A 57,671-nucleotide genomic window follows, 5' to 3' on the forward strand; every position below is an offset into this window, starting at 1 on the left:
GGGCTCGTCATGGCCCCGCCGCTCGGCGCCAACACATCCTCAGATGCCGCGGCCGAGGCGCTCGGCCTGGCACGTCGCGCCGTCGAGCAGGATGCCGAGGACGCCTTCGCTCACGCAGTCTATGGCTTCACGCTGTTTGGGCCGGCCGGCGCCGACGATCAGGGACGTATTCACGCCTCGGAAGCCGCAAGGCTCAATCCCAGTTCGGCCTTCGCATGGGGTGTGCTCGGGATGATTGACACCATGGGAGGCGATTATGCGAACGCCCTCGCATGCCTGCATCGGTCCCTGGCGCTTAGTCCCGACGACAGGATGCTGCATTTGTGGATGACGGGATTGACAGCATCCTATTTCGCCCTCGGACAGCACGAGGAGGGCATCGCCTGGGCACGGAAGTCGGTTCGACACAATCCGAGCAACGGCACCGGCCATCGTATGTTGGCGGCCAACCTGGTCGGTTCCGGCCGCCTGGAAGAAGCTCGCGAGGTCACTCGGATTCGCGATGCGGCGCAAAAAACCACGATCCGCGATCTGCGTGCCATGCGCTTTTTCAAGCAACACGAGGTGCTTGAACGCTATCTTTCGGCCCAGCAGCTAGCCGGGGTGGCCGACTGAGCCTCACGCGCCGAGTGCTGCGAGAAGCGTGCGAACGGTCATGAAGACCAGGATGAGCGAACCAATGGTCCACAGAATTGCGCGAATGTCGTGAATTTGCGCGGTGAAATAGGCCACGAAATGGAGCAGGCGTGAGGCAACGTAGCCGTAGAGCAGCCATTGCGCGAGAAGCAGCGACGGCTGCGTGAGGACGTAGAGAAAGCCCGCGACCAGGAAGTACGGCAGGTTCTCGACATCGTTCATCTGGATCCGGCGGATCCGCTCGACACCTTCGTTGGGAAGAAGCTGCGCTGGATCGGGCGCAGGATTCATTGGTGTCTTCTTGATGTCCTCCGGCGAACGGTAGCCCCCCTGGGCTCTCACCATCCGGAACACGGTCAACCAGGACATCGCAACGGCCTTCAAGATCATCAGGCTGGCAGCAACGACATAGGTGGCGAAAAGGGGATCGTGAAGACTCATTCCGTCCAATTTGGCTCCCCCTCCGGCGCTTCCATACTACATGCCCGACCGCGTCGCGCCAGTGCGTCACGGCCCTCCAAGCAAAAATAACGCTCCTTTGACGCCTGACTGACGCCGGCAACGACGGCGGCGGCTTATTGCACGCGGCGACCGTCAATGAGATTTGGAGAGTTCTGACATGCGATCGCAAGCTTTGCAGACAAATGCGCAAGCCACCGTTCCCGATCGGGCGACGGTCACACCGGCAACGGGGTCGGCGTCAGGCGATAACGGCCTCCGCATCCGCGCGATCCTCAGCCTGCCCGCCACATGGTGGCAGCGCTCTCGCTTCAGGACAGAGCTGCGCGCGGACCTCAGGGACAAGCCCGAGCTTCTCCACGACATCGGCATCGGCGTGCACGAAGCGCACGCCGAAGCATCGCGGTTTTTCTGGGAAGCCGTGCTGCTCCAGCGCCGATAGAACAGGATCGGCGATCATTGGGTTGCGGTGATATCGCGGACTGCCTCGCGCTTCCTCATACTTCGTCATTGCGAGCGCAGCGAAGCAATCCAGAGTCCTTCCCCGGGAAGATTCTGGATTGCTTCGTCGCAAGGGCTCCTCGCAATGACGGTGGAGAGAGCATCTCGGCACGGAATGTCCACTCCGCGTCAGCCTCGCACCAGCTTCGCACCAGAAACTGCTGCAACGGGACTCTCCGATCGCGCTCGGCAGACCCGCAAGCACAGCTTTTCTGGTCACCTCATGAACCGCCAAGAACGCCGGGCCGCGGCCAAGCAATCCGAGAGGATCACGCCGCAGAATCTGGCGATCGCCAGGAGCCTCGAGGCCGCGAAACAGGGCCACGCGCTGTTCAATCTCGGCCGGTATGCCGAAGCCCTGGACTATTTCAACGCATTCGCGAGGCTCAATCCTGACGTCGCACCGCTGTATCAGACGCGCGGGCTTTGCCTGCAGCGGCTGGGCCGGTTCGAGGAGGCGCAGGCCGACTTCGAGCGGTCGATTGCGCTCAACCCCAGCGAGGCCGAGACGCACAAGAACCTCGGCTCGCTTCATGCGCGATTTGGCCGGATGGAGCAGGCCTTTGCCAGCTTCGATCGCGCGCTGGCGCTTCGTCCGAATTTTCCCGCAGCGCTCAACGAAAAGGCGCGGGCGCTGTGGAGCCTGCAATTGCTGGACGAGGCTTTCGCGGCCTTTCACCAATCGCTGGCCCTCGAGCCCGGCAACGCGGACACGATCTGGAATCTCGCGCTGCTGCAGATGCTGACTGGAGATTTCGCGCGGGGCCTGGCGGGACGCGAGGCGCGCTGGAAGGCGTCGTCGCTCGGCCTCGCCGATTGCGGATTCTCGCAAGCCCTTTGGCTGCGTGACCAGCCGCTCGAAGGCAAGACCATCTTGCTTCACGCCGACGAGGCCCTGGGCGACTCGATTCAGTTTGCGCGCTATGTGCCCTTCGTGGCCGCGCTCGGCGCTAAGGTCATCCTGGAGGTGAAGCCTGCGGTGCAGCGGTTACTGGCCGCCCTGCCCGGCGTTGCACATTGTGTCGATCGATCGTCTGTGACGTCGATGGCGTTCGACCTGCACTGCCCGCTTGGAAGCCTGCCGCTGGCGTTCGGGACGCGGCTCGGCACGATCCCGTTCGCGCAAGGCTTCCTGCCTGCGCCGGCGGCGGCGCGCGTGACGACGTGGGAGGATCGGCTTGAAGACCGGCTTGGTCCGCGCACGCGCTTCCGCGTCGGTCTGGTCTGGTCGGGAGATCCAGGTCACAAGAACGATCACAACCGGTCGATCGCCCTGCGCACGCTTGCGCCTCTGCTGGATTGCGATGTCCAGTTCGTCTCCTTGCAAAAGGGTGTGCGGGACCAGGATCGCGCGTTCCTCGACGAGCGCAAGGACATCATCGACCTGACGGACCATCTGACGGATTTCAGCGAGACGGCGGCGCTGGTGTCTTGTCTCGATCTGGTGATCTCGGTCGACACCAGCGTGGTTCACCTCACCGGCGCGCTCGGCGCGCCGGTCTGGACCATGTTGCCCTTCAACCCGGATTGGCGCTGGCTGCTCAACCGAGACAACAGCCCATGGTATCAGTCGATGCGACTGTTCAGGCAGCCGAAGCGAGGCGACTGGGCCAGTGTCGTGGAAGGCGTTCGCGGCGAGCTGGAGGCTCTGGTGTCCGCGCGGCGCAGCCACGACAAAACGAATGACGCGCCGGCACCTCCCCTCGCGCCTGCCTAACCTTCAACCCGATACAGCCGCCACCGCGCCGGCACGCCCTTGAGCTGGTGGCTGCCGTGATCCCTGAGGCGGATCTGGGATTGTGCCGCGAGCAGATCCTTCACCGCACGTGAGACCAGGACTTCGCCGGCGCGCGCCTTGGCGGCGACGCGGGTGCAGATGTGGAAGGCGAGGCCGACCATCTCGCCGCCGCTGATCGTGTATTCGCCTGCGTGCAAGCCCACCCTGATATCAAGCCCGAGCGTGCGCACGGCCTCCCGAATCGCGGTTGCGCAATTGATGCCGGCGGCCGGTGCCTTGAAGGTCGCGAGCACGCCGTCGCCGGTCGTCACGACTTCCTTGCCGCGCGAAGATTTCAGCTCTTTGCGGACCGCCGCGTAATAGAGGCCGATCACCTTGGTCCAGCGCGCATCGCCGAGCTTGGCGGCTTTTGCGGTGGAGCCGACGATGTCGACGATCAGGATCGTGGCGAGCGCCTGCTTGAGATCGGCACTCCCGTTGGCGGATTTGCGCCGGGCCGAGATAGCGCCCGTCAGCGGCTCATAGTCGTGGCTGCGCCGTCGCGCGATCGCGGATTTGGTATAGTCCTGGGCGCGCTCGACCGTGCCGCAGCGGATCGTTTTCTCCTGCGGCAGACGCGTCCAGTAAACCTTGCGTCCCTTGCCGGCGCCCTGCACCTCCACGGCACCCCATTTCAGGAACACTGCCGAGCCGACCCGCCGCACACACCAAGCTTTTGAGGTGTATCCTGACACGTTCGACTGATGCAGGCCGATGCGAAGGAATTTGGGCATGAACGTGCGGCCGATGCAAAGACCGTTTGGGCGGACTGGGTGTCAAACGTAGTCGGACGTTCCTGCGTTGGCAACAGGACTCCCAATCGAAGGTTTTTCTATCTCAAGCGGAACGCCCGCGATCCAGATCTGCCCGGATCGCAAGACGCCCAAGCTCTTCGGTGAACCGCCCGATATCATCGTCCGACGAGTAGATGTGAGGCGCCACGCGTACGATCCTCTCGAGGCCACGCGCCTCGAGCTCCCATCTGGCATGATCGAGACCCACAGACGCGACCGCGATGCCGCGCATGGCCAATTCCTCCACAATCCTGTTAGCGGGCAGAGACGCATGTTGGAACGTCAGGAATGCCGCGCCGGCATCTTCGTCCTCGAACACCGTGAGTCCGGGGATGTCACGCAGGTTCGCGCCCAACCGGCGCAGCTTCTCGTCGTTGCCCGCACGAACGTTCGCAATGCCGATACGATCGAGCTCCTGGAAAGATGCCCGCAAGCCGAGACGGCCGGCAGCGCAGAACTCCCATGCCTCGAAGCGCCGCGCATCCTCCAGCGGCAGGAAGCGGTCATCCGGGCACCAGGTGCCGGCGCTCTGGTCGACGATGATCGGCTCGACCAGACGGCGCAGCGCCCGATCCGACAGCGCCATCATGGCCTGCCCGCGACCACCTCGGAGCCACTTCCGTCCCGGCGCGACCATGACGTCGGAAGATGCCCCAGGCAGCGTCAACTCGAACTGACCGACGGCTTGCGCGCCGTCGATGAAATAAAGGCAGGCGTCCGGCCGCGCAATCGAGCCAAGCGCTTCGACCGGCTGGCGCAATCCAAAACTGCTGGCAACCGCCGATGCGCAGATCGCGACCGTACGCTCATCGACCAGCGCAGCGGCCTGCTCGATGTCGATCCGCCCCTGTCCGGTCATGGGCAGCCTGACCACCTCCGCTCCGGCCGCAGCCGCGCGCCGCACGGCATTCACGATATTGCCGCCCCAATCGTTCCGCGCGATCAGGATGCGATCTCCACGCTTGAGCGGCATCGATGCAAAGGCAAGTGCCCAGAGTCGGCTCGCCTGCTCGCCGAAGGCAAGATGCGTCGGGGCGACGCCCGTCAGACGGCCTGCCAGGATACGCGTCTCTTCAATGGCGTGTCTCGCATCGGCCGCCGCCCAGTGCACGCCGCGCCGGGCCTCGAGATCGAGGTGGGACTTGATCGCCGCAACCACGCTCTCGGGCATCAGACCGGCACCCGCGGCATTCAGATGGGCGCTCGTCATGCGGTGACCATCCGGTGCTGAAGCCGCTTCACCGCGCGAGATGCCGAGAAGCAGATCGCGAAGTAGACCAGGGCCGCGAACAGATAGAATTCGATCAAGCGCGCCTCCCGGTTGGCCACGATGCCGATCGACGTCATGAAATCATGGAGACCGATGACGTAGACCAGCGAGCTGTCCTGAAACAGGGCAATGCTCTGCGTGAGCAGGATGGGCGCCATGCGGCGCAAGGCTTGCGGCAGGACCACGTAGCGATAGGCCTGCATCCCGGTCATGCCGATCGCCAGCGCCGCGGCCATCTGTCCCCGGGAGATGCCGTTGATGCCGGCGCGCATGATCTCGGAATAATAGGCGGCCTCGAACAGGGTGAATGCGATGAGTGCGGACGTGAACGCTCCGACCGGCCGCCCGATGAACAGCGGCACCAGCAGATAGAACCAGAAGATCACCATGATCAGCGGAATCGAGCGCAACCCGTTGACATAGCCGGCAGCGAGCGCGGCAACGGGCCGTGGTGCCGACAGGCGCACAACCGCGATCATGGTCCCGAGCAAGATGCCGCCCGCCATCGCGAGCGCCACCAGGACAAAGCTCGTCTGCAGTCCCTGCCAAAGGAATGGCAAGGCGTGAACCAAGGCGCTCCAGTCGAGGTTTCGCACGGTCAGCCTCGCCCCAGAGTGCCGGGGATAGAGACCCGCCTTTCGACGGCGCGCATCGCGACGATGACGCAGAGCGTCAGCATGACATAGATGACGGTCGCGGCCGTCAGAGCCTCGATCCCCTGGAACGTGCTCGCCTCGATCTGGCGGCTCTGGCCCGTCAGCTCCAGCACCCCGATAGTCAAGGCGAGCGACGAATTCTTGATGATGTTGAGCGCTTCCGACGTCAATGGCGGCAGCACGTTGCGCGCCGCGAGGGGCAGAAGAATGTAGCGATAGGCCTGCGCGACGGTGAAGCCCATCGCAGCGGCTGCCATGCGCTGCCCAGCGCCGATCGATTCGATGCCGGCGCGGACCTGCTCGGCGACGCGCGCAGCCGTGAAGCAGCCGAGCCCAGCCACGGAGAACCAGTATTCGGGCATCGGCAGGTCGCGCTTGATCCAAAGTCCGAACGATCCCGGCAACAGCTCCGGCAGCACGAAGTACCAGAGGAACAGCTGGAGCAGCAGGGGGATGTTGCGGAACAAATCCACATAGGCCGTCGCGATGAGGCGCGCGGTCCGGCTCGGTAGCGTGCTCAGCACGCCGACGGTGCAGCCAATTGCGAGCGCGATGATCCATGCCGCGCCCGCAACGAGAAGCGTCCATGTCACGCCGGCGAGGAGCCATCCGAAATACGGCTCAACGAACAGAATGCTCCAGTTCCAGCGATATTGCATCGCGTGCCTGCCCGGACTATTCAGCGCGGCAGGGCCTGAACCCGGAAGGCGGCGAGCAGCTCGCCCTCGATTTTCAGGCCCAGTGGGTCGAACCATCTGGCATAGGTCTTCTCGGCTTCTCCCGACCGGAACGCATCGGCGAAGGCGCCCCGCACCAGCAAGGCGAAATCCTGATCGCCACGCTGCATCATCGCGCTATAGGGGTCGTAGGTGAGCAGGCGACCAACGACAGCGAGCGAGCCCGCCGGCTTCGCCTTGGTGGCGGCATAGACCTTGATCTGTACACCGTCAGCGACGAACGCGTCGACACGGTCGTTCTCGACCAGGAGCGCACCCTCGAGAAGATCCTTCACATAGACCAGCTGGACGCCGAGCGCCTTCTCGTCATTGAGCTTGCGGACCGCGGCCTCGTTCGACGAACCCTGCAGCGCGGCAACGCGCCTGCCCTTGAGATCTTCGATCTCCCTGGTCGCGGATGCCGCTTTCACGAGCAACTGCGTGCCTGTTACGTAGAAGATCGGCGAGAACTCGACCTGTTCCTGGCGTGTCAGGAAATTCGAGGTGGTGCCGCATTCGAGATCGATCGTTCCGTTGGCCACCAGCGGGATCCGGTTGGTCACGTTGATCGGCGTGAACGTCACCTTGAGATCGGGCTTGTTCAGCCGCTGCCTCACGGCATCGACCACCTTCATGCAGAGATCGATCGAATATCCTTCCACCTTTTGCTCATCGCTGATGTAGGAGAACGGCACTGAGGCCTCGCGATGGCCGATGTTGATCGCACCACGCTCCAGGATGCGCTTGAGAATGACGCTGTTGCCGGGCCCTTGCTGTACGGGGAGCGGCTCCGCCGAAGCCGCCGTGACCAGGCACGCTATCATCGCGATCGATGCCATTGTCGCGATGCCGAATTTGCCCAGTCTCATCGGATGTCCCTTCCAGCCCGTCTGCCCGGCAGGACGCTACTGCGCCGATGCCGGACATTTCCAATGCGAATGCGCGCGGAGTTGATGCGGAATTTGCATCGGCCGAGCGGCGGAAACCGGCTATGGTGCGTGCCACGAGAGATCGCGAGAAGGCACCAATCATGCTCGATGTCCGCTGGCTTGAGGATCTGGCCGCTGTGGCGGAGACCAAGAACCTGACGCGTGCCGCCGAGCTGCGGAATGTCAGTCAGTCCGGACTGAGCCGCCGGCTGCAATCGCTCGAAAACTGGGCAGGCTCAGCCTTGCTCGACCGCCGCAAATCCCCGATCGAGCTGACCGATGCAGGGACACAATTGCTGGCCACGGCGAACGACGTGATCGGGCGGCTCAATGCCACCCGGCGCGCCCTGAGGGAGGACCAGGATCAAGCAACCAGGAGCGTGCGCTTTGCCGCGCCTCACCTGCTATCCGTGACGTTCTTTCCAAAGTGGCTGCCGCAAATCCAGGCAACGATCGGATCGACGCGGCTGACGATCCTGTCCGACAACCTTCCCGGATGCTGTGACGCCTTCGACGACGGCGCTGTCGATTTCGTCGTCTGTTACATGGATCAGGCCAGCGGGCTGAATTCGGCCGGCGGAAAGACGCTGTCGATCTCGCGGTGTCAGTGGCTGACCATTGGCCAAGAGAAGCTCGTGCCGCTGTCAGCCGTCGACGGCGACAAGCAGCCCCTCCATGATCTGGCGCCGGAGCCGCGTCGGTCGGTTTCCTATCTCGGTTATAGCAGCGAGTGCTCGCTCGGCTGGGCCGTCGACCAGAAGCTCGCTGAGGCGACCGACCTGCCCCAGCTCAATCGCATCTATGAGAACTCGCTGGCCGATGGGCTGCGATCGATGGCGTTGTCCGGGCTCGGCGTCGCCTGGCTGCCGCTGACCACGACCCACCAAGACATCCTCCGCGGCCGTCTCGTCCGCACGGGGCTGCCGGACCTGGATGTCGATCTCGACATCCGGATCTATCGGCCGCAGCGACGCCTCAGCCGGCGTGCGGAAGACCTCTGGTCACATCTTGTGGCGGCACGGTCGGTCGTCGGACTCCCGGAGCTTGCTTCGGCCGCACAGAGGGACCGCATCGCGCATCCTCATCCGTGAAACGCGAACAGCTCGATCGGCTCGCTGAAACCGCGCACGGCGTGCTGGCCGACCCGCTCGAGCTCGAACTCCGGCGTCACCAGCTCGGCAAAATCGCGCGACAGCAGCACCGGCTTGCCGATCTGCTTGGTGAGCGCCTCGAGCCGCGAGGCCATGTTGACCGCGGGACCGATCACGGTGAAGTCGAGCCGGCTGGTCGAGCCGATATTGCCGTACATGACGTCGCCGACATGGACGCCGATGCCGTAGTTCAGCGGCGCGCGGCTGGTCGCCTTGTTGCGCTCGTTCAGCGCGACCATGGCCTCGCGCGCCTCGGCCACCGCACGCAGCAGATTGGCGCAGGCGTTGGGCTCATGAAGCGGAAAGATGGCGAGCAGGCCGTCGCCGATGAATTTCAGGATCTCGCCGCCATGGCGCGCGATCGGCTCGGACATCGCGTCGAAATAATCGTTGAGAAGATCGATGACGTCGTCGCGCGGCCAGTTGTCGGAGATCTTCGTGAAATCGCGCAAGTCGCAGATCATGATCGCGGCGCGCACCGTCGTGCCGGTGCCGCGCCGCGTGGCGCCGGCGAGGATCAGCTCACCGGCATGGGCGCCGACATAGGTCTCCAGCAGCGTCCGCGCCAGGCGATTCTTGACGCGGATCTCGCTGACCAGCGCCAGCACTGGCAACACCTTCCTCAGTGCGGCGACATGGGCGTCGTCGAAGCCACCGGGACGGTCGGTCGAGAACGTGACGAGATGCCGCTTGCCGAGCGTATGATAGAGCGGCCAGGCCACATAATCGGTCAGGCCCTTGGCCCGCATCTCGTCATAGAGCGCGTGCTTGCGGCCGAGCGCCGGATCCCGTTCGAGATTCTCGCGCACTTCGGTTGCACCGTCGAACATTTCGTTGGCGGGGCTGCCGATATATTCGGAGCGTCCCCTGACATCGAAATCAACCCGCGTGATCTCGGCCTCGCGCATGCCGTCGGACCACATGATACGGGCCCCCAGCCATTGCGGGTGCTGGATCATGACATGAAGCGTCGACCGCTTGAGCGGAATGCCGGCCTGCTGGAGGCGGATGCACATCTCGGCAAAGATATTGTCGATGAAGCGCTGGTCGCGCGTGCCATTGGTCAGCCAGTCGACGACAGCGTCGCTGCCGGAATGGATTAATTCATCGTTTCGCGGCGCGCTCATTCATCTGCCTCTGGACGGCGGTCTTCGTCCCCGACATATCGTGTTCCGGCGCCGCCGCGTCAACCTAGCCAGTTGCACGGATTGTGCGCATCGCCCTGGTGGGCAGGATCGCCGTTCAGCCGATGATTTCGATCGACCCCAGGACGGCCAGCCCCGAAACCAGCGCGAGCGTCGAGGCTTCGGTCAATTCGACCTTCAACGTGTTTTCGTGCGAAATCGGAAAATCCTGACCGCCGAGACGGATGCTGCAGTCGCCGCGCGCGGCGTAGAGCAAATGCGTCCCCGCGGGCAATGGCCGTTCGCCGGGCGCCCTGAGCGCCCCGAGCTCGATCTCCGCCGCGCCACGCCGCGCCATCAGATTAACGACCTCGACCGGACCGGCCTCGAGCGCGGTGACGATCGCGAGCTCGCCGGTGAAGCGCACGGTCGTGAACGGCTCGCGCTCATCGAACTCCTGCCCCGGCGCTTTCAGCACCAGCCCGCGCCCGCCGACCACCATCTGCAGGCGGTCGATGCCCGCCATGTGGGAGAACGGCCCGGGCGCCACGATCGGCGTGGCGGCAAAGCGCCACAGCAGGCTGTCCCAATCCTTCACCGCCGCGCCCGGCCGATGCGCATCCGCGATATCGGTAAAGATGCCGCCGCCGTTCTTCCAGGGCGAGCGGGTATAGTTTTCGGATTTCAGCAGCGTGGTTTTCATGTTTTTCAGCTCGTCCGAAAAGGGCGAGCAGACCGATATCACGATTGCCGCAGGCCTCAAATCGCGCCGTCGTCCAGGCGAAAGCCAGGACGACGTTGGGGAGATGCCGCGCGCCTCACTCGCTCTTGCCGCCGTTCAGCTTCGGCAATGTCTCGACGATCTTCTGCTTGCCGTCGACGATCTCGGCGAGAAAGCTGGCGCGGTCGATGTCGCCGTTCTGGTCCCAGCTTGCTTCCATCAGCATGCCCGGCGCCTTGTCGGGCGTCAGCGTCAGACCCTTCATCGCCGCGCCAAACGCCTTGCTGTCGAACTTGCCGATTTTCTCGGTGACGTATTTGACGAGATAGACCGCAGTGTAGCCCTTGATGCCGTTGTGATCGGGCAGATATTTGAAGCGTGCGGAAAACTTCTTCGCGAAAGCCTCGATCGCCGGTACCGGCGCGTCCGCACTGAGACCAACATGGCCGCGCACACCGTTGGCGGCGGGGCCGGCGAGCTCGACCACCTTCTGGCTGAGCAGCGTCGTCTCGCCGAACAGAGGCGTCGACAGGCCCTGCCGCTTGGCCTCGATCAGGAAGCGCGCGCTCTCCTCCTCGTTGGTGTAGACGAACACGGCGTCGGCCTTGGCGCTCTTGAGCTTGATGACATCCGAGCCGAAATCGACCTGGCCCTGCTCGGTCGAGATATCGGCCGATACCTCGATATTGTGCGCCTTCATCTCCTTCACGAAATTGTCGTGGCCGCCCTTGCCGAAATCATTGTTGACCCAGACCACCGCGACGCTCTTCACCTTCAGCTTGTCGTGCAGGTAATTGGCGATCTTCGGCATGGAGAATTGCTGGCCGAAGGCGGTGCGGAACACCCAGGGGTTGCCCTGCGTCGTGATGTCGGCGGCCTCGGCGCCGACGATCTGCGGGATCTCGGCCTGTTGCGTCAGTGCCATGTTGACCTTGACCGAGCCGGAATAGATCGGCCCGAGCACGACATAGGGATCCTTGTCCAGCACCTTCTGCACCTGCGCGCGCGAGATGCCGGGGTTGCTCTGGGTATCGAGATGCTCGGTCTGGATCTTGCGGCCCAGAATGCCGCCGGCAGCATTGATCTCGTCGACCGCGAGCGCGACGCCGTCGCGCCAGTTGGTGCCGGAGACGGCGCCGGGGCCGGACAGCTCGATGACATCGGGGATGTAGACCGTGCTCTGCGCGCGGGCCGCTCCCGCCGCGAGCGATGCCGCCAAGGCGATGACGAGCGTTCCTGCAAGATGTCTCATGATGTCCTCCCCGTTTTGCTTTCTTTTCTATGATCCGTCGAAGCCGAGCAGTTTCGCCGGCGTCCGCCACAGCAGGCGATGCCGGTCGCCCGGATCCGGAAACAGCTTTGTCAGCACCGCGAGCAGCGGCCCGTAGTCGAGCCTTTCCGCGGCGCGCAGGAACGGATAGTCGGAGCCCCAAACGCAGCGATCGAGCGTGAAAGCCTCAACCAGCGCGGCGATGAACGGCCAAATGTCCTCATAAGGATGCGGCAGCTCGGAGAACTTGTAATAGCCGGAGAGCTTGATATGCGCGTCGCGCTCGCGGCCGATCGTGAGCAGCGCCTGGAAGGCCTTGCCTTGCAAGCCTTGCGCGACCGACGGTCGGCCGCAATGATCGAACACCAGGCGCACCGGCGATTTGTCGATCAGCGGCAGCAGGTCGAGCAGCTGATCGTTCTCGACCTGGATCTGGAGGAACAGGCCGAGGCTCGTCAGCCTCTCCAGCAGCGGGGCAGTGTTGCGATAATAGTCGGCGCCGTGGAACGGCACGTTGAAGGCGACGCCGATCACGCCGGCCGCCTTCAATCGTTCCAATTCGCGGATATCGACGTCGTTCTCGACCACGGCGACGCCCTTGAGGCGGCCGCCGCCCTGCCTCAAGGTGTCGAGCAGGATGTGGCTGTCGCTGCCATAGCCGGTATTGGTGGCGACGACGAGCGCGTGGCGGACATCAAAGGCATCGAACACGCGGATGAGCTGCGCGGCCGGCGCGATCTCCTGCCCGCTTGGCCGGTACGGCGTATCGGCGCCGTACGGAAAGCGCACGGGATCGAGCGCGTGGATGTGGCAGTCGATCTTGGGGCCCGCCGGCAAGGTCATGGCGCAAAGCTCCCCGCGCGGTTCAGAACGTGGCCTCGATGGCCTTGATCAGCTCGGGCGTCACATCAGGCATGACGCCGAACCAGGCCTTGAAGGCGAGCCGCGCCTGGTTGAGCAGCAGGCCGAGCCCGTTCACCGTGACGCAGCCGCGGGCGCGGGCATTAGCCAGGAACGGCGTCTCGAGCGGCGTGTAGATGAGATCGGCGGCGAGTGTCGTTGACTTCAGCCGCGACAGATCGATCTCGAGCGCGCTTTTGCCGACCATGCCGCGATCGGTGCAGTTGACGAGCAGCGCGACATCACTGAGCGCCGCGGCGCGATCGTCCCACGGAACGGCGCTGACGGCGGAGCCGAATTCGGTCGCGATCGCCTGCGCCTTCTCCGCCGTGCGGTTGGCGATGCGGATCTCGCGCGCGCCGTTCTCCAGCAGCGCTACGACCACCGCGCGCGAGGCGCCGCCCGCGCCCAGCAGCAGGATCGGCCCGGCATCGCCGCGCCAGTCGGCCCTGGCGTCGCGCAGGCTCTGGACAAAACCGTTGCCGTCATTGTTGAAGCCGGACAGCGTGCCGTCGGCTTCGACGACGATGGTGTTGACGGCGCCGATGCGCCTGGCGGTCTCGTTGACGCGGTCGAGCATCGGCATTGCCGTCTGCTTGTGCGGCATGGTGACGTTGCAGCCGCGGAACCCGAGCGCGATCAGCCCGTCCAGCGCATCCTCGAGCCGCTCCGGCTTCACGGCGAGCGGGACGTAGGAGCCGCGGATGCCGTGCGCCTTCAGCCAGTAATTGTGAATGACCGGCGAGCGCGACTGCGCGACCGGCATGCCGATGACCCCCGCCAGCCCAAAACCGTCCTGCGACATGCTGCGCGTCCCGTCCCGACCAGCGCCCTTCGGCGCGCGACCATGTTATTTGGTCATTTGTCCAATTCTATTAAGCGGAATGGCTATCGCGCGCAATCTGAATCTCGGAGCCGGTGAAGGGAGAACGCGAAAGCCGCGCGCATTTCGGACGGTCGCCGGTCCTCGCCTCCCGGCTATTTTGTCGTCAGCGCGGCGACCGGCCGCCACGACGTGTCGGGCGCGACAGTCGCGAACTGCCGGCAACGGTCCCGCATCAATTCTGCCGGGCGATCATGGCCGCGCTCATTCAGCACGGCTTCGAAATCGGCGAGCGCGGCGGCAAACCAGCGCGCGCGATAATTGGCAAGGCCGCGCTCATAGTCCGCAATCCATCCGGTCGTGCCGTCGCCTTCCCCGGCAAGTCCGATCAATTCGTAGACCGAGAAACCCTCCTCCCGCCCGTAAACCGCGACGCTGTCAATTTCCCGCGTGACGATGGCGCCGCGTGCGAGGCGTTCGGTCGCCTCGCCAATCAGGATTTGCGTGCCGTAAGACTTGTTGGCGCCCTCGAGGCGGCTTGCGACATTCACGGCATCGCCGATCACGGTGTAGTTCAGGCGCAGTTCCGAGCCGATGTTGCCGACCAGCATGCGGCCGGAATTGATTCCGATCCGAATCTGGAGCGGCTGGCCGGAATCGTCGGAAAGGCCCGACGCCTCGATCGCCCTGCGGCAGCCGAGCGCGGCGCGACAGCAGCGCAGCGCATGATCGGCCTGCGGCTGCGGCGCGCCCCAGAATGCCATGACGGCGTCGCCGATGAACTTGTCGATGGTGCCGCCATCGGCGACGATGACTTCCGAGGCGGCGTCGAGATAGCCCGACAACAGCGGCACGATGCGATCGCCCATGCGCTCGGATAATCCGGTGAAGCCGGCGATGTCGATGAACATCACGCTGAGCTCCTGAATCGTGCCGCCGGGTTTCGCTTCGACACCCTGTCGTAGCAGCGAGCGAACGAGATCTGCCGGGATGAATTTGCGAAAGGCGGAGAGACCGGCCGCCATCTCGGCGATCGCACCCGACAGGCTCGTGATCTCCTTGAGCCGCGACGGGTGCCGACGAACCTTCTCCAGCGCAAAGGCTTCGACATGACGGAGCTCGCCGACCACGCGCGTCAGCGGCGCGGCAATCACCGAACGTGCCAGCATCGCCGACACCAAGGCCGCAAGCACCGCGCCGACGGCAAGACCGACGATCAGCCGCCGCAGCGTCGTCTCGACAGGTCCGAGAAATTCGGCCTCGGGGATGACGGTTGCAAGCGACCAGCCCGGGAACGGCAACGGCGTCAGCGCGACTTCGTAGGCCGCGCCGTGCGAGGCGAGCCGGCTTCGCCACGCCTCCTTGCGGCCCTGGTCGCCGGCCTGGGCCAGCGCCAGCCGCGCCAATGGCAACAGCTTCTGCTCTTCACGCGCTGAATGCAATTCGTCGGCATCCATGTCCGGCGCGGCCACGAGTTCGCCACTGCCATCGAAGATGAAAGCCGCGCCGGTACGGCCGACCTCGAGCTGGGAGAGGAAACGCGCGATCCTGGTGTATTCGATAATGATCGCAAGCACGCCCTGCCGTTCCTGGTAAACGTCGATCGGACCCGCAAAGGCAATCGACGGCCGCTCGCCGGTCGGATGGTTCGAGACCCTGAACCATTGCGGCTCCTCCGCTGCGAGGCCGGTCTTGAACCAGGCGAGGTCGGCGACGCGAAATTCGGTCGGCTCGAAGCGGCGATTGGCGAATTCGATGTCGCCGGGCACAACGTCATATTCATCGATCCGGCGCTGGCCGGGATGATCGGTCAGCGAGATCTCCATCATCTCCAAACGGCGGTCGCCGAGCTTGTGAGCGGCAAAGAACGAGCCGTCCGGCCAGCCGAAGGCAACCGAGGAGATCGTCGCCTGCGATTGCAGTTGCGACAGGAACACGAACTCGCGCTTGTCGGCCTCGCGGGTGTCGAGCACGTTCTGCAAAAACAGCGTGCGGATGGCGGTATGGGCGGCGCGTGCCTCGTCGACGATGGCCGCGACCTCCTTGCGGACCGCTGCCACGATCTGCTCGTTGATGGTCGCGGCCAGTTGCCGACTGGTTGCTTCCGCCGTCCGCCACCACAGCAGGCTGGACAAGGCGGCGGTCAGCAGGATCGCGGTCAACACCAGCGCCGAGACCGCAAGGCGGATGCTGACCGTCAGCCTGGCGAGCGCGTGAAAGTGCCGTCCGGGATCAACGTTCATCGTGGGTTCCGTTCTCCGGCAGGGCCGCGACCCGGCCATATCTCCTGCTATCGCTCTACGTGGCGCGCCTGCGTTCGTTACCTGTGGCAGGCACCACCCACCGCCTTCCAACCAACCGTCTCGCGGACACGCTCACGGACTCGTGAGCAGCTCTATGCGTAACACGAGCTGCGTACGTGACGAACCCGACAATGCGCTCTTCGCTTGCCAAGCGATGCTATCCCGAAAAGGAGAATACCATGTCTGCCAAACTTGCCGTCACCACGCTCGTTCTCGCCGGCGCCATGTCGACCGCGCTCGCCACTCTCGCCGCCGCCGCTCCGCTGACCAAGGCCGAGGCCGATGCGGCAATCGCCGCCAAGAAGGAAAAGTGCTTCGGCGTTGCGCTGAAGGGCCAGAACGATTGCGCGGCCGGACCGGGCACCACCTGCCAGGGCACCTCGACCACCGATTTCCAGGGCAATGCGTGGAAGTTCGTGCAGGGCGGCACGTGCACCAGCATCGACCTGCCGAACGGCAAGAAGGGCTCGCTCAAGCCGGTCTGACACCAGCACATCGCCAAACAGGGAAAGCGGAGGAGCGACATGACACTAGCGATCGGGCCCGGCCCGTCCACATCCACGCCCCTCCGCTTTCCGTCTCCGATCGGCGGCATCGCCGGCACCAGTTTCAAGCACGAGCATCTCAAGGCGATCCTCGCGGATGGCCCGCAACGCGGCTTCTTCGAAGTTCATGCCGAGAATTACATGGGCGCGGGAGGGCCGCCGCACCGCGCCCTGGACGCAATCCGCCGCGACCATCCGCTGTCGCTGCATGGCGTCTGCATGTCGATCGGCGGGCCGCAGCCGCTCGACAAGGCGCATCTGGCCCGCTTCCGCGGCCTGGTGGCGCGCTACCAGCCGGCGATGGTGTCCGAACATCTGGCCTGGTCGACGCATGAGAGCAGCTTCTTCAACGATCTGCTGCCGCTGCCCTACACCGAGGCGACGCTGCGCCACGTCTGCGCTCACATCGACGAGATGCAGGAGGCGATCCGGCGTCCGATCCTGCTGGAAAACCCGTCGACCTATCTCGCTTTCACGGAAACGACCATGAGCGAGACCGATTTCATCCGCAGCGTTGCGGAGCGCACGGGATGCGGCCTGCTGCTCGATATCAACAACGTCTTCGTGTCCGCGACCAATCACGGCTTTTCGGCGCTCGACTATCTCGCTGATTTTCCGCTGTCGCGCATTGGCGAAATCCACCTTGCCGGGCACGACGAGCAGGCGGACGATGACGGCGAGCCACTCCTGATCGACAGCCATGACGGTCCGGTCGCGGACGCGGTGTGGAAGCTCTACGAGATCGTCATCGAACGCTGCGGCCCGGTGCCGACGCTGATCGAGTGGGACAGTAAGATTCCTGATTGGCCGGTTCTGCAAGCGGAAGCCGCCGCTGCACAGGCGATCCTCGATCGCTGCGGGACCGCCAAGCCCGCGGAGGATCGTCATGCCGCCTGAGCCGATCTCGTTTGCCGCGGCGTTCGCGCCGGCGCTGCTCGATCCGACGCGCGACGCGCCTCGGATCGTAACCGGCCCGAACGGCAAGGCCGCCGGAAAGCGCTACGACGTCTATCGCAACAATGTCACGGTGAGCCTGATCGACGCGCTCGCTGCGATCTATCCGGCGGTGCAACGCATCATCGGCCCTGACTTCTTCCGCGCGATGGCGCGCTCCCATGTTCGCGGCAGCCCGCCGACCTCGCCGTTGCTGTTCGAATATGGCCGCGGCTTTCCGGACTTCATTGCACGATATGAGCACGCGCAAACCGTGCCCTGGCTCGCCGATGTCGCCCGGATCGAACGAGCCTGGCTCGACGCCTATCACGCGCGCGACGCAACGCCGCTGGCGCCGGCGCAACTCGCGGCGGTCGCACCGGATCGACTGGCCGACCTCGTTCTCACACCGCACCCGGCAGCGCGGGTCGTGCGCGCTGAATTTTCCGCCGTGACGATCTTTGCCGCCAACCGCGATAGCGCGCCCGTGAGCCGCATCGACGCCTCAACACCGGAAGACGCGCTGATCACGCGGCCCGGCTTCGATGTCATCGTGCGGCACCTGCCTCCCGGCGGGGCGGTGTTCGCAACCTCCCTGACGGAGGGGCGGCCGTTCGGCGAGGCTGCGGCATCGGCGCTGGACGCCTCGCCCGACTTCGACATCGCCACCAACATCGCAGGTCTGATCGAAGCCGGCGCATTCACGTCAATCGCCTTCGGAGACGCATGATGATCACGGACCAACGCATGTCGGCCGAAGGAAGCCTGCCGCCACTGGGGCGTCTCGTCGACAACGCCAATCGTCTGGTGCAGACGATTGCTGCGCCCTCGCTGGTCCAGCTCGTGCTGCGGCTGGCGCTGGCGGTGCCGTTCTGGCGCTCCGGCATCCTCAAATGGGGCGGCTTCCTCAAGCTGAACGACACCGCGGTGTCGCTGTTCACCGACGAATTCATGCTGCATTTGCCGGGCGGCCCCTATCACTATCCCGCGCCGGCGGTGATGGCCTTCCTGTCGGGGTGCGGCGAGATCACGTTCCCGATCCTGCTGGTCCTCGGCCTCGGCACACGGTTCGCAGCCCTCGGGCTGCTGTTCATGACAGTGATCGTCGAGCTCACCGTGCCCGACGGCTGGCCGGTGCACATCACCTGGGCCGCAATGGCCCTCGGCATCATGGCCTACGGACCCGGACGCGTCTCGCTGGATCATTTGATCGGCCGGGCACTCTCGCCCGGGTGATGGGAGCGGCCAGGGCGGCCAGTCTGTGTTATCCTGGCCGTTATAGCTGAACCTTCAGCGAGGCATCCATGTCCAGCACTGACAAGGTTTTCGCCGGTTCGGTCCCAAAGCTGTACGACGAATATCTGGTGCCGCTGATCTTCTCCTTCTATGCCGACGACCTTGCCCGGCGCATCGCGGCGCTGTTGCCCTCGGACTTGCTCGAGATCGCCGCCGGCACCGGTGCCGTCACGCGGGCCGTGGCGGCGCTGCTGCCTCCCAGTGTCCGCTATGTCGCGACCGACCTCAACGAACCGATGCTCGCGGTCGCGAAGCAGCGTCAGGGCGATGACCCCCGCATGTCCTGGCGACAGGCGGATGCGCTAGCGCTGCCCTTCGACGATGCCGCGTTCGACGTCGTCTGCTGCCAGTTCGGCGCCATGTTCTTTCCGGATCGCAGCAAGGGCTATGCGGAAACGAAGCGGGTGTTGAAGCCTGATGGCGCGTACCTGTTCAGTGTCTGGGACCGTATCGAGGACAATGTGTTCGCGGACGACGCGACGATCACGCTCGGCAGGATGTTTCCCGACAATCCGCCGCTGTTCATGGCGCGGACGCCGCACGGCTACCACGACAAGGCTGTCATCAAGGCCGATCTCGAACGCGCGGGCTTCAAGGACATCTCGATAGAGACGCTGACAGCAATGAGCCGCGCGCCTTCGGCGGAATATGTCGCGATCGCCTACTGCCAGGGAACGCCACTGCGCGGCGAGATCGAGGCCAGAGATGCGAGCAAGCTCGAGGCCGCAACCGATGCCGTTGCGCAAGCCATCCGAAAACGCCACGGCTCCGGACCGGTCGAAGCCAGGATTCAGGCCCTGGTGATCACGGCCCGGCCGTAACGGCGCGAGCCGCTACGCTCCGGCCGCGCGCCTACCAAAAGCTCCGCTGCACCGGTTGCGTCGATTGATAGTACTGGTACTGGCCGCCGCGGCGGCGCGGATTGACCGGCTGCGGGGTGGGATCGCGCTGCCCAAAGAAGAAGAAGCCATTGCCGCCAAAGCCGTTGCCGCCCCAGCCATCGTCGGTGGCCACCTCCATCGGCGGCGCGGTCGGCTTGCGTGTGATGAAGCCGCCTTGCGGATGGTTGCTCAGGACCGCGACGAACTCGGTGCGGTAGTTGGTCTCGGCGCTCAGCGGCTCGTCCGAGATGATGATCGACGAGCGCGGCAATGCGGTCGGCCCGATGCGATCCCACACCTCCTGCGGAATGGTGACGCGGTCGAGCGCATCCCTGGCGCTGTCGCCCTCGTCGATGGTGACGACGCTCCAGCGCAGGCCGGTGTCGTTCTTCGCCATCGCCGTGAAGATGTGCGTGCCGAGCGGCTGGTCGGGATTGCGGATGGTGACGGGAACCTCGATGCTGGTGTCGAACACCTCGCCGCCGCCGTCGGGCGCCGGCTTGTGGGTATTGCGACGCACGTAGAGCTTTTGCGTCGAGCGGCTGATGTAGACCGATACCGGCTCTAGCGCGAGCTTTGCGTCGGTCGCAGCCTTCACGGCTTCAGCCTTCTTGGCCGCGGCCGCCTTGGCAGCATCCTTTGTTGCGGCAACCGCGTCGCGCTTCGGTTGCGCGGCGGCCTTGGCGGCGTCCAGCTGAGTTGCCGCATCCGCGGCCTTGGTCGCGGCCTTCTGCTTCAGCTCGTCGGCCTTTGCCTTGGCCTGATCAGTCTTGGCATTCGCGACCAGCTTGTCGGCATAGGCGTTGTCGGCGTCGGCGCGCGCCTTCTGCTGCTCGAGCTTGCGCAGCGATGCCGGAAGCGATTGCGCATCCTTCGCGGCTGCCGTCGCGGCCTTCTTGGCGTCATCAGCCGCGCTCGCGGCTTCCTCCGCCTGGGCGGAGAGCTTGTCGGCACGATTCGGTGCCGCCGCGATGGCCTCCTTGCTCGGCACGAACAGCGAGGGATGCGAGAAATCGACTGGAGCGGCGTCGTTCGGCGAGATGATCACCCGCATGCCGATATTGGTCTTGTCGAACAGGCCTTCGGCGAAGGGGAAGGGCATCCGCACGCAGCCGTGCGAGGCCGCGTAGCCGGGCAGCGGCCCGCCATGCAGCGCGATGCCGTTCCAGGTGATGCGCTGCATGTTCGGCATCCAGGCATCGTCATACATGGTGGAGTGGTGGTCCTTGTCCTTCTCGATAACGGCGAAGACGCCGGCGGGCGTCTCGCGCCCGGTCGTGCCGGTCGAGACCGGCGCGCGCAGAATCCAGCCCTCTGAATCGTAGAACGTGACCTGCTGGCTCTTGATCGATACGATCGCCATGATCGGCTCGCCGGCCTCGCGCTGCGCCACCGCCTCGGCGGTCTGGCGCGGCTGCTTCGCCGCCACGGTGTCCGGGATCATTGCAGACAGCGCAACCGCTACCGCGAACATCACAATTCCGGGAGGCCCCCAACGCCGCATCGCTCCATTGGATTGCGCCGTCGTCATCAGGTCTTTCATGCCATTCCCCGGTTGCCGGTCCGCACTTGCGTCGATCATCGATCAGATTGCGATCTCTAGATTAAGAAATCGCAGCCACCATCCGTTCCGTATCGGGCGATTTTCGGTCGGTTCCGGCGACAAAGCTCTCATATACGACGGCCCGCGCGGGCGGAAGGGCGGTCCGCGGCCGGGGCTGGCCTGGAGCTGGCGGACGCGCTCTGCGGCAGAATGTCCACCTGAAGCGGCAGGAGGGAATGTGACCGGAATCACAGAGAATTGCGCCAGGACGGCCGCCAGCAAGCGGTAGCGCTCGGCGTCAGTTGGCCCGCCCGCTCTACGGCGCGCCAACTGCCTTGTTCGCAACGAGCGCTTCGATCTCGGCGTCGCTCAGACCCGCTTCGCGCAACACCTCGCGCGAATGCTCGCCAAGGCGCGGCGCCATGCGATGGATGCCGGCCGGGCTTTCGGAGAATTTTGTCGCCGGACGCGCCTGCCGAATCCGTCCCTCAGTCGGGTGATCGATATCCGCGAACAGTCCGACAGCCGCGAGGTGCGGCTGATCGCCGATCTCGGTGAGCCGGGCAAACGCGGTGTGCGGCACGTCCAGCCGCAGCAGCAATTCTTCCCACTCCGCCGTGGTGCGGGTCGGTCCGATCTCGCTCATGCGGTCGTAGATCTTGTCGATGTTTTGCGAGCGCAGCACGGGATCGCGCACGCCGAGCTCGTCGCTCAATTCGGGGCGGCCGACGGCCTCGAAGAAGGCGCACCAATTGTCGCCCGAATAAGGCAGCATCGTCAGCCAGCCGTCCTTGGTCTTCACCGGACGCCGGTTCTTCATGCGCTTGTAGCCGGCCGGGCCGATCGGCGGATCGAACGCATGTCCGCCCAGCATCTCGATGCTGTTGAAGCCCGCGATTGTCTCCAGCATCGGCACCTCGACCATCTGGCCTTGTCCGGTGCGTTCGCGCCTGAACAGGGCTGCCGACACCGCACCAACCATCGCCATGGCGCAGATCTTGTCGCCGATCAGGCTCGGAACGAATTCCGGCTGCTCGTCAGATCCGATCGATGATGCGAGGCCTGAGGCCGCCTGGATGATCTCGTCAAAGGCAGGCCGCGCTGCCCAAGGGCCGTCCTGGCCAAAACCGGTCGCGGAGGCATAGATGAGCCGGGGATTGAGCTTGGCGCAGTCGCCGTAACCGAAACCGAGCCGCGCCATCGCTGCGGGGCGCACATTGGTGACAAGCGCGTCGACCGTCGGGATCAGCTTCGCCAGCGCCGCCTTGCCGTCCGGATGCTTCAAATCGAGCGCGAGGCTGCGCTTGTTGCGGTTGACCGCCATGAACTGGCCGCTCATGCCGCGGTTCCGGAACACGCCGGTGTAGCGCCAGGTGTCGCCCGACGGCGGCTCGATCTTGATGACGTCGGCGCCCCAGTCGCCGAGCATTTGCGCGGCATAGGGTCCGAACAGCACGCTCGTCAGATCGAGAACGCGGATGCCGCTGAGGGGGCCGGTCGGTGCCATCGTCTCTTCACTGTGGTTGGAGGAAGCATTCACGGTGAGCCTACTCGCCGAGAACGTCGCCGAACAGCTCCCAGGATTTTCCGTTGAAGCGCGCCATCTGCAACTGGCGGATCGGCGTCACCTGCTCCGCCGAGGTGTTGAGCCTGATGCCGGGCAGCAGCATCGGCAGCTCGACATCCCTAAAGGACTGCGCCTGCTTCATCAAATTGGCGCGCGTGAGATCGTTGCCGGCACGCTGCAGCACCATCTCCATCATCTGCGCCATGGTGTAGCCGGTGACGTTGAAGATATCGGCGGGATCAGCGCCGGAATTGTAGGTCTTCATCCATTCGCGCCAGGCTTTCATGCCGGCGTCGTTCTCCCAGCGCGGATCACCGGGATCCTTCAGGAAGGCACCGGTGACGATGCCGACGGAATTCTCGAGCCCGGCCGGCGCCAGCACGGAGCCGACGGAATTGGAGACGGCGGGAACGATGATCTGCGGCTTCCAGCCGAGCTCGGCGACCTTCTTGATCGCCTGAGCCGCGAATTTGGGCGTGCACTCGTTGAACAGAACGTCGGCGCCTGCGGCCTTGAATTTGACGATCTGGGAGTCGACCGTCGCATCCGTCGTCTCGTACACCGCTTCCGACACGATCTGGCTGACGTGCTCGCCAAGCCCCTCCTTGAAGCCGGCGAGATAGTCGCGGCCGGGATCCTCGTTCGGCGTGATCACCGCGATCCTGGCGTCGGGCTTGTTCGCCAGAATCCACTTGGCGTAGATTCGTCCTTCAGTCCTGTAAGTCGGCTGCGAACCGGTGGTCCAGGGAAAATGATGCGGATCGTTCCAGCGGCTGGCGCCGCTCGACGGGAACAGCTGCGGCACCTTCTTGACGTTGAGATATTTTTGCGCGGCGATGTTCGGGCCGGTGCCGAGCATCGAGAACATCGCCAGGACCTCGTCGCTCTCGACGAGACGACGCGTCTGCTCGACCGTCTTCGCCGGCGAGTAGGCGTCGTCCATGCTGAGAAGATCGACCTTGCGGGCGTTGATGCCGCCCTTGTCGTTGAGCATCTTGAAATAGGCGATCTCGGCGCGGCCGATCGCGGAATAGGCCGAGGCCGGTCCCGAATAGGGCATGGTCTGGCCGAGCTTGATGCCCGTGTCGGTCGCGCCGGTGTCGTAATTTCCGGCCGTCGCGACCGAAGCAGCGCTCAGGACGGCAAGCAGAGCGACGACTCCGGCGATGAACTTGAATTGGTGGCCGGGCATGCGCGGCATCTCCTTCCCTGGCAGAGTGCATCGACGCGCGGGCTCGCAAGGCCGCGGTCAACGTCCTCCGCTTCGTTTTTTGGTTATCATCGACCCCATCGCTCGCGATGTCGGCAGGCGGGACGATACCTTGATTATCGGGCGTGAGATGTAGCTTAGAATTCAGATGCGTATGCGCGGCTTGCAGCCGTCAGACCTCGAGCCATTCCTGCCGCACGGCGGCATTGGCCTTGAGCTCTTCCGGCGTGCCTTCGAACACCACGCGGCCGTGGCCCATGATGTAGACGCGCCTGGAGATGCGCATCGCGATCGACAGTTTTTGCTCGACGAGGAGGATGGCGACGCCGGCCTGCGCTATCCGCGCAATGAGATCGCCGACCTGCTGCACGATCAGCGGCGCGAGGCCTTCGGTGGGCTCGTCGATCATGATCAGATCGGGATCGCCCATCAGCGTCCGGCACGTCGTCAGCATCTGCTTCTCGCCGCCGGACAGCACGCCCGCGGCCGTATCGGCACGCGCGGCGAGATTGGGGAACATGTCGAGCATGTCCTGCAGCCGCCATTTGCCGGGACGGCGCGTGTCCTTGATGCCGAGCAGCAGGTTCTGGCGAACCGTCAGGCTCGGGAAGATGTCGCGATGCTCGGGCACATAGCCGAGCCCGAGGTGGGCGATCTTGTAGCTGGGCAGGCCCGCGATGTCCTTGCCCTTGAAGCGGATCGTGCCTTGCGGGGCGACCTCACCCATGATCGCCTTGACCGTGGTGGAGCGGCCGACGCCATTGCGGCCGAGCAGGCTCACGACCTCGCCGGCGCCGACATCGAGGTCGACGCCCTGAAGAATGTGGCTCTTGCCGTAATAGGCGTGGAGATCCCTGACCTCGAGCATCAGTGCGCTTCCTCGCCGAGATAGGCTTCCTTGACCTTCGGATCGCGCCGGATCTCTTCCGGCGTGCCCGATGCGATGATGTGGCCATAGACCAGCACCGAGATGCGGTCGGCGAGGCCGAACACGACGCTCATGTCGTGCTCGACGATCACGAGCGTCTTGCCCTCGGTCAGCCGCCGGATCAGCGACACGGCGCGGTCGGTCTCGGCGTGGCTCATGCCGGCGGTCGGCTCGTCGAGCATGACGACGGTGGCGCCGCTCGCGATGGTGATGCCGATCTCGAGCTCGCGCTGCTCGGCATAGGTCAAAAGACCCGCCGGCACGTCACGCCGATGCGTCAGATGGATGTCGTCGAGAATCCGAGCCGTGCGCTCACGCACCTCCGGCAGGCTGTCGACGTTCTTCCAGAACGCGTAGCGATGCCCCGTGGCCCACAGCACGGCACAGCGCACGTTCTCCCAGACCGTCATGCGCGCGAACACGTTGGTGACCTGGAACGAGCGCGACAGGCCGCGGCGGTTGATCTCGAATGGCCGCAGGCCGGAGATCACATCGCCATTCAGCTTCACCTCGCCCGAGGTCGGGGCGATGTGGCCGCTGATCAGGTTGAACGTGGTTGATTTGCCGGCGCCGTTCGGGCCGATGATGGCGTGACGCTCACCCTCGGCAACGCTGAGATTGAGGTCGCGGATGATGCCGACATTGCCAAAACGCTTCTCGACAGCGCGGACTTCGACGGCTGCGCCCTTTCCAGATACCGCTCCGCTCATGCGAGATACCCCCGGTCCCGCGCCACCGTGCCGGCGCGGTCCCACGCCTCCGCGATCCGCCGCCAGGTCAGCCGCGCGACGACGAAGCCCCCGACAACGAGGACCGCCGCCGCGATCCATGTCACCGGCGATGTCGGATTGAAGGCGATGCCGAACAGGTTGATTGCGTCGCCGCCGGAGAACCGTGCGACGGTCTCGATGGCCAGGATCACGCCGCAAGCGAGCGCGACCGTCGGCACGATCGCAACGAGATAGGACGGGATCACCGTCCATAGCGTCCCGGCGCGGATCAGCGGCCGATGCATCATCAACAGGCCGGCAATGCCGCCCGGCGCATACATCACGATGCCGATGAAGATGATGCCGAAATAGAGCTGCCAGGCCGTGGTGAGGTTGGTCAGCCCGAGTTGGAGATAGGTCACCAGGATCGCGCCGAGGATCGGGCCGAAGAAAAACGCGGTGCCGCCGATAAAGGTCGAGAACAGCACGAGGCCGGACTGGATCGCGCCGAGATAGGCGGAGTTCGCGATCTCGAAATTGATCGCGGCAAGACCTCCGGCAATGCCGGCGAAGAAGCCTGCGAAGCAGAACGCGATGTAGCGGACGACGTGCGGATCGTAGCCGATGAACTGGACGCGCTCCGGATTGTCGCGGACCGCATTGCAGATCCGCCCGAGCGGTGTGCGGGTCAGCGCGTACATCGCGATCGCCGACAACACCAGCCAGAAGGCGATGAGATAGTAGACTTGAAGCTGCGGCCCGAACGACCAGCCGAGCAGTTTCGGCAGCGCGGTGCGATCCGTGGTGATGCCGGACTCACCGCCGAACACCGAGCGCAGGATCAGCGATGAGGACGCCACCAATTCGCCGATGCCGAGCGAGATCATCGCAAACACCGTGCCGGCGCGCTTGGTCATGACCCAGCCGATGATCATCGCAAACATGAGGCCGCCCAGCCCGCCGAACAGCGGAATGAACGGCAGCGGGATCGGCCAGCCATGCGACACCACCGCATTCATCATGTGGCAGGCCGCGAAGCCGCCGAGGCCGTAATGCACGGCGTGACCGAACGACAACAGGCCGGTCTGGCCGAGCAGGATGTTGTAGGACAGCGCGAACACGATCGCGATGCCGATCAGGCTGAAGGATGTCAGCGAGCCGCCCGACGAGAAGATCATCGGCAGGACGATCAGCACGACGATGCCGATCAGCCAGACGCCGTAGAAGCGCAGGCTTCCGCCGGCAGCATCTGCCGCCGCCTTGGAGGTCGAAGTCGTAGCCGTGGTCATGATTCGCGCGTCCCCATCAGGCCCATGGGGCGAACGATCAGAATGACCACCAGCAGAAGGTACGGAACGATCGGCGCGACCTGCGCGATCGTGACGTTCCAGATGTCGGTGAGGACGGACGGTCCCGCCGACGGATCGAGCGGTCCGAAGGCGCTCGCCAGCGAGCCATCGAGCGCCACTGCGAACGTCTGCACCAGTCCGATGACGAGCGACGCGATGAAGGCGCCAGGCAAGGAGCCGAGGCCGCCGAACACGATAACCACGAACAGGATGGGTCCGAGCGAGGCCGCCATGTCGGACTGGGTCACCAGGGCGGGACCTGCAATGACGCCGGCAAGGGCGGCGAGCGCGCTACCGACCCCGAACACCGCCATGAAGACGCGCCCGACATTATGGCCGAGATGCCCGACCATGTGCGGATGCGTCAGCGCCGCCTGAACGATGAGACCGACGCGGGTGCGTTTCAGCACGATCAGCAGCGCCACGAAAATGATGACCGACACGGCCAGCATGAAGATCTTGTAGGCGGGATAGTTGGTCGAGAAGATGGTGAAGGCCGGGAAATCCAGCAGCGCCGGCACGCGGTAGTCGAGCGGGCTCTTGCCCCAGATCATCGAGACGATCTCTTCGATCGCAAAGGCGAGACCAAACGTCAGCAGCAGCTCGGCGACATGGCCGTGCTTGTGCGTGTTGCGCAAGCCGTAGCGCTCCACCGCCATGCCAATCGCACCAACCAGCAGCGGCGCTACCACCAGCGCCGGCCAGAAGCCGATCCACTTCGTGAGCTGGAAGCCGAAGAAGGCGCCGAGCATGTAGAAGCTGGCATGGGCGAAGTTTAGCACGCCCATCATGCTGAAGATGACGGTCAGCCCGCTCGACAACAGGAAGAGCAGCATGCCGAACAGCACACCGTTCAGGGTCGAAATGACAATGAGTTCAAGCACAGCGCACTCATGGGTATCCGGGGCTCGCTGGTCCCGGTGAACATCGCCCAACCGATCAAATGCATTCCGGCCGCCTTCTCGCGACCGATAGCGGCCGCGGAAAGGCGACGTATTCCCTGATTACGGCCGCGCCATCTTGCAGGTCGTGGAGACCATGGCCTGCGGCGTGTCGATCCTGGAGACCAGATGCCAACCCCAACCGGTGCTCTCCTCGTCGAACGGCTCGCTCTCGGTCAGCTTGCCGAACGAGGAGATGTAGATCGGCTGCAAGAACTGATGATCGTCCTTGCGCATGATGCCCTGGCCACCGTCCAGGACATCGAACTTCAGGTCCTCGAGCGCCGCCGCCACCTTCACGGGGTCGATCGAGTTGGCCTTCTCGGCCGCGGCCTTGAACATCCGCATCTCGTTGACCGCACGCGGATACCACAGCGACAGGTTCACCTTGGCGCGGAAGGCCTTCTCGTAGTCCATCGCGGCCTTGTTGCCGGAGTTGGCAAAGCCCTCGGTGATCTGGAAGACTTGCCCATCGAGACCGGTCTGCTTGATGGCGGTCGGGCCACCGGCGCCGCCGGCATAATAAGTGTACCAGTTGACCTTCAGCCCGGCATCGGCTGCGGCCTTGAGCAGCAGCGCGAAATCCTGGCCCCAATTGCCGGTGACGACGCTATCGGCGCCGGACGCCTTGATCTTGGCGATGTAGGGCGAGAAGTCCGTGACCTTCAGCAGCGGATGCAGCTCGTCGCCGACGATCTGGATGTCGGGCCGCTTGGCTCCGAGCATCTTGCGCGCATCGGTGCGAACGGACTGGCCGAACGAATAGTCCTGGTTGATCAGGTACACCTTCTTGATGGAGGCGGTGTCCTTCATGTAGTTGGTCAGCGCTTCCATCTTGATGTCGGAGCTCGCATCCCAGCGGAAATGCCAGTAGCTGCACTTCTCGTTGGTCAGGCTCGGATCGACGGCGGCGTAGTTGAAGTACAGGACTTCCTTGCCGGGATTGCGCGAGTTGTTCTTGGTGACGAAGTCCGACAGCGCCGCGCCCACGGACGAGCCGTTGCCCTGGGTGATGTAGTGAACCCCGGCGTCGATCGCCTTCTGGGCCTGAACCAGGCTCTCTTGCGGATTGGTCTTGTTGTCGAGCGGGACGATCTCGATCTTGTGGCCGAGGATGCCGCCCTTCACGTTGAGCTCGTCGGCCAGATACTGGAATGTCTTCAAGCCACCCTCGCCGACACTGGCGCCGCCGCCGGAGAGCGGATCGATGTAGCCGATCTTGAGGCTGTCCTCGGCCGACGCTGCATGACCAAGCATCGGGACGATCACGGCAATGGCCAAAGTGAGCTTGCGCATTGTTTGTTTCCTCGCTGAATTTCGACTTTAGTCGATAGATGCATGCGCATATTGCTGCGCAATTTCAAACTCCTACTGAGCAGAACGGGCTTTGATTGACAAGCTCGGCAAGGCATGGCTCCGGCTGCCGCTACCGCAAAATGTAAAAGCCGGTGGCTTATCGCGTTTGCAGAAATTTCCGTGACGAGAAATAGGCACCGCGCGGCAACGCCGGTGGGTGCCGGCTACAGGTTACAACAGTCCGCGATCACGGGCAGATCGGGCATGGACCGGGCTCTTACCTCCGCAAAGGAGACGAGCCGCAGGCGCTCCTCATCCCATAAGACCAGCGGCACAGACCGCAGACTCTGGAGCAGGGTCATTCGTCCGACGCCAGCGAGCTGCGGATGATCCCGCAACACATCCGGCAGTCGATAGCAGGGAATTCTGCTGCTGAGATGGTGGATGTGGTGGATGCCGATATTGGCCGTGAACCATCGCAAGACAGCCGGCAAATGGTAGTGGGAACTGCCATGCAGCGCAGCCTCGTGAAAACTCCAGCCTTCGTCATGGGACCAGTACGTGTCCTCGAACTGGTGCTGAACGTAGAACAGCCAGACACCGATCGACGCCGCCAGAATTATGATCGGCAGATGCACAAGCAGGAACGGCCCATAGCCCACCAGGCGGATCATCGCGGCGACGAGAACCGCGATGGCAGCATTTGTGCCCATCGTGCTCAACCAGGGCTTCCAGCCGCCGCGCATCCTCCCGACCGGCAATCGGTGCTTCAGGATGAACAAATATGAAGGACCGACGCCAAACATCACCATGGGATGCCGGTAGAGACGATAGAGCATCCGACGCCATCGAGATTGCGCGAGAAACTCGCGGACGGTCAACGTATCGATGTCGCCAAGACCCCTGTGATCGAGATTGCCGGAGCTCGCATGATGGTGCGCATGATTATGCCGCCAATAATCGTAAGGCGTCAGTGTCACGACACCGATGGCCCGGCCGACCCAGTCGTTCACGACCCGGCTGCGGAAGAACGAGCCGTGTCCGCAATCGTGCTGGATCATGAAGAGGCGGACGAGCAAGCCGGCTGCGGGCACCTCGAGCAGCAAGCCAAGCCAATAGCCATTGTCAAAAGCATTCCAGGTCAGGGCCCAGATGACCAGCAACGGCACTGCCGTGACTGCCAGTTCGAGGACGCCGCGCGTACTGTCGGGCTCGCGATAACGGCCGAGCAGTTGCGCCAATGCACGGATTTCCGGCATCCTTTGAGCCATATCTAGTCTGCTTTCTGAAAATGCCCGCCCAGGACGGCACGCTTCCCGCGCACGAACGCCTTCGGCAGTGGCTCTGAGGTCGCGCTTCCAAACACTCTCTTATTGATTCGAGCGCGAATGTCCTGCCGAGCAGTATTGCACAATCCAATATCCAACATCCACCCCCGAATTTCCCGGGACAGTACGGCCCACCGCGATTGCAATCAGATGCGGGCTACCCTCCTGTTCCGACGATGCGGGCGGGCGGCGTCGGCCCGCGGCTAGACGCCGAGCGCCTTGTGGTTGAACGTCCGCAGGAACCGGAGCGACAACGTCCGCACATTCGCGACATTCAGCAGCCACGCGGCGGCGGTGTAGGCGAGGCCGCCCGCAACACTCACGACGATCAGCGACACGAGGCCGGTGCCGCCGACCTGTGCGCGTGCGATGAGGATCGCAGCCGCCATCACTGCTGCCGATGCCGCGACGCCGGCAAGCCGGTTGAGGTCGAACGGCACGGGATGGGCGCGGTGCATCAGCGTGACAGCGACAACGAAGCCGATTGCCTCGGTCGCCAGCGTCGCCAGCGCCGCACCGTAGAGGCCGTAGCCCGCTACCAGTGCGATCATCAACGCCACACTCACAACCAAGGTGAGGAACGACTGCGCCGCCAGCATGAACGGCCGCTCGGCGAGCTGGAAGCTGATCTGCACGTAGAATTGGTTGGCGATGCCGAAGAAGCGGGCGAGCACCAGCGTCGGCAACAGTGCCGACACGCCGGCGCGGAAATCGACGCCGACGAGCGTGCCCGCGACCTGGTCGGATGCGAGCGCAAGCCAGACCGCGACGGGTGCGACGACGACGAGCAGCAGATCGAGACTCTCGGTCAAGCGCTCCCGTGTCGTCTCGTTGTTCTTTTCCGACAACGAACGAAACACCAGTGGCACGGTGGCTGCGGCGACGCTGGAGGCGATCATGACCATGAACTGGCGCGGCAGATCGGCGGCGACGCCAAAAATACCGGCGGCATCCCTACCGAGCAGCCAGGCGACGATGAGCCGGTCGCTGGTCGAGTAGAGCGCAACCGAAAGCCCGGCCAGCGTCAGCGGCAGGCCGTAGCGCGCCAGCTGCATGAACTGGCTGCGCTGAAAGCGCGCGATCTTCGTGCGATCGCCAACGAGGTTGAGAATGATGCCGGTCAGCGAGCCCAGGCCGAACGCCGCGAGCAGGCCCATGCCGCCCCAGCCAAGCCAGATCCCGAGCAGGCCGAAGCCCACGCTCGACACGCTGCGCACGATCGAGATCGCCGCGAAGCGATAGGGGCGCAATTTGGCACGTTCGAACTCCTGGCCGACATCGACCGCATTCGACATGATCGCGACGAACATGCTGGCGAGCACCAGCTCGACGCTGACATCGCCGCGGAACAGGAACACCAGCGGGGTCGCGGCGCACATGGCAACGACCGTCAGCGCGAATGCGACCATCGCCGTGCCGCGAAAATCAACCTCCGACGACATCGCCTGGTAGCGTGACACCGACAGCTTGATCCAGGCGAAGAAGATCGCCCCCAGAATGCCGGCAATGCTGATGCCGACGACATAGACGCCGTACTCCGCCGGCGTCAGCAGCCGCGTGTAGGCGGTGACCGCGAAGAAGCCCACCGCCGCGGGCAGGATGTAGGCAACGAGATAGATGGAGAAATGGCGATTCAGCATGCGTGCACGGCACCGGCGGCCTTGAAATCGAGCGGCCGTTAATCAGTTGGACTTTGGCTTGACGATCGAAGGCTTGACGATCGGACTGCGCCGCAGCATCTCCCAGGATAGTCATTTAAGTCTGCAGAACGGCCGCCGAATGGGGTGGCCTCCCCGGTTTCGCGCGTTAGCGTTAAATTTGCCCTGTCCTTGTACGGACCGACCCGATCACCGAAAAGAAACCATGATTTCAAGGCGTCGCCCGGCTTTCTCTTAGTATGGACGTGACTGACATGGACGTTGCCGAGCGTGTGCGGGCAAACCCCGCCTCCGTGCCCCATGGCGGGACGGATGCGTCTCTGGTTCCGGCCGCCCCCGCCGACCGGGACGAGCGGATGACGCTCAACCTGTTCTTCGAGGAGCGGGACGACCGCTGGTTTCCGGGCGACCGCCACATCCGGCCGCTGCTGCGGCGGATGCTGCTCGGCAAGTCCTGGATCAGCGGCCAGCGGCGCGTGTTCCTCAATCTCCGTGCCGGGCTCGACCGGGTCGGGATCCGCTATCGCGTCAACGACTACGGCTACATCCGCAAGCATCCGGACGAGCTCGCCTGCATCATCGGGCGTCCCTTCGTGCTCGACTGGTTCGCCTGGCAAAACCCGCTTTTGCTGGGGGTCGCCATGTACAACCATCCCGTGGATGCACCGGAGCATCTGAAAGACTTGCACAAGACGATTTTGGTGCCCTGCGACTGGTACGCGGAGATGTGCCGGCCGTACTGGCCGCATGTCGAGGTCTGGCCGGTCGGCATCGAAACCGATGTGTGGACCGAGACCGCCGCCGAGCAGAAGAGCGTCGATGTGCTGCTCTATGACAAGGTGCGCTGGGAGCACGAGCGCTACGGGAGCGAGCTGATCGAACCGATCCGCCGGCATCTCGAAGCCAGCGGCCGCTCGGTCGAGGTGATCCGCTACGGTCACTACAAGGAAGACGACTACAAGGCGGCGCTGGCGCGCTGCCGCAGCATGGTGTTCCTCTGCGAGCATGAGAGCCAGGGCATCGCCTGTCAGCAGGCGCTGTCGAGCGGCGTGCCCGTGTTCGCGTGGAATCGCGGCGGGCCGTGGCAGGATCCGGAGTATTTTCCGGACAAGGTGAGATACGAAGGCGGCGTGTCCTCGGTGCCCTATTTCGACGCACGTTGCGGCCGCACGTTCATCGACGCGAACGGCTTCGTCGCCGGCTGGAGCGACTTCTGGTCGCAGGTCATCGCGGGCGACTTCGCACCTCGCGATTATGTGATGGACAATCTGACGCTCGAAAAGGGCGCGCTTCACTATTACGGGATCGCTGAGGCGGTGCAGCGTCAGGCGCGCTGACAAGACCGTTCGCGAAAGTTAACCCAACAACAGGAAACCGCGGCGTCGCAAGGCGCCGCTTGGTACATTGGCGCGTTGGTTCCGAAAGGGCGGCCGCCACGTGATGAAGCTCGACAGACGCGAATTTCTCCTCGGCAGCGCCGCAACGCTCGCAGCGGGCGTATCGGCGTCAGCACTTCCGGTGTCGAAACTTGCGCAGCGCCGTCCGGGCTATGGCGCCGCCGCCACGCTCTGGGACCTGCAGGCTGATCCGCGGCTCGGCGAGGCCATCAGCACCTATTGTACGCAGGTGGTGCCGGTGCTCGAACTGAAATGGCCGATGCTGCGGCCGGACGCGCACACGTTCGCCTTCGAGCGCGCCGATGCCATCTATGATTTCGCCCAGAAGAACGACCTGACCATGCGCGGCCACGCGCTCGCCTGGTATCACGACATTCCGGACTGGACCAAGCAGATCAAGGATTCGAAAGGCGTCGAGCGCGCCTATGTCGATCACATCAACACCGTCGTCTCCTACTACAAGGACAAGCTGACCTCGTGGGACGTCGTCAACGAGCCCATCCCTGACAATCCCAAAAGCGTCACCGACCGGCGCAACACGTTCTGGACGCAGCATCTCGGCGACCGCTGGATTCCGCTCGCCTTCCGCGCCGCGGCCGCGGCCGATCCCTACGTCAAGCTCGCGATCAACGAATACGATATCGAGTCGGCGAAGGACTCGTTCATCGCCAAGCGCGCCGCCTACCGCAACCTCATCATGAATCTGCTCGACCAGGGCGCGCCCCTGCACGCGGTCGGACTGCAATCGCATCTGCATGCCGAGCTCGAGATCGACACCCATGGGCTCGCCGAGTTTGTCACCGAGCTCCGCGCGTGGGGCCTGGAGGTCTACGTCACCGAGCTCGACGTCGACGATCAGAAGCTGACGGGAAGTGCTTCGGAGCGCGATGCCATCGTCGCCAAGCGTGTCGACGATCTGCTGACGGCAATTGCGACCAGCGGACCGGCACGCTCGATCCTGACCTGGGGCATCTCCGATCGTTACAGCTGGATCAACGGCACCTTCGCCCGCAGCGACAAGCAGCCGAACCGCCCGCTGCCGCTCGACGGCGAGTTCAAGCCGAAGCCGTTCATGGACGTCATCAGCAAGTTCACGAAGGACCTGTGAGGCTTTGCCTAAGCATGATCTTTTCGGAAAACCGCTGCACACTTTTCCGGATCATGCTTTAGCCGGTTTTGGGCGTCTCGAAAGCGGTCGTGTCGCCCATGTGGTCGGGAGACAGGCTGGGACCGCGGCGGTCGCGCGAATTCAGGCGGAAGACGTCGCGGATGTCGTCGATCGAGGTCGACGAATAGGACTGGATGCAGAGCGCGACCTGCTCTGGCGATGCGGCGGCCATCAAGGCTTCGATCGCCGCGCGATCGAGGCGGGTGTCGTCCCAGTGCGAGACGGCGATACTGTCTTCGCTCACCCGGTGTGCCGCCAGATGTTCCGGCGAGTTCGCGACGAAGTTTCCATACAGCAGGTACTCGGAGAATTTCTTCTTCCGGCACAGCGCCAAGGCCCAGCTGAGGCCCGTCGCCGACTTGATGGCGCCGGTCATCGCGCGCGCGGCGTCCTTGTCCCAGACCAGCGCGTTGCCGACATAATCGTCCGCCGGGAAGGCGCGCTCCTTGATACCGAGAAGCTGATCGACGGTGCGGAGCCACAGCACATGCAGGGGATGGTCGGCGTCGATTCCCTTGCGCGTGACGAACAGCGGCGTTTTCTCCGCACCGGCATATTGGCCGACGTCGAACTCGCGGAAGAACAGATTGTCCGAGTCAAGAATACAGACGCGCTGCTCGGGTCCATTGAGCACGCCGGCGATCTTCAGGATCTGCTGGATGTGCCAGCCATGGACAGGCGATGACAGCAGCGACAGCCAGACACGGCGATTGCTGATGAACTGGAGCGACGGCGGCAGCGCCCACAGCCATTTCGGCAGGTAACGCGAGGCCGGAACGATGACGCGCTTGTCGGACGCAAACCGCTCGAACAGCGGCACGTCCTCATCGTTAACGAGAACATAATGCCGCGTGTAACCCGTCAACCAGGTGTCGATGCTCTCGCTCAGCAGCGAGAAGCGCTCGATATCCTTGGCATAGCTAGCAGTCAGCAGGGCAACAGAATGCATGATACGTGCTCAAATGGCCATCGAAACACACTCATACAAGCGAGGGGAGACGTTGGAAACTTCGATTCGTAATCAAGGTAAAATGAAACGAATCGTTAGCCATCCGACGGCAGCCCCTGCGCGATGCCGCGAAAGCGTAGCGGCGCCAGCGACGATGCGCGCTGCCACCAATCGGCGACGCGATCGTCAAGCGCCGTCCCCCCGCGGCCCTGGCCGGGAAAGATCCGGATCTGCTGCACCGCCTCGGCCTCAAATCCCTTGCCCTTGCGTGTGATCTTGAGGGCGGCACCTTCGCGGTCCCGCTGCGTCAGCGGCACCAGCAGGCGGCCGTGCGGGCGGAGCGATTGAAGCCAGAGCGGTTGCGGATGCGAGAAGCCGGCATGCACGATGATGATGTCAGCGGGCTCGCTGATATTGAGGCAGCCGTCGCCGTTGATAACCTCGACATTCCGATAGGCACGAAGACAGGTCGCGGCACGCACCGCGAGCCGCTCGTCACACTCGATCGCATGCACCCTGCCGTTCGGGCCAACGATCTCTGAGAGGATCGCCGAGAAATAGCCGAGCCCGCAACCGATCTGGACCACGCGATCCTTCTCCCCGACGCCGAGCAAATCGATGAAGTGCGCCCACAGGCTCGGCAGTCCGGTGTCGAGCTTGCGGCGCGCGTCGATCGCAACCAGCACATTGTCGTAGAGATGGACGGGGTCGGCGTCGGGCGTCAGTCGGTATTTGCGCGCCGCCTCGCTCTTGATGCGCCAGGGCCCCTTCGCCAGAAAATTTTCGCGCGGCACCGCCGCCAGGGCTGCAAGCAGGCGCGGCGAGGAGAGTCGTTCCCGCTTCGCAATCAGCTCGACGTAGCGCGCACGGGCGGCGGGCAGATCGCTCATTTCACCGGATCGGCCTGACGAGCCGGTGTGTCGCCACCGATCTCGTGCACGAGCTGCATGGCCAGCTTCAGGTCCGGCGTCAGGAATCCCTCGTTGAACTTGCCGACGATCGGCACGAGCAACAGACTGGCGTGTTCGCGCTTACCGGCGTCGTGCGACAGCCGAGCGAGGCTGACGGCAGTTCTGAGCTCCCAGGACAACGCGCCCTGCTTGCGCGCGGTATCGAGCGACAGTTCGAACAAATCTTCGGCCTCCTGCACCGAAGTCGGATTGCCGTCCGACAGGGTGATCTCGCCTTGCAGGCGATAGACTTCCGCCAGATAGGAGTGATCGCCGGTCCGTCTTGCGGTCGCAAGCGCACCGTCCAGCGCGCGCAAGGCGGCATCGCGCATGCCGACCTTGGCATAGGCCTCCGCCAGCAGGCAGCGGAACCAGCAGCCGGCGAGCCAGGAATCCATCGCCTCGTATTCGTCGAGGCCGAACCGCATCTGGCTGATGCCCTCGTCGGCCTCGCCGAGCTGCGCCAGCGCCCAGCCGCGCAGGATCGTGGCCTGCTGCTTCCAGTGCAGGAAATTGTGCTCGGTGGCGATGATCATGGCGCGGTTGGCGTGGTCGCGCGTGCCCTCGATATCGCGCAGATGCTGGCAGAGATAGGCGCCGAACACCAACGCAAAGGCGAGCGAGAAGGGATGGCGGATCTTCTCCGCATGCAGGATCGCCTGCTCGCTGTGCTGCCGCGCCGCGTCAGGCTGGCCGAGGAACCACAGGAGATAGCCGAGGTAGGACAGCGAGACGACGCCGGGATCGGTGCCGTGCCGCTCCATCAGGTCGGAGTGCAAATCGGGGCTGTAGAGATTGATGCAGCGGTGCAGATGATGCTGCGCGGCGGCGAAGCGCCCGCGATAGAGCATGGTCATCGCGATCGAGCGGTGCGCCTCGATCAGATAGCCGGTCTGCTGCGCCGGCTGCGCCCGTTCGTTGAGCCGCTCGCGCTTGGCGAATTTCAACAGCTCGACGCTGAGATCATGCGCGCGGGTGAGATCGGCGCGGATGAAATGGCAGACCCAGAGCCCGCGGGTGGCGGCAAAAGCCTTCTCGTCGTCATCGAGCTGCTGGCCGAGCTCGAGGGCGCGGATGTAGTTCTCCTCGACCTCTTGCACCGCGTAGCCCTTGGCGGCGATCAGCGCGTTGCCGAGCGCGATGCGCACCTCGAGCTCCATCTCGTCGGCGCCCTGCATGCGGGCATTGGCCTGCACCACGCTCAAGCCGCGGCGCAGATGGCCGATGGCCTCGAGATTGGCGCCGCTCTTGGCCGCCTGCTTGCCGGCCTTGAGCCAGAAGCTCGCCGCGCCCTCGCTCTGGCCGGACTCGGTGAGATGGTGGGCCAGCAGCTCCGGCTCGCGCTCGGTCTTCTCCGGATACATCTCGGCGAGCACCTGGGCGATGCTGGCATGCAGCTTGCGTCGCTCGCTGTGCAAGAGGCTGGCATGCGCCGCGTTCTGGATCATCACGTGCTTGAAGGAGTAGAGCGCGTCCGGCGGATGGCCGCGCCGCATGATCAGGCCCGCCTCCTCCAGATGCGTCAGCGCCGCTTCGATCTGCTCCGCAGGCGTGTTGGCGACCGCATGCAGGGTCTCGTAGGAGAACTCGCGGCCGATTGTGGCGCCGATCTGCGCGATCCGCTTGAACGGCCCCATCCGGTCGAGACGCGCCATCAGCGAGTCCGTCAGCGTCGCCGGGATCGCGAGTTGCCGCCACGGGCCCGACAGAACGTAGCGGCCATGCCGCTCGGTCAGGAGGTCGGACTCGAGAACCGTCTTGGTCAGCTCCTCCAGGAACAGCGGCACGCCGTCGGTCTTGACGATGATCTCCTCGATGACCTCCTTGGGTAGCTCGCGCCCGGCGACACGCTCGACCAGCGTCGCGCGCAACGGCCGGCTGAGCCGGTTCAGCACGAGAGTGGTAATGTGCGAATGCGCGTTCCAGCTCGGCTGGAATTCGGAGCGCGCGGTGATGATCGCAAGGATCGGCCGGTTCTGCACCCGGTCGACGACGAGGTCGACCACCTCGCGGGAGGTCGGATCGATCCAGTGCAGATCCTCAAAGGCCATCACCAGCGGCATCTCGCGCGCGAGGCCCAGGAAGTGATTGACCAGTGCCGCGACGGTCGCGTCCTTCTGCTGCTGCGGCGACAGGTCGAGCGGCGGATAGCGCTCGCCGGTCGGGATCGACAGTAGCGCGGCAAACAGCGGCGCGACCTGCTCGATATCGCCGTGCGCGGCGGCAATTGCATTCTCCAGGCTTGCCAGCGACAGCGCGGACACATCCTCGCGATCGAGGCCGAGGGAAAACTTGAGCTGCTCGACGAACGGATAGAAGGCGGTGGAGGTGTAATAAGGCGAGCACTGGAACGAAACCTGTCCGTGGCGGTCGCCCGCGATCCGCTCAAAAATCTCCTGGATGATGCGCGACTTGCCGATGCCGGGCTCGCCGAACTTGACGACGACCTGGCCGTCGCCCTCCTTGACCTGCTGCCAGCGTCCCATCAGCAGCGCGATTTCCTCCTCGCGGTTGACGAGCGGGGTCAGGCGCGTGCCCATGGCGGCCGCAAAGCGGGTCTCCACCCGCGTGGCGCGCACGACGTGCCAGGCCTGGGTCTTCTCCGAGATGCCCTTCAGCGCGTGGGCGCCGAGATTGCGGTAATCGAACTTCCCCTTCAGCAACGACTGCGTCGAGGAGGAGATCACCACGCCGTTGGGCGGCGCCAGCGCCTGCAGGCGCGCGGCCAGATTGACGGTTTCGCCGACCGCGGAATCGCGCTCCTCGGTGCCCTGGCCGACGAGGTCACCGACCACGACGAGGCCGGTCGCGATCCCGATGCGGACGGCGGGCGCGTGGCTGAGCGCGCCGCGCGGCTCGATCGCGCGCGCCGTCGAGAGCACCCGCACGATCTCGAGCCCGGCGCGCACCGAACGCTCGGCGTCGTCCTCATGCGCGGTTGGATAGCCGAAATAGACCAGAATGCCGTCGCCGACGAAGCGGGCGGCAAAGCCCTCGTAATGCTTGACCACGCGCACGCAGGTCTCGCGAAAGCTTGCGATCATGTCGCGCACGTCTTCCGGATCGAACTGGGCGGAGAGCGCGGTGGAATCGACCATGTCGCAGAACATGGTGGTGAGCTGACGCCGCTCGGCGCCGACCTCTGCTCGGGTCGGCGGGTACGTCGGCGCGACCGGCGCCTCCGCCGCCTCGGCCTGGAACAGCGACGCGGTCGCTCGCTGCAGCCGCTTGCGATCGCCAAGCGGCAATCCGAGCTCGGCAAGATCAGCCTCGGTCAGGTCCCCCATGACATCGAGATCGAGGCGGTGTTGCGCGAACAGATCGGTGTAGTGGCCGAGACCGATGCCTTCGAGCCAGCGCTTCAACCCGACATCCGTCCCCGGCTCTTTCTCCAGCATGGTGATCCCGCCCGACACTCCCCCCGCCGAAAGGCTTAAGGTCCCTCAACCACAGATTTTGGGGCCAAAACTTCACCTCAGACTGGACGCGTTCCCTAACTCTTGGGAAGAATAGCCCAATCAGATCAAAAGGGAATGGCGTTGTCGGAGATTGCGTCCGGGGCGGGAGAGGGATCGGCAGACGCGGGCGCCGAAACCAATACGTTTGCCCATATCGGCGGCCTTCTCGCCTTCCATGCGCGAACGATGCCGGCGGCGCCCGCCCTGCTCGCCCCTGGTCGGCCGCCTCTGAATTATGGTGCGCTCGGCGCCAGGACCGCGCATCTCGTCCAAACGCTGCGCGGGCTCGGCATTGCACCTGGCGACCGGATTGCCGTTGCGCTGCCGCGCGGGGCCGACAGCGCGCTGGCTCTCATCGCGGTGGCATCAAGCTGTGCCTGCGTCCCCGTCAACCCGGACCTGACGGCGGATGAACTGCAACGTTATTTCAGCGAATTGAAGCTGACGGCGCTAGTCACCCGGCCCGATATGAACTCGCCGAGTCGCGACGTCGCCAGGGCGCTTGATATCGCGATGATCGACTTCGTTCCGGGACCTGAGACGGATCTCGGCGGCTGTGCGTTCATCGGACCGACGATCGGTCCGGCCTGCGCGAACGGCGCCGCGAGTGCCGAGGATGATGCCTTCATCCTGCTGACGTCAGGCACAGCAGCGCGGGCCAAAATGGTACCGCTCACGCATCGCAATGTGTGTCTCTCGGCGCAAAATGCCGGCCGCGTGCTGTCGCTCACATCGCACGATCGCCTGCTGAATGCCTTGCCGCTGTTTCACGCCCATGGCCTGATCTCCGGTCTCCTGACCGCGCTCGCCGCGGGCTCCAGCGTGATCGCGACCGGCGGTTTCGACGCACCGTCCTTCTTCGGCTGGATGCGGGACCTGCAACCGACCTGGTACACGGCGGTGCCGACCATTCATCGCGCCCTGCTGACGGCCGCGGAAGCCAACCCGGAGCGCGCCCGCGCGCCATCGCTGCGCGTAATCCGCTCGGCCTCGTCCTCGCTTGCGCCCGCGATCCTGAACGGGCTGGAGACGATGTTCGGCGTGCCCGTGCTGGAAACCTATGGCATGACTGAAGCGGCCTCGCAGATTGCCGCCAATCCGTTCGAGCTGCGCAAGATCGGATCGGTCGGCCGTGCCGCAGGTCCTGAGATCGCCATCATGGACGAGACCGGCCGCGCGCTTGCAAGCGGCGAGCGTGGCGAGATCATGCTGCGCGGAGCGAACATGAGCCGCGGCTATTATAATGACGAGGCCGCGACGCAAGCTGCATTTCGCGACGGCTGGTTCCGGACCGGCGATCTCGGCTATCTCGATGCCGACGGCTATCTCTTCATCGTCGGCCGCATCAAGGACGTCATCAACCGCGGCGGCCAGAAGGTCTCGCCGCTTGAGGTGGAAGAGGTGCTGCTGGCCCATCCGGCGGTGCTGGAAGCTGGCGTCTTTGCCGTTCCCCACGCAAAACTCGGCGAGAACGTCGCCGCCGTCGTGGTGCTGCGGGACAATTCCGAGGCGACCTCCGACCAGTTGCGCCAGTTCGCGCGCAAACGTCTCGCCGCCTACAAGGTGCCAAGCCTGATCCGCAGCGTGGCGGCGCTGCCGAAAGGCGCCAGCGGCAAGGTCAAGCGCAACGCGCTGGCCGACCTGATTTCGGCGTCCCATGATGACGACGAGACGCAGCTGCCGCGCAACGCGCTGGAGACCCAGCTCGCAGAGATCTGGGCCAATCTTCTGGAGCTTCCGAAAGTAGGCGTCGATCAGGATGTCTTTGCGCTCGGCGCGGACTCGCTCGCGGTCACGCAGATGCGCTCGCGCCTGCGCGAGCGCTTCAACGTCGACTTCTCGTTCGAGGACATTTTCGATTGCGCCACGGTCGGCGCTCTTGCAGCCCGGCTCGAGACCACGGCGCATCGCGATGCGACGCTGCCGGCTTGGCGCCCGGCGGCTACTGAAGGAGATGCGCCGCTGTCGTTCCAGCAGCAGCGGATGTATGTGCTCTCGCGGCTCGATCCGACGCGCTACAATTATAACGTGGTCGAGGTCGCGCTGCTCAAGGGGCAGGTCGACATCGCTGCGCTCCATGCAAGCCTCGCTGCGATCTGCGCGCGCCACGAGGCGCTGCGCTCGGTCTTCGTCGAACGCGAGGGCGAGCCCGTGCAGCGCGCACTCGAAGCAGCGCCGCGGTTCGAGCGGATCAAGCTAAGACCCTGTTCTTCGCGTCAACGGGCTGCGGTCGTCAGGCGCGAGGCGCTCGAGCTGGCGCAATATCCGTTTGATCTCGGCCGCGAGCCGCCGCTGAAGGTCACGCTGTTTTCGTTCGACAAGTTCAGCCATGCGCTGGTGGTCAACGTCCATCACCTCGTCACCGATGGCTGGTCACAGCGGCTGTTCTGGGAGGCGCTCGCCGCCGGATATTCCGCCGCGCGCAAAGGGAGCACGACGATGCTGCCCTCGCCCAGGTTCCAATATCGCGACTTTGCGCGCTGGCAGCAGAGCTGGGCGCAGACACCGGCGGCGAAGGAGCAGCTCGACTATTGGCGAACGCAGCTCGACGGCGTCACCACGCTGCCGCTGCGGACCGACCGGCCGAGGCCTGAAGTCTGGAGCGGTCACGGCGCCCGTCACTATTTCGAATTCTCAAGAACCCTTTCGGCCGACATTCGCGCACTGAGCCAGGACCAGGGCGTGACGCCGTTCATGGCGCTGCTCGCGGTGTTCCAGTGCCTGCTGTTCCGCCATACCGGACACGAGGATGTCGCGACGGGCTCGCTGATCGCGAACCGCAACCAGATCGAAAGCGAACGGCTGATCGGGCTGTTTGCCAATACGCTGATCCTGCGCAACGATTTCGGCGGCGACCCGACCTTCGGCGAGATGCTGCGGCGGGTGCGCCGGGTCACGCTCGATGCCTATCGCAATCAGGATCTTCCGATCGAGGAAGTCCTGCGCGCGTTGCAGATCGCGCGAAGGAGCGACGGCAATCCGCTGTTCCGGATCATGTTCATCCTCCAGAATGCGTCGATCGAGGCGGCGCGCTTCCCCGGCCTGTCGACGCGGCGGCTGGAGATCGACCCGGAAGTCGCGCGCTTCGATATCACGCTCGAGCTGGTCGAGGCCGAGGGCCGCTTCACCGGCTTCTTCGAATACGCCACCGATCTGTTCGACGCAGGTACGATCGAGGGCATGGCGGGTCAGTTCAAGACCCTGCTCAAGGCCGCCATCACCAATCCCGAGCAGCGCATCTCGCGTCTGCCGCTGCTCACCGACGCCGAACGCCGGCTGTTGCCGACGAAAGGCCGGCCTGCCAATTTCGCCACGCGCGGAAATCTCTGCGAACGCTTCGAGCGGCAGTCAAAGAAGACGCCGAACGCCGTGGCGATATCCGACGGAGTTCTGTCCCTGAGCTATCGCGAACTGGCGCTGCGCAGCCAGGCGATCGCGCGCTGGCTTGCCCGCGAGGGCGTCGGCACCGAGACCGTGGTCGCGCTGCTTGCCGATCGCGGGCCCGACCTGCTCGCGGCGATGATCGCGGTGCAACGCGCGGGCGCGGCCTTCCTGAACCTCGATCCCGAGCAGCCAACGGCGAGGCTCGCAACCATCCTCGGATCGAGCTGCGCAAGCGTGCTGCTGACGGGGCGCGCGCAGTCCGCCATGGTCAACGAGCTGCTCGAGCCGCTGGTCGCGCGCATCCAGGTCGCCGAGATCGAGGATGCGATGGCGCTGGAATCGACCAAGCCGGCCCGCGCGGCACGGCGCGCAAGCGCGAGCCTTGCCTATCTCATCTATACGTCCGGCTCTTCCGGTGCGCCGAAGGGCGTCATGATCGAGCAGCGCGGGCTGTCGAACCATCTGGCGTCGCTGATCGCCGAGCTCGGCCTCACGGGCAAGGACGTGGTCGCACAGACCGCACCGCAGAGCTTTGTGATCTCTGTCTGGCAGTTCCTCGCCGCTCCCATGGTCGGCGCACGTGTCCATGTCTGCGGCAATTCGGTCGTCCAGGATCCGATCCTGCTGGCGCGGGAGATCGAACGCGAGGGCATCACGGTGCTCGAGATCGTCCCCTCGCTGCTCCGCGTCATCCTCGAACGCCTCGGCGAGGCACCGATGCTGCGCGCCTTTGCGAAACTGCGGCTGCTGATCTCGACCGGCGAGCCACTGCCCGTCGAGCTCTGCCGCGCCTGGTTCGTCCGCTGCCCGAAGGTGCCGCTGATCAACGCCTACGGCGCCTCGGAATGTTCTGATGACGTTTCCCTGCACCGGCTGACCAGGGCGCCGGACACGGCGGCGACCAATGTCCCGGTCGGCGCGCCGCTGCCCAACACCCAAATCTATGTGCTCGATCATGGTCTGGAGCCGCAGCCGATCGGCGTGGTCGGCGAGCTTTGCATCGGCGGCGCCGGCGTCGGCCGCGGCTATATCAACGATCCCGCCCAGAGCCGGCAGCGCTTCATCCCCGATCCGTTCGCACGCGCGCAAGGCAGCCGGCTGTACCGCACCGGCGACCTCGCCCGCCGCCGCGCCGACGGGACCATCGAATGCCTCGGCCGCGCCGACCTTCAGGTCAAGGTCCGCGGCTATCGCATCGAGCTCAAGGAGATCGAGGCTGCGCTTGGCGACCATGCAGGCGTCCGCGCCGGCATCGTCGAGCCGCGCCGCGACGCCAATGGCGATGTCAGGCTGATCGCCCATGTCGTAGCCAAATCGGGCAGCCGGATCAGCGCCAGCGAGCTGCGCGACTTCCTCAAGAGCCGGCTGCCTGTGCATGCCATCCCGTCGGCCTTCCTGTTCCTGGATCAGATTCCGCTCAATGCCCACGGCAAGCTCGATCGCTCCGCCCTGCCAGCGCCGGCACAAGAGAGTGCAGGGACGGAAGCCGCCGTGCCGGCCCGCCGCTTCACCGAAAAGGTGCTGTCCGACATCTGGATCGATCTGCTGAAGGTCGAGAGCCTCGGCGTCACCGACAATTTCTTCGACCTCGGCGGCCATTCGCTGCTCGCGGGCCAAGCCATGGCGCGCGTGGCCCGCGCGCTCGGGGTCTCGCTGCCGATCAAGACCATCTTCGAGGCGCCGACGATCGAGGAGCTCGCCCGGCGGGTCGACGAGGCCGTGACCACGAAACCGCAAAAGCCCGCGGCCGGCGTGCCACGCCTCGCCGACAGCGGACCGCCCACGCTGTCGATCGCGCAGGACCAGATGATGCGAATCGAGCAGAACCTGCCCGATCTGCCGCTGTTCAACCTGCCCTTCGCTTTCCACCTCGAAGGCCCGATCGATCCGCGCAGGCTGGCGCAGGCCATCGACGACATCGTGCGCCGCCACGAATCGTTACGCACGGCGTTCGGCTGGAATGGCGAGGAGCCGGTCAGCCGGATCGTCGCGCCCGCCGCGCTCGGTCCGGTTCTGACCGTCGAGACCATCGGCGACGGGCGGCCCCACAACAACAAGCGCCGCAAGGCCCTCGAGCTCAGGAAGATCGAGCTCCTGATCGCGCAGGAGGCATATACTCCTGTCGACGCCGCCCGGGCGCCGCTGCTGCGGGCGCGGCTGCTGCGGCTGCACGCCGAGGATCACATTCTGCTGCTGACGCTGCACCATGCCATCGCCGATGGCTGGTCGATCGGCGTGCTGTTCGAGGAACTGTCCAACCGCTACGCCGCGCTGGCAGGCCATCCGTCGATGCCCCTGCCGAAGATGCCGCTCGCGTTCTCCGACGTCGCACGCTGGCAGCGCTGGTGGTGCGGCACTGAGGCGGCCCGCCGCCAGGCCCTCGACTGGAGCGAGGCATTGCGCGGTTCAGCCCCCCTGTTTGACGGTGAGGCGCGGCCGGGCGCGTCGACCGGCCATCATCCCCTCAGCCTGGAGCGCGACCTGGTCGCCCGCCTCACCGCCTATGCGCGACAGCACAACGCCACGCTGTTCATGTGCCTGCTCACTGGCCTGAAGGCCCTGCTGCTGGCGCGGACCGGGCGCACGGACATCTCGGTCGCGACCGCCATGGCCAATCGCGCCCAGCCGGACACCGAGGGTATCGTGGGTCCGTTCGAGAACACGGTGATCGTCCGCAGCCGAATTACACCGGATCTGTCGTTCACGCAGGCCTTGGGCCGCGTGCGCCAAAGCGTGCTCGAGGCGCATGCCCGGCAGGAGCTGCCGTTCAACATCCTGGCCGACCATCTGGAGCAGGAGGGCATCGATCCGGCTTCGCTGCTCCAGGTCTATTTCACGCTGCAAAATCCGCTGCGCCAGCCGCTCGAGCTGCCTGATGTCGCAGTGCGATCGATCGGAAATGTTGCGCGCGAGGGCCAGCCGGTACTGCCGGTCGACCAGACCTGGCTGTCGCTGATGCTCAAGGAGCGCCTGACCGGGATTACAGGTTCGTGCAATTACAAAGGCGAGCTGCTCGACGGCGCCGTGGTCGGCGCCTGGATGGAGGATCTCGTTGCGCTGCTGAGGGCCGCTATCACGCAGCCCAATGCGCCACTCGACCGGCTGCTCGCCCGCCGGGCGGCTTGACCGGCTGTTAGTCCACGCCGAACGCGGGTTCACTCGCAAGAGCTGTGAATGACCAAGTTGCATCTTGATTCTTTGGCGCTTGCCGCGCAAGATTATTCCTGCGTTTTTGATTTGGACGATTATTTTCAACCGGGGGAGTGTCATTATGGGTTTTATCAAATTTACCAAGGGTACCTCGCTGAGCGACAAGGACCGCAAGGCCCTGCAAAAGCTTCTCTCTGACGAGAAGAAGAAGCTCCAGTCCGCTCTAAAGGACGTCGACACCAGCCTTTCGATGCTGGGCGGCAAGAAAGCCAAGAAGAAAAAGTAAGACTTGTCGGCCGGGACGCCGCACGAATCTTCAAGTTCATTTCCAAATTTAGGCCGCTCGCCTGTCGAGTTGGGGTCTCGCACAAGCTTGAACCTGTAAACCGGCCAGCAATCGACAAGAATTTGCCTGAGTGGACCGCTAGAAGCGGTCGGCTCAGTTGCTTCCTGTTTGGTTGATTCTTCGGTCAGGGCCGGATTTGGCCTCCGCCTGACGCTATGGGCCCAATTGATGGCAGACGACGAAATTGAACTGTTTGTCGGACTGATCGAGAGCATCGAGACGCCGGGCGCGGTCGAATCGTGCCGGCGGCTGCTCTCCGTCGACGAACGGATACGCGCCGACCGCTTCATGTTCGAGCGGCATCAGCGGCAATATATCTTCGCGCACGCGATGTTGCGCCTGGCGCTCTCGCACGCGGCCCCCGAGATCGAGCCGACCGACTGGTCGTTTTCGACCGGCCGCTACGGGCGGCCCTTTGTCGCGGCGCCTGCGAGTTCGACGGCACTGCATTTCAGCCTGTCCCATGCCGACGGCTGCGTGGCTTGCGTCGTCTCGAAGCACGAGACCGTCGGCGTCGACGTCGAGACCGTGTCGCGGCGCGTCGCGCCACTCTCCACCGCGCTTCGCTTCTTTGCGCCGGAAGAGATCGAGACGCTGCGCGGACTGCCGGAGCCGGCCGCGATCGAGCGCTTCTTCGACTATTGGACGCTGAAGGAAGCCTATCTGAAAGCCAGGGGTTTTGGGCTCAACCTGCCGCTCGACGCATTCGCGATGCAGGTGTCGCGAGAGGCGATCGAGATCAGCTTCAAGCCCGATATCTCCGACGATCCGGCAGGTTGGCACTTCTCGCTGTGCTCGCCCTCGCCCTCGCATCGCCTGGCGATCGCCGACGGCTCCGGTGCGGCCGGCGGCCTTCGCATCACCCGCAACGCCTGGCCGCTCCGGGAAGCGGCGGAATGATTCCGGCGCGGCTGCGCGTCTTTCCCGCGATCTCGCGCAACCGCGATCCCCAAAAATATGTCGGCGAGCTGATGCGGGTGGCGGAGTTCGCCGACCGCAACGGTTTCGAAGGCATTCTGCTGTTCGAAGGCAATGACGTCTTCGTCGAGCCCTGGGCGATGGCCCAGCACATCCTGGCCGCGACGACGCGATCTTCGCCGTTGATCGCCGTCAATCCGGTCTATATGCACCCGTTCACAGCGGCGAAGTTCGTGTCGTCCTTTGCGCAGCTCTACGGCCGCAAGGTCTATCTCAACATGATCACAGGGACCGCAATCAGCGACTTGGAGGGACTTGGCGACGAGCAACCGCATGCCGACCGCTATGTCCGGCTCGGCGAGTTCGTCGCACTGATGCGCGAGCTGCTCGCGAGCCAGCGCCCGGTCAATCTCGAGGGTCGGTTCTACCGCGCCAGCAATCTGCAACTCCGGCCGCGCTTGCCGGCCGAGCTGATGCCGGAATTCGTGATCGCGGGGCAATCGGAAGCGGCGCGGCGCGTCGCAGAGGAGACCGGCTGCATCAAGATGCAGATGCTCCCGCCCGACCTCGATCGCGGTCTCAACGCCCCCGGAATGAATTTCGGCATCTTCGCGCGCGAGAGCAGCGAGGAGGCGCGGCAAGCGGCGAAGGCCCGCTTCCGCGACAACCCTGATGACCGCGAGCTGCTCGCGCTTACGGTGGAGAATTCAGATTCCGTCTGGAAGCGACGATTGTACGAAGGACAGACCGGCGAGCTCCACGACAATGGCTATTGGCTCTTGCCGTTCCTCACCTTCCAGGCCGACTGCCCCTATCTCGTCGGCAGCCATGCCGAGATCGGCGCGAAGCTGAAGGAGTTTGCCGCGAAGGGCCTCGCCACGATCATGCTCGACATGGTTGCGGACGAGACCGAGATGCAGCACGTCTGCAAGGCGTTGAGGGCGAGCGAACTATTCTAGGTCGGCACGCCCAGCGGGCTGAGCCGCGCCATCGGCTCGCTGCCTTCCGGCCGCCGCAGAAGCTGCATGACATGACGCTTGAGGCGCACGAACTCGGGTTCGGTGACGAGGTCCTGGCTCCGCGGCCGCGCAAACGGCGGCACGATGTCCTCGATCACCCGGCCAGGCCTTGCGCTCATCACGACGATGCGATCGGCGAGGAACAGCGCCTCGTCGATGTCGTGGGTGACGAACACCGTGGTGGTCGGGATCTTGCCCCAGATATCGAGCAGGACCTCCTGCATCATGCCGCGCGTCTGCGCGTCGAGCGCGCTGAAGGGCTCGTCCATCAGCAGCACCCGCGGCTGGTTGATCAACACCCGCGCAATCTCGACACGCTGCTGCATGCCGCCCGACAGCTGCGCCGGGTAAAATGCCTCGAAGCCGGACAGACCGACCAGCTTCAGGATTGCATCCGCCGCGCGATTGCGCTCGGCTTTTGCAAGGCCCCGCATCTTCGGGCCGAAGGCTACGTTGTCCCGCACCCGTTTCCACGGAAACAACGTGTGCTGCTGAAACACCATGCCGCGGTCCGGGCTCGGCCCCACGACCGTCTGTCCGTCGACCGTGAGCCGGCCTGCCGTATTCGGCAGATGTCCGGCTAGCGCGCCGAGCAGCGTGGACTTGCCGCAGCCCGACGGGCCGAGAACACAGACGAGTTCGCCCGGCGAGATCGAGACATCGAGCCCGCTCACCGCCTCGAACGCATCGATTCCCTCTCCGAGCGAGATCGAGACATCAGCGATGTCGATACGGCCGACGCTTTGCGTGCCGATATCCGCAACCCGAATATTCATCGCACCACCTTCGGACTACGCCAGGGCATCGCGAGCCGTCCGGCCGTCGTCAACAGCCAGCTGGAGCCCATCCCGAGCAGGCCGATCACCAGCATGCCGACGATGATGTCGGCATAGTTCTGAAGCGTGTAGGCCTCCCAGGTGTAATAGCCGATGCCGAACTGGCCCGAGATCATCTCGGCGGTGACAAGGCAGAACCACGAGGTGCCCATGCCGATCGCAAGACCGGTGACGATGCTGGGCGCGGCGTCCGGCAGCACCACCTCCTTCAGGATCGCCAGCTCCCCGGCGCCAAGACTGCGCGCGGACGCGACCAGCCGGCGATCGACATTCGCAACACCGTGGACCGTGTTCAGCACAATCGGAAACAGCGCACCGATGAAGGTGATGTAGATCATCGACAGCTCGGACGACGGGAACATCAGGATCGACAGCGGTATCCACGCCACCGCCGGAATCGGCCGCAGCAATTCCAGCGGCGGCAGCAAGAGGTCACTCGCAGCGCGCGACCGGCCGATCGCAAAGCCGAGGACCACGCCGATCACCACCGCCGCCCCATAGCCCGCGAACACGCGCCAGAGGCTGCTGGTGATATGCGCCGCCAGCTTCGGCGAATGAAACAGGGCGACAGCGGATTCGACGACCTCGACCGGTGGCGGCACGTTGCGGAAGGTGACGATCCCCAGATTGAGATGCATCACTGATGCGACTTGCCACAGCGTGATGCAGGCCAGGATCGAAAGGCCGCGGACCACCCATCGGATGCCCGCAGGCCGCGCCGGTTGAGCGATCGCCATGGCCCTACCGGCTCGCGACCAAGGATTCGCGCGCAGCGGCGAAGTCGAGCACCGTCCCGCCATGCTGCTTCGACCAGCGCTCGGCGGCATCCTTGAGCAGGAACGCGTTCAGCTCACCGTTCTGGGATCGCACGAACCACGCCTGGTTTGCGAACAGCTTGATGCCGCTTTCGCGATCCTGCGCATAGACGACGCGGATGGTCTTGCCGTCCTTCTCGAGCTCGGCGAGCGCCTTCAGCGCGTTCTCGGGCGAGGCGTAGTGGCGCACATGCAACTCGTCCTTGACCCAGATCTGTGCCACGCGACTGAAGTCGCTGATCTCAGCGCCCGTCGCCGCATCCTTGGCGCGAAGCGGAAGCTGCGCATAATTCTTCAGCCCGGCGTCATAGTCGCGGCCGGCCTGCGCCGCTGCAATGCGAATATACTTGTCGGTGACGAACTGGTTGATATCGAGATCGCTGTCCGCGCGCTTGAGCAGCTTCAGCGTCTTGATCGAGGTGGCGACCGCCTGGCGGTATTCCGGCTTCCAGGTGACATCGCGGGTCTGAAGACCGAGCGGACCGTGGAAGAGGTAGTCGACCTCCGCCTCGATGCCGGTCACCTTCGCGATCAGCTCGCTATATTTCTCCGGCTCCTCCGCGATCAGGCGATCCGCCTCGAGCGCAGCACGCAAATAGGCGACCACGATCTCCGGATATTTTTCGGCGTAGTCAGCGTCGACGAGTGAACCGTGGAATGTTGGTGCATTGGCCTGTGCACCGTCAAAGATCTTGCGCGCAAAGCCGCGCCACGGAAACAGCTCAGCGAACGGGACGAAGTCGGCATGTGCCTCGATCTTATTGGCCTGCAAGGCCGGCCCGGCGACTTCCGGTGCCTGCGTGATGATGTTGACGTCGGTCTGGGGATTCCAGCCCTTGGCCTCAATGGCGCGGAGCAGCATGCCGTGCGAGGTCGAGGCAAAGGGAACGGAGATGGTCTTGCCCTTGAGCTCATCGAGCGACTGCACCGGCGAGCTCGACGGCACCACGATTCCGTTGCCGCTGCCCTTGGTGCTGCCGGACAGCACGCTGATAAACAGGCTGCGACGCCCGGCCTTCTGGAACGCAACGCCGTTCAGCGAGCCCGGAAAATCCGCCATCGCGCCGAAATCGAGCTTGCCCGCGACCATCTCGTTGGTGAGCGGCGCGCCGCTCGTAAAATTCTTCCACTGGATGTCGTAGGTCACATCCTTGTACTTGCCGTCACGAGGCAGGAACTTCTCCAGCAGCTTGAGCTCGCGAATGAGCAGCCCGCCGGTCGCGCAGTTGATGGTCGTATCCTGCGTCCCGACCGCAACCCGGATCGTCTCCGCCCGCGACGGTCCGAACATGGCGACGGTCATGACCACGACGGCCGCACTGAGTCTCAAAGAGCTGAAATCGATCATCGAACTGTCCTCGGCAGGCCGGATCCATGCCGGCAGCGACGCGAACCGTCACTATCGAAGGCGCGACGCAGCGGTTGAAGCAATTACTTGCATCGCGAGCATAGAGCGCTGGCGTCATGATTCCGTCGCGCGCCGGCGCAAAAGGATTTTCTCAGGACCATGCAATCGACAGAGGAATCGTTTCGTCTCCGCTCGGCGCGCATATCAAGCTTTGCTATGTGATTTGGAACGATCGCAAAGAGATGGACATCGCACCATCTCCGCACTTACCTGTTTGCAAGACCTCGTTGAGCTCAGGATTGGGATGACCATTCTCAAGGAAGCTGCCGTGACCGAGCCTGCCGCTTTTGCCCAGCGGCCACATGCAGGCGTGCGGTTCGACTGGCCCGGCCGCGAGAAGTCGCGGCGGTCCCGCAGCGCACGTACGACGACCACAAGCTCGGCGCTGTTCATGAGCGAGACGATCGACGGCTTGAATGCCGGCGCGCATTTCCTCGATCGCTTGTCCGCGCCGGAACAGGCGCGCGTGCATGCGGCCGGCCGCACGATCACGGTGCCGCAGGGCGGGATGGTGTTCAGCCAAGGCGACGGCCACGACGGCATCTTCATCATCCGCCGCGGCCAGGTGCGGGTCTACTACACGGCACCGTCAGGCCGCGAGATCACGCTCGCCTATTGGACGCCGGGACATTTCATCGGCGGTCCGGAGGTCTCCGGTGGCGGCATTCACATGTGGTCGGGCATCGCCATCGAGGCCTGTGAGATCGCGGCGCTGTCGGGCCCGGCGCTCGAGAAGCTCCTGACCGGCATGCCGCAATTCGCACTGGCGCTGATCGACGGCCTCATCGCCAAGGGCAAATGCTATTCCTCGATGGCACAGATCCTCGGCACGCGATCGGTGATCGAGCGGCTGGCGCAGCTCCTGCTCACCTTGTCGGAGCTGCACGGCATTGCCGATGGCGACACCGTCGTCATCAACCGCAAGATCACCCATGACCAGATCGCGGCCATGGTCGGCTCGACCCGGCAATGGGTCACGATGATGCTCAAGCGCTTCCAGAACCGCCGCATCATCGCCATCGATGGCAGCACCATCCGGATCAGGCGGATCGACCTGCTCGAGCAGATCCTGTTCAAGGATTAGGGCGAGACAATCACCGCGCCTCTTCGAATCCTGCCAGCACTGAAGTCAGGTTCGCACCCAGAATATCCGAGAGATAACCGCCTTCCTGCACGAACACGGTCGGCAGGCCCATCTTCGCGATGGCCTGGCCGATGCGGCGGAAGCCGGGCGTGGTGACGGCGAGGCCCTTCAACGGATCGTGCTCCGAGGCGTCGAGGCCGAGCGCGATCACGAGCGCGCCGGGCGCGAAGGCTTCGATCGCCTTGCACGCGACATCCATCGCCTGGATGTAGCCGTCATCGCCGGTGCCGATCGCCAGCGGAATGTTGAGATTGGTGCCGAGGCCTGGACCTTCGCCGCGCTCGTGCGCATAGCCCCACACATAGGGATAATACGCGATCGGATCGGCGTGGATCGAGACCGTGTAGACGTCCGGCCGCGCGTAGAAGATGCCTTGCGTGCCGTTGCCGTGGTGGACGTCGACGTCGAGAATGACGACACGCTCGTGCTTGAGCCGCAGATGAGCCGCGGCAATCGCGCTGTTATTGAGGAAGCAGAAGCCGCCGGCCATGTCGCGATAGGCGTGATGGCCGGGCGGACGGCAGAGGGCGTAGGTCGCGTCCTCGCCGTCCATCACCATCTGCGCCGCCGTGACCGCGACGTCGGTCGCGGCGCAGGCCGCGTCCCAGGTGCCCGGGCCGATCGGCGCCGCGGTGTCGGCGGTGTGCCAGCCGAGCTTGCCGACAATGTGGGTGGGATAGGTCGCGGCATGTCGCACGGGATGGATGTTGCCGATCATCTCCGGGCCGGAATCGCCGAGTGCTTTCCAGGCGTCCCAGGCTTCACTCAGGAACGATAGATATTCGGGGCTGTGAATGCGCGCGCGCGGGCCCTGGCCGAATGTCGTCGGCTCGACCAGTTGATGCTTGCCGTCCTTCAGACCCTTGAGCAGGCGGTCTGCGCGCTCAGGCTGCTCGGTGGTGCGCTTGACGACGCCGCGAACCAGGAAGAATTGCGGATCGTGGCTGCGGTGCAGTTCGGTATGGACGGCTTTCACTCGATACTCCGTGGTCGCATTGACGATGCCACAGATGTCTAAATGCCCGCGGCGGCCAGATGCAAGCAAGAAGAATGCCGCTCGTGCCGTGCCGCTCTGCGCCGGAAGCAGACCGCCCGTGAGGCGCTCAGCAGCGCCCGCGCTGGAGACAGTGCTCGCGGCCCTGCTGGTCGGTGCGGAAGGATTCGATAAAGCCGCCCTGACGCTGGGTGACGAAGACGGTTTTGCCGTCGCCGCCGCCGAAGGCGAGATTGGTCGGCTCCTTGGCCCTCAGCGCGATCTCGCGCTCGACCGCCCCGTTGGGCTTCATCAGCGCGATCGTCCCCTTGAGGATGCGCGCGACATAGAGGCGGCCGGTGATATCGGTACGCAGGCCGTCGATGGTGTCGGGCTGGAACGCCTTGACGAGCTTCGCGTCGGTGAGCGCGTTGCCGCGGATGGTGTAGGACCAGACCTGGCCGCTGCTGGATTCACCGACATAGAGCGTGTTGCCGTCGGGGCTGAGGTCGATGCCGTTGGTGGTGCCCATCGCGCGCGGTGCTGACATGACCTGTCCCTGCACCGTGCCATCGGCGGCTTTCGCAATGCGCCAGACGTGGCCTTCGCGACCTTTCCAGTTCGGATCGCTCGCATAGATCGTGCCGTCGCGGGCGATGGTGATGTCGTTGGGCTGGTTCATCTCGTCGGAGTGAAACCAGACGCCGGGCTCGGAGCTACCCTTCGGGATCGCAAAAATGTTGTGCTTCTTGTAGTCGGCGATGAACATCGTGCCGTTGCGATCGAAGCGGATGGCGTTGCCGACGCTGCCCTCGGGAAGCGCCGTGAAGGCCTCCGACGCCGTGCCACCTGCGGGCAATCGGCCGATGGTGCCGGGCTTGCCGAAATTGACGACGAAGAGGTTGCCATCGAGATCGGCGGCAGGCCCTTCGATGCCGAACGTATATTCGCTGGCCGGCGTCACCTGCACGCTTTCGAACAGCTTCGTCTCGGCCGCGACGAGCGGCGTGGCGACGACGAGCAGGATGCTACTGCACAGGCACCAGAAATTCCTGCCGGATGAAATAGCCATCGTCGTCGCTGCACTCGCCATTCAAGTAAGGATCGGCCGGCCGGAAGAATCGACTGAAGCCCGGTTTGTCTACAGCGTTCCTTTGTGTCACGACAACGACCTTGGCGGCCGGTATTTCGCCGCATTCCTTGTTCGCCTTGCCATAAAACTTGCGCTGCGGCAGGCCGAGCTTGATGCGCATCGGCGTTCCCGGAACCATCTTGGCAACGAGCTGATCCGCAGTCGTGAGCAGAGCTGCATAACCGGGCTCGGTCTTGGGCAGGCTCTCACCGCCCGGCGGCATCAGCTTCTCCGCGCCCATGCCGCGCAGCCGTGTGCGCAGCTTGCCGGACTCCGGATCGCCCGGATAGATCCAGCCATCCTGCGACAACATGAAACGGAGCACGGTCGCATCCTTATCGGCATCCGACTGCCCCGCCTTCAGACCGAAATCGGAGTGACAGCCGACGCAGTGCTTTTCGACGAGGTTTTTGCGCAGCGTGGCGAGCCGGATCTTGTTTTGCGCATCCCTGGCGACGAAGGCGGCGAGTTGGTCAATCAGCGCCTGGCTGCGCGTGTCGCAGGGCAGCGGCGGCGGCGGATCGCCCGCGGCGCGATCGATGCGGATGATCGTCTGGTTCTTGTCCTCGACCAGCCAGATCGCACCGTCCTCTGCGACCGTGATGCCGACCGGCGCGCCTTGCGGCCGCGCACCATTGACGCGATGCCAGCCGGCGATCAACTCCTCGAATGGCGCGGCGGCGACATCTCCGGCGTCGGTCTGAAAATTGTGGGTCGGATCGGCCGCACAACTGACGTGGTAGCGCACCGGCGCCGGCGCGGGTTTTGGAAAACCGTGGTCGTCGACGTCGTAGATCAGCACGCGGCTGCCGGTCGGGCGATAACCGTGCAGGCCGACCAGCAGCTTGCCTTCGAGCTCCGGAAATTTGGCGCCGTAATAATACAACATCGCGAGCGGCGCAGCATGGGGCGGCAGCAGCGAGAACGGCTGCTTGTAAAGCGCGTTCGCCGTGCAAAGCGATTTATAGACGCCGGATTGCAGCACGCGCTTGAACTCGGGACTCGGCGTCGACAAATCATAACAATAAGGCCAGCCGTAGTGCCTGCCCCGCTCGATCGCGTTGATTTCCTCGTTCGGCTCGAAGATGTCGGGCAGATCGCGGCCGTTTTCGCCTTGCAGGAACGCGTAGCCGGCGTCGGGAAAGTTCGGGTGCAGCGCCAGCGCCATCGAGTTGCGCAGGCCCCGCGCGTAGACCGTATGCGGCGGATCGGGATCGTTCGGCTTCAACGCCGGGAAGACGCCCCCCGACGGCGGCGTGAACAGCCAGATCGCAGCCATGGCGGAAGAACCTTCAGCCGCCGCGCAAGGTCTCGTGATCGGCGCCGGCGTGATACAATCGTCGCTGTGGGCGCCGACATTGACGAACAGCCGCCCGTTGCGGTCGAACACGAACTGCTTGAGCGGGTGCGCGCTCTCGTCGAGCTTCGTGCCGTCAGGCAGCGTGATGCGGCGGCCCGGCATGTGACGAATGATGGTCTCGACCGTGCCGCGCGGATCGTCCGCGAGCGGATCGAGGCGGAAGATGGTCTCGGCGGTCGAGGCATAGAGTTTCTTGTCCGGACCGATCACGAGGCCGAACGGATATTCGACCCCGGTCAGGAGCTCCTTGAAGCGCTGCCCCTGGGCAGCGTGCGGGTCGAGCAGCAGCAGCCGGCCATCGGTATGGCCCCAGCCGCCCATGTCGGCGACCACGAACAGGTCCCGGCCGGGCACCTGGATGATCGACCGCGGAAACTTCAGACGGTCCTCTTCGCTGGCGACGAGGCCGGCGCAAAAGCCGGCCTTCATGTCGATCTGGACCTTGGGAAAGGTGAGATCGCCGCTGCCGCAGGTCTCCGTTCCCACCGCGTAGCCGCTTTTCCTCAAGGGGTCGGACGCGGCCAGTGAGCCAAAGCCGAGCAGGACTGCCGCGAAGGCGACGACACCTACGCACAAGCTTCGGTGTCCAACCTGGAATGTGAGATGATTCACAGCCGCCTCCCGGATTTCGGTCGAAGGTTGTTCCATGCCGCACAGGCGCCGTCCAGTTGAACATCACCCGCCTGTGATCAAACCCGCAAGGCGCGTGGTGCCGACCAATCTCCGTAGATTCCCTTACCGGGCTTGGCCCGAATATTTTTCGTTCTGTTCGGGTGGTATCGATATGCCGTCCAAATCGCTTTCCAGAGGAGGCGTGCATGGTTCAGATGTATTTCCACTGCTCGAATGCCGAAGGCACGCTGATCGATCGTTACGGCACGGCAGTCGCCAACCTGACCGAGGCGCGCGACCGCGCCGCTCAGATCATGCGCGCGATGATCGAGACGCCCGGCGCCGAGGATTGGCGTGATTGGGTGATCCATATCAGCGACGACGACGGCGAGGAGATTTTCGATCTTCCCTTCACCGCCATGCTCGGCAAGCCGCAC

Annotated in this window: 48 protein-coding genes (2 of these 48 only partly in view); 17 read left to right on the forward strand and 31 right to left on the reverse strand. The window is 64.5% G+C overall.

All coding sequences use genetic code 11. From position 1 onward, the window contains the following. Positions 1-615: the end of a BTAD domain-containing putative transcriptional regulator gene (locus ABID58_RS22605; protein WP_354034727.1), read on the forward strand. It extends 1,380 nt beyond the left edge of the window; the window shows 615 of its 1,995 coding nt (coding positions 1,381-1,995); its start codon lies beyond the left edge, outside the window; it ends in the stop codon at positions 613-615. A gap of 3 nt (positions 616-618) precedes the next feature. Here the strand turns inward: ABID58_RS22605 and ABID58_RS22610 are convergent, their stop codons facing one another. Next, positions 619-1,077, reverse strand: coding sequence for an MAPEG family protein (locus ABID58_RS22610; RefSeq protein ID WP_354034728.1), 459 nt, complete (start codon positions 1,075-1,077; stop codon positions 619-621). A gap of 178 nt (positions 1,078-1,255) precedes the next feature. Between ABID58_RS22610 and ABID58_RS22615 the strand changes: the two genes are divergently transcribed. Both ABID58_RS22615 and ABID58_RS22620 read left to right on the forward strand, forming a co-directional pair. Then, entirely contained in the window at positions 1,256-1,537 is a 282-nt protein-coding gene (locus ABID58_RS22615) for a DUF1127 domain-containing protein (RefSeq protein ID WP_354034729.1), read from the forward strand. A gap of 282 nt (positions 1,538-1,819) precedes the next feature. Further along, positions 1,820-3,313 carry a tetratricopeptide repeat protein gene (locus tag ABID58_RS22620; RefSeq protein WP_354034730.1) on the forward strand — a complete coding sequence of 498 codons (1,494 nt, stop codon included), beginning with the start codon at positions 1,820-1,822 and terminating at the stop codon, positions 3,311-3,313. On the opposite strand, the gene ABID58_RS22625 is transcribed toward ABID58_RS22620, so the two are convergent. The 5 genes from ABID58_RS22625 to ABID58_RS22645 form a co-directional block, all read right to left on the reverse strand. Continuing rightward, positions 3,310-4,107: an adenylate/guanylate cyclase domain-containing protein gene (locus ABID58_RS22625; RefSeq protein WP_354034731.1), complete on the reverse strand. Its 798-nt coding sequence runs from the start codon at positions 4,105-4,107 to the stop codon at positions 3,310-3,312. The two genes, ABID58_RS22620 and ABID58_RS22625, sit on opposite strands and share 4 nt — an antisense overlap. Before the next feature lie 103 nt (positions 4,108-4,210). After that, the gene (locus ABID58_RS22630; RefSeq protein WP_354034732.1) at positions 4,211-5,377 is read right to left on the reverse strand and encodes an aminotransferase class V-fold PLP-dependent enzyme; all 1,167 of its coding nucleotides are present in this window, start codon (positions 5,375-5,377) and stop codon (positions 4,211-4,213) included. Beyond that, positions 5,374-6,033, reverse strand: coding sequence for an amino acid ABC transporter permease (locus tag ABID58_RS22635; protein ID WP_354034733.1), 660 nt, complete (start codon positions 6,031-6,033; stop codon positions 5,374-5,376). Before ABID58_RS22635 ends, ABID58_RS22630 begins: the two co-directional genes overlap by 4 nt. 2 nt (positions 6,034-6,035) lie before the next feature. Next, the gene (locus tag ABID58_RS22640; protein ID WP_354034735.1) at positions 6,036-6,752 is read right to left on the reverse strand and encodes an amino acid ABC transporter permease; all 717 of its coding nucleotides are present in this window, start codon (positions 6,750-6,752) and stop codon (positions 6,036-6,038) included. Positions 6,753-6,772: 20 nt separating this feature from the next. Next, positions 6,773-7,678: an amino acid ABC transporter substrate-binding protein gene (locus tag ABID58_RS22645; protein ID WP_354034737.1), complete on the reverse strand. Its 906-nt coding sequence runs from the start codon at positions 7,676-7,678 to the stop codon at positions 6,773-6,775. A 161-nt stretch (positions 7,679-7,839) separates the two neighbouring features. Between ABID58_RS22645 and ABID58_RS22650 the strand changes: the two genes are divergently transcribed. After that, on the forward strand, positions 7,840-8,829 hold the full coding sequence (locus ABID58_RS22650) for a LysR family transcriptional regulator (protein WP_354034739.1): 990 nt from the start codon (positions 7,840-7,842) through the stop codon (positions 8,827-8,829). Here the strand turns inward: ABID58_RS22650 and ABID58_RS22655 are convergent. The 6 genes from ABID58_RS22655 to ABID58_RS22680 form a co-directional block, all read right to left on the reverse strand. Then, positions 8,820-10,016, reverse strand: a complete 1,197-nt coding sequence (locus ABID58_RS22655; RefSeq protein WP_354034740.1) for an adenylate/guanylate cyclase domain-containing protein — start codon at positions 10,014-10,016, stop codon at positions 8,820-8,822. The genes ABID58_RS22650 and ABID58_RS22655 overlap by 10 nt on opposite strands. A gap of 115 nt (positions 10,017-10,131) precedes the next feature. Beyond that, positions 10,132-10,716: a HutD/Ves family protein gene (locus ABID58_RS22660; RefSeq protein WP_354034742.1), complete on the reverse strand. Its 585-nt coding sequence runs from the start codon at positions 10,714-10,716 to the stop codon at positions 10,132-10,134. A 115-nt stretch (positions 10,717-10,831) separates the two neighbouring features. Further along, the gene (locus ABID58_RS22665) at positions 10,832-11,986 is read right to left on the reverse strand and encodes an ABC transporter substrate-binding protein (protein WP_354034744.1); all 1,155 of its coding nucleotides are present in this window, start codon (positions 11,984-11,986) and stop codon (positions 10,832-10,834) included. A gap of 27 nt (positions 11,987-12,013) precedes the next feature. Further along, positions 12,014-12,847 carry an amidohydrolase family protein gene (locus ABID58_RS22670; protein WP_354034746.1) on the reverse strand — a complete coding sequence of 278 codons (834 nt, stop codon included), beginning with the start codon at positions 12,845-12,847 and terminating at the stop codon, positions 12,014-12,016. A 22-nt stretch (positions 12,848-12,869) separates the two neighbouring features. Beyond that, positions 12,870-13,709, reverse strand: coding sequence for a shikimate dehydrogenase (locus ABID58_RS22675; RefSeq protein WP_354034747.1), 840 nt, complete (start codon positions 13,707-13,709; stop codon positions 12,870-12,872). A 173-nt stretch (positions 13,710-13,882) separates the two neighbouring features. Beyond that, positions 13,883-15,970, reverse strand: coding sequence for an adenylate/guanylate cyclase domain-containing protein (locus ABID58_RS22680; RefSeq protein WP_354034748.1), 2,088 nt, complete (start codon positions 15,968-15,970; stop codon positions 13,883-13,885). Between the two features lie 239 nt (positions 15,971-16,209). Here ABID58_RS22680 and ABID58_RS22685 point away from each other — a divergent pair, with 239 nt between their 5' ends. From ABID58_RS22685 to ABID58_RS22705, 5 genes are all read left to right on the forward strand, one after another. After that, entirely contained in the window at positions 16,210-16,515 is a 306-nt protein-coding gene (locus tag ABID58_RS22685; protein WP_354034750.1) for a BufA1 family periplasmic bufferin-type metallophore, read from the forward strand. A 39-nt stretch (positions 16,516-16,554) separates the two neighbouring features. Then, positions 16,555-17,472 (forward strand): MNIO family bufferin maturase, encoded by a 918-nt coding sequence (gene bufB / locus ABID58_RS22690; protein ID WP_354034752.1) that lies wholly within the window; start codon positions 16,555-16,557, stop codon positions 17,470-17,472. After that, complete coding sequence (locus ABID58_RS22695; protein ID WP_354034754.1) at positions 17,462-18,238, forward strand: HvfC/BufC N-terminal domain-containing protein; 777 nt, start codon at positions 17,462-17,464, stop codon at positions 18,236-18,238. The genes bufB and ABID58_RS22695 overlap by 11 nt, the downstream gene beginning before the upstream one ends. Continuing rightward, positions 18,238-18,744, forward strand: a complete 507-nt coding sequence (locus ABID58_RS22700) for a DoxX family protein (protein ID WP_354034859.1) — start codon at positions 18,238-18,240, stop codon at positions 18,742-18,744. Before ABID58_RS22695 ends, ABID58_RS22700 begins: the two co-directional genes overlap by 1 nt. Before the next feature lie 68 nt (positions 18,745-18,812). Further along, entirely contained in the window at positions 18,813-19,625 is an 813-nt protein-coding gene (locus ABID58_RS22705; RefSeq protein ID WP_354034756.1) for a class I SAM-dependent methyltransferase, read from the forward strand. 31 nt (positions 19,626-19,656) lie between these two features. Here the strand turns inward: ABID58_RS22705 and ABID58_RS22710 are convergent, their stop codons facing one another. The 10 genes from ABID58_RS22710 to ABID58_RS22755 all read right to left on the reverse strand — a co-directional run bounded on the left by ABID58_RS22710 (position 19,657) and on the right by ABID58_RS22755 (position 32,197). Next, positions 19,657-21,228 (reverse strand): L,D-transpeptidase, encoded by a 1,572-nt coding sequence (locus ABID58_RS22710; RefSeq protein WP_354034758.1) that lies wholly within the window; start codon positions 21,226-21,228, stop codon positions 19,657-19,659. A 316-nt stretch (positions 21,229-21,544) separates the two neighbouring features. Beyond that, positions 21,545-22,735 (reverse strand): CaiB/BaiF CoA transferase family protein, encoded by a 1,191-nt coding sequence (locus ABID58_RS22715; RefSeq protein WP_354034760.1) that lies wholly within the window; start codon positions 22,733-22,735, stop codon positions 21,545-21,547. Positions 22,736-22,775: 40 nt separating this feature from the next. Beyond that, positions 22,776-23,987 carry an ABC transporter substrate-binding protein gene (locus ABID58_RS22720; RefSeq protein WP_354034762.1) on the reverse strand — a complete coding sequence of 404 codons (1,212 nt, stop codon included), beginning with the start codon at positions 23,985-23,987 and terminating at the stop codon, positions 22,776-22,778. A 190-nt stretch (positions 23,988-24,177) separates the two neighbouring features. Next, complete coding sequence (locus ABID58_RS22725; RefSeq protein ID WP_354034764.1) at positions 24,178-24,873, reverse strand: ABC transporter ATP-binding protein; 696 nt, start codon at positions 24,871-24,873, stop codon at positions 24,178-24,180. Then, positions 24,873-25,643, reverse strand: a complete 771-nt coding sequence (locus tag ABID58_RS22730; RefSeq protein ID WP_148753335.1) for an ABC transporter ATP-binding protein — start codon at positions 25,641-25,643, stop codon at positions 24,873-24,875. Before ABID58_RS22730 ends, ABID58_RS22725 begins: the two co-directional genes overlap by 1 nt. Next, entirely contained in the window at positions 25,640-26,932 is a 1,293-nt protein-coding gene (locus ABID58_RS22735; RefSeq protein WP_354034766.1) for a branched-chain amino acid ABC transporter permease, read from the reverse strand. Before ABID58_RS22735 ends, ABID58_RS22730 begins: the two co-directional genes overlap by 4 nt. Beyond that, entirely contained in the window at positions 26,929-27,876 is a 948-nt protein-coding gene (locus ABID58_RS22740; RefSeq protein WP_354034768.1) for a branched-chain amino acid ABC transporter permease, read from the reverse strand. The genes ABID58_RS22735 and ABID58_RS22740 overlap by 4 nt, the downstream gene beginning before the upstream one ends. A 120-nt stretch (positions 27,877-27,996) precedes the next feature. Beyond that, complete coding sequence (locus ABID58_RS22745; protein ID WP_148753332.1) at positions 27,997-29,229, reverse strand: branched-chain amino acid ABC transporter substrate-binding protein; 1,233 nt, start codon at positions 29,227-29,229, stop codon at positions 27,997-27,999. Positions 29,230-29,453: 224 nt separating this feature from the next. After that, positions 29,454-30,500: a fatty acid desaturase gene (locus ABID58_RS22750; RefSeq protein ID WP_354034770.1), complete on the reverse strand. Its 1,047-nt coding sequence runs from the start codon at positions 30,498-30,500 to the stop codon at positions 29,454-29,456. A 260-nt stretch (positions 30,501-30,760) separates the two neighbouring features. Further along, positions 30,761-32,197 carry a lipopolysaccharide biosynthesis protein gene (locus tag ABID58_RS22755; RefSeq protein ID WP_354034772.1) on the reverse strand — a complete coding sequence of 479 codons (1,437 nt, stop codon included), beginning with the start codon at positions 32,195-32,197 and terminating at the stop codon, positions 30,761-30,763. A gap of 272 nt (positions 32,198-32,469) precedes the next feature. On the opposite strand from ABID58_RS22755, the gene ABID58_RS22760 reads away from it, so the two are divergent. Together ABID58_RS22760 and ABID58_RS22765 are read left to right on the forward strand one after the other, a co-directional pair. Then, positions 32,470-33,552, forward strand: a complete 1,083-nt coding sequence (locus tag ABID58_RS22760; RefSeq protein ID WP_354034774.1) for a glycosyltransferase family 1 protein — start codon at positions 32,470-32,472, stop codon at positions 33,550-33,552. A gap of 100 nt (positions 33,553-33,652) precedes the next feature. Further along, positions 33,653-34,720 carry an endo-1,4-beta-xylanase gene (locus ABID58_RS22765; RefSeq protein WP_148753328.1) on the forward strand — a complete coding sequence of 356 codons (1,068 nt, stop codon included), beginning with the start codon at positions 33,653-33,655 and terminating at the stop codon, positions 34,718-34,720. 58 nt (positions 34,721-34,778) lie between these two features. On the opposite strand, the gene ABID58_RS22770 is transcribed toward ABID58_RS22765, so the two are convergent. The 3 genes from ABID58_RS22770 to ABID58_RS22780 form a co-directional block, all read right to left on the reverse strand. After that, positions 34,779-35,729, reverse strand: coding sequence for a DUF6492 family protein (locus tag ABID58_RS22770; RefSeq protein ID WP_148753327.1), 951 nt, complete (start codon positions 35,727-35,729; stop codon positions 34,779-34,781). A 95-nt stretch (positions 35,730-35,824) separates the two neighbouring features. Next, on the reverse strand, positions 35,825-36,619 hold the full coding sequence (locus ABID58_RS22775; RefSeq protein WP_354034776.1) for a protein-L-isoaspartate O-methyltransferase family protein: 795 nt from the start codon (positions 36,617-36,619) through the stop codon (positions 35,825-35,827). Next, positions 36,616-40,077, reverse strand: coding sequence for an ATP-binding protein (locus ABID58_RS22780; protein WP_354034778.1), 3,462 nt, complete (start codon positions 40,075-40,077; stop codon positions 36,616-36,618). Before ABID58_RS22780 ends, ABID58_RS22775 begins: the two co-directional genes overlap by 4 nt. Before the next feature lie 135 nt (positions 40,078-40,212). On the opposite strand from ABID58_RS22780, the gene ABID58_RS22785 reads away from it, so the two are divergent. The 4 genes from ABID58_RS22785 (at position 40,213) to ABID58_RS22800 (ending at position 48,894) form a co-directional block, all read left to right on the forward strand. Beyond that, positions 40,213-46,647 (forward strand): non-ribosomal peptide synthetase, encoded by a 6,435-nt coding sequence (locus ABID58_RS22785; RefSeq protein WP_354034780.1) that lies wholly within the window; start codon positions 40,213-40,215, stop codon positions 46,645-46,647. Positions 46,648-46,792: 145 nt separating this feature from the next. Continuing rightward, positions 46,793-46,957 carry a hypothetical protein gene (locus ABID58_RS22790; protein ID WP_187435087.1) on the forward strand — a complete coding sequence of 55 codons (165 nt, stop codon included), beginning with the start codon at positions 46,793-46,795 and terminating at the stop codon, positions 46,955-46,957. Positions 46,958-47,185: 228 nt separating this feature from the next. After that, on the forward strand, positions 47,186-47,917 hold the full coding sequence (locus ABID58_RS22795) for a 4'-phosphopantetheinyl transferase family protein (RefSeq protein WP_354034782.1): 732 nt from the start codon (positions 47,186-47,188) through the stop codon (positions 47,915-47,917). After that, the gene (locus ABID58_RS22800; protein WP_354034784.1) at positions 47,914-48,894 is read left to right on the forward strand and encodes an LLM class flavin-dependent oxidoreductase; all 981 of its coding nucleotides are present in this window, start codon (positions 47,914-47,916) and stop codon (positions 48,892-48,894) included. The genes ABID58_RS22795 and ABID58_RS22800 overlap by 4 nt, the downstream gene beginning before the upstream one ends. On the opposite strand, the gene ABID58_RS22805 is transcribed toward ABID58_RS22800, so the two are convergent. Genes ABID58_RS22805 through ABID58_RS22815 form a run of 3 tightly spaced genes read right to left on the reverse strand, consistent with a single transcriptional unit; the run spans position 48,891 to position 51,908 of the window. After that, a complete protein-coding gene (locus tag ABID58_RS22805; protein ID WP_354034786.1) occupies positions 48,891-49,730 on the reverse strand; it encodes an ABC transporter ATP-binding protein in 840 nt (279 codons plus the stop codon). The genes ABID58_RS22800 and ABID58_RS22805 overlap by 4 nt on opposite strands. Continuing rightward, positions 49,727-50,527 carry an ABC transporter permease gene (locus tag ABID58_RS22810; RefSeq protein ID WP_354034788.1) on the reverse strand — a complete coding sequence of 267 codons (801 nt, stop codon included), beginning with the start codon at positions 50,525-50,527 and terminating at the stop codon, positions 49,727-49,729. The genes ABID58_RS22805 and ABID58_RS22810 overlap by 4 nt, the downstream gene beginning before the upstream one ends. Before the next feature lie 4 nt (positions 50,528-50,531). Beyond that, entirely contained in the window at positions 50,532-51,908 is a 1,377-nt protein-coding gene (locus ABID58_RS22815; protein ID WP_502916423.1) for an ABC transporter substrate-binding protein, read from the reverse strand. 349 nt (positions 51,909-52,257) lie between these two features. Here ABID58_RS22815 and ABID58_RS22820 point away from each other — a divergent pair, with 349 nt between their 5' ends. Beyond that, positions 52,258-53,097, forward strand: coding sequence for a Crp/Fnr family transcriptional regulator (locus ABID58_RS22820; RefSeq protein ID WP_354034791.1), 840 nt, complete (start codon positions 52,258-52,260; stop codon positions 53,095-53,097). A gap of 10 nt (positions 53,098-53,107) precedes the next feature. Here ABID58_RS22820 and ABID58_RS22825 read toward each other — a convergent pair whose 3' ends face one another. The 3 genes from ABID58_RS22825 to ABID58_RS22835 form a co-directional block, all read right to left on the reverse strand. Further along, a complete protein-coding gene (locus tag ABID58_RS22825) occupies positions 53,108-54,133 on the reverse strand; it encodes a histone deacetylase family protein (RefSeq protein ID WP_354034793.1) in 1,026 nt (341 codons plus the stop codon). A gap of 127 nt (positions 54,134-54,260) precedes the next feature. Beyond that, positions 54,261-55,202 carry an SMP-30/gluconolactonase/LRE family protein gene (locus ABID58_RS22830; RefSeq protein WP_354034795.1) on the reverse strand — a complete coding sequence of 314 codons (942 nt, stop codon included), beginning with the start codon at positions 55,200-55,202 and terminating at the stop codon, positions 54,261-54,263. Beyond that, positions 55,159-57,234 (reverse strand): PQQ-dependent sugar dehydrogenase, encoded by a 2,076-nt coding sequence (locus ABID58_RS22835; protein WP_354034797.1) that lies wholly within the window; start codon positions 57,232-57,234, stop codon positions 55,159-55,161. Before ABID58_RS22835 ends, ABID58_RS22830 begins: the two co-directional genes overlap by 44 nt. 206 nt (positions 57,235-57,440) lie before the next feature. On the opposite strand from ABID58_RS22835, the gene ABID58_RS22840 reads away from it, so the two are divergent. Next, a protein-coding gene (locus ABID58_RS22840) for a DUF6894 family protein (RefSeq protein WP_187435083.1) crosses the window boundary here: on the forward strand, positions 57,441-57,671 show its 5' portion. 3 nt of this gene lie beyond the right edge of the window; 231 of the gene's 234 nt are visible here — the first part of the coding sequence; its start codon is at positions 57,441-57,443; its stop codon lies off the right edge, out of view.

Origin of the sequence: Bradyrhizobium sp. S3.2.6 (assembly GCF_040546885.1) — a bacterium.
In the GTDB taxonomy this organism is placed as follows: domain Bacteria; phylum Pseudomonadota; class Alphaproteobacteria; order Rhizobiales; family Xanthobacteraceae; genus Bradyrhizobium; species Bradyrhizobium cytisi.

What these genes read in the sequence shown, in the direction of transcription:
- ABID58_RS22730 (WP_148753335.1), bottom strand. Translation starts at nt 25,643, where the DNA reads ATGAGCGGAGCGGTATCTGGAAAGGGCGCAGCCGTCGAAGTCCGCGCT.
- ABID58_RS22820 (WP_354034791.1), top strand. Translation starts at nt 52,258, where the DNA reads ATGACCATTCTCAAGGAAGCTGCCGTGACCGAGCCTGCCGCTTTTGCC.
- ABID58_RS22620 (WP_354034730.1), top strand. Translation starts at nt 1,820, where the DNA reads ATGAACCGCCAAGAACGCCGGGCCGCGGCCAAGCAATCCGAGAGGATC.
- ABID58_RS22645 (WP_354034737.1), bottom strand. Translation starts at nt 7,678, where the DNA reads ATGAGACTGGGCAAATTCGGCATCGCGACAATGGCATCGATCGCGATG.
- ABID58_RS22805 (WP_354034786.1), bottom strand. Translation starts at nt 49,730, where the DNA reads ATGAATATTCGGGTTGCGGATATCGGCACGCAAAGCGTCGGCCGTATC.
- ABID58_RS22680 (WP_354034748.1), bottom strand. Translation starts at nt 15,970, where the DNA reads ATGAACGTTGATCCCGGACGGCACTTTCACGCGCTCGCCAGGCTGACG.
- ABID58_RS22675 (WP_354034747.1), bottom strand. Translation starts at nt 13,709, where the DNA reads ATGTCGCAGGACGGTTTTGGGCTGGCGGGGGTCATCGGCATGCCGGTC.
- ABID58_RS22655 (WP_354034740.1), bottom strand. Translation starts at nt 10,016, where the DNA reads ATGAGCGCGCCGCGAAACGATGAATTAATCCATTCCGGCAGCGACGCT.
- ABID58_RS22745 (WP_148753332.1), bottom strand. Translation starts at nt 29,229, where the DNA reads ATGCGCAAGCTCACTTTGGCCATTGCCGTGATCGTCCCGATGCTTGGT.
- ABID58_RS22790 (WP_187435087.1), top strand. Translation starts at nt 46,793, where the DNA reads ATGGGTTTTATCAAATTTACCAAGGGTACCTCGCTGAGCGACAAGGAC.
- ABID58_RS22770 (WP_148753327.1), bottom strand. Translation starts at nt 35,729, where the DNA reads ATGCATTCTGTTGCCCTGCTGACTGCTAGCTATGCCAAGGATATCGAG.
- ABID58_RS22650 (WP_354034739.1), top strand. Translation starts at nt 7,840, where the DNA reads ATGCTCGATGTCCGCTGGCTTGAGGATCTGGCCGCTGTGGCGGAGACC.
- ABID58_RS22760 (WP_354034774.1), top strand. Translation starts at nt 32,470, where the DNA reads ATGGACGTTGCCGAGCGTGTGCGGGCAAACCCCGCCTCCGTGCCCCAT.
- ABID58_RS22750 (WP_354034770.1), bottom strand. Translation starts at nt 30,500, where the DNA reads ATGGCTCAAAGGATGCCGGAAATCCGTGCATTGGCGCAACTGCTCGGC.
- ABID58_RS22715 (WP_354034760.1), bottom strand. Translation starts at nt 22,735, where the DNA reads ATGGCACCGACCGGCCCCCTCAGCGGCATCCGCGTTCTCGATCTGACG.
- ABID58_RS22775 (WP_354034776.1), bottom strand. Translation starts at nt 36,619, where the DNA reads ATGAGCGATCTGCCCGCCGCCCGTGCGCGCTACGTCGAGCTGATTGCG.
- ABID58_RS22625 (WP_354034731.1), bottom strand. Translation starts at nt 4,107, where the DNA reads ATGCCCAAATTCCTTCGCATCGGCCTGCATCAGTCGAACGTGTCAGGA.
- ABID58_RS22725 (WP_354034764.1), bottom strand. Translation starts at nt 24,873, where the DNA reads ATGCTCGAGGTCAGGGATCTCCACGCCTATTACGGCAAGAGCCACATT.
- ABID58_RS22700 (WP_354034859.1), top strand. Translation starts at nt 18,238, where the DNA reads ATGATCACGGACCAACGCATGTCGGCCGAAGGAAGCCTGCCGCCACTG.
- ABID58_RS22685 (WP_354034750.1), top strand. Translation starts at nt 16,210, where the DNA reads ATGTCTGCCAAACTTGCCGTCACCACGCTCGTTCTCGCCGGCGCCATG.
- ABID58_RS22705 (WP_354034756.1), top strand. Translation starts at nt 18,813, where the DNA reads ATGTCCAGCACTGACAAGGTTTTCGCCGGTTCGGTCCCAAAGCTGTAC.
- ABID58_RS22815 (WP_502916423.1), bottom strand. Translation starts at nt 51,908, where the DNA reads ATGACCGTCGCCATGTTCGGACCGTCGCGGGCGGAGACGATCCGGGTT.
- ABID58_RS22695 (WP_354034754.1), top strand. Translation starts at nt 17,462, where the DNA reads ATGCCGCCTGAGCCGATCTCGTTTGCCGCGGCGTTCGCGCCGGCGCTG.
- ABID58_RS22735 (WP_354034766.1), bottom strand. Translation starts at nt 26,932, where the DNA reads ATGACCACGGCTACGACTTCGACCTCCAAGGCGGCGGCAGATGCTGCC.
- ABID58_RS22830 (WP_354034795.1), bottom strand. Translation starts at nt 55,202, where the DNA reads ATGGCTATTTCATCCGGCAGGAATTTCTGGTGCCTGTGCAGTAGCATC.
- ABID58_RS22615 (WP_354034729.1), top strand. Translation starts at nt 1,256, where the DNA reads ATGCGATCGCAAGCTTTGCAGACAAATGCGCAAGCCACCGTTCCCGAT.
- ABID58_RS22795 (WP_354034782.1), top strand. Translation starts at nt 47,186, where the DNA reads ATGGCAGACGACGAAATTGAACTGTTTGTCGGACTGATCGAGAGCATC.
- ABID58_RS22630 (WP_354034732.1), bottom strand. Translation starts at nt 5,377, where the DNA reads ATGACGAGCGCCCATCTGAATGCCGCGGGTGCCGGTCTGATGCCCGAG.
- ABID58_RS22660 (WP_354034742.1), bottom strand. Translation starts at nt 10,716, where the DNA reads ATGAAAACCACGCTGCTGAAATCCGAAAACTATACCCGCTCGCCCTGG.
- ABID58_RS22755 (WP_354034772.1), bottom strand. Translation starts at nt 32,197, where the DNA reads ATGCTGAATCGCCATTTCTCCATCTATCTCGTTGCCTACATCCTGCCC.
- ABID58_RS22785 (WP_354034780.1), top strand. Translation starts at nt 40,213, where the DNA reads ATGGCGTTGTCGGAGATTGCGTCCGGGGCGGGAGAGGGATCGGCAGAC.
- bufB (WP_354034752.1), top strand. Translation starts at nt 16,555, where the DNA reads ATGACACTAGCGATCGGGCCCGGCCCGTCCACATCCACGCCCCTCCGC.
- ABID58_RS22800 (WP_354034784.1), top strand. Translation starts at nt 47,914, where the DNA reads ATGATTCCGGCGCGGCTGCGCGTCTTTCCCGCGATCTCGCGCAACCGC.
- ABID58_RS22640 (WP_354034735.1), bottom strand. Translation starts at nt 6,752, where the DNA reads ATGCAATATCGCTGGAACTGGAGCATTCTGTTCGTTGAGCCGTATTTC.
- ABID58_RS22670 (WP_354034746.1), bottom strand. Translation starts at nt 12,847, where the DNA reads ATGACCTTGCCGGCGGGCCCCAAGATCGACTGCCACATCCACGCGCTC.
- ABID58_RS22665 (WP_354034744.1), bottom strand. Translation starts at nt 11,986, where the DNA reads ATGAGACATCTTGCAGGAACGCTCGTCATCGCCTTGGCGGCATCGCTC.
- ABID58_RS22780 (WP_354034778.1), bottom strand. Translation starts at nt 40,077, where the DNA reads ATGCTGGAGAAAGAGCCGGGGACGGATGTCGGGTTGAAGCGCTGGCTC.
- ABID58_RS22720 (WP_354034762.1), bottom strand. Translation starts at nt 23,987, where the DNA reads ATGCCCGGCCACCAATTCAAGTTCATCGCCGGAGTCGTCGCTCTGCTT.
- ABID58_RS22610 (WP_354034728.1), bottom strand. Translation starts at nt 1,077, where the DNA reads ATGAGTCTTCACGATCCCCTTTTCGCCACCTATGTCGTTGCTGCCAGC.
- ABID58_RS22710 (WP_354034758.1), bottom strand. Translation starts at nt 21,228, where the DNA reads ATGAAAGACCTGATGACGACGGCGCAATCCAATGGAGCGATGCGGCGT.
- ABID58_RS22810 (WP_354034788.1), bottom strand. Translation starts at nt 50,527, where the DNA reads ATGGCGATCGCTCAACCGGCGCGGCCTGCGGGCATCCGATGGGTGGTC.